Annotated in this window: 50 protein-coding genes and 1 pseudogene (2 of these 51 only partly in view); 28 read left to right on the plus strand and 23 right to left on the minus strand. The window is 73.5% G+C overall.

Annotated features, from left to right (window positions below; genetic code table 11):
- Window positions 1-341 carry the beginning of a GntR family transcriptional regulator gene (locus ACIPXM_RS11345; RefSeq protein WP_401654469.1) on the minus strand. It extends 409 nt beyond the left edge of the window, so 341 of the gene's 750 nt are visible here — the first part of the coding sequence; the start codon lies at window positions 339-341; its stop codon lies off the left edge, out of view.
- Window positions 342-401: 60 nt separating this feature from the next.
- Between ACIPXM_RS11345 and ACIPXM_RS11350 the strand changes: the two genes are divergently transcribed.
- Window positions 402-857: an NUDIX hydrolase gene (locus tag ACIPXM_RS11350; RefSeq protein ID WP_401654471.1), complete on the plus strand. Its 456-nt coding sequence runs from the start codon at window positions 402-404 to the stop codon at window positions 855-857.
- 27 nt (window positions 858-884) lie between these two features.
- Here ACIPXM_RS11350 and ACIPXM_RS11355 read toward each other — a convergent pair whose 3' ends face one another.
- Together ACIPXM_RS11355 and ACIPXM_RS11360 are read right to left on the minus strand one after the other, a co-directional pair.
- Entirely contained in the window at window positions 885-2,462 is a 1,578-nt protein-coding gene (locus ACIPXM_RS11355) for an amidohydrolase (RefSeq protein WP_401654473.1), read from the minus strand.
- A complete protein-coding gene (locus ACIPXM_RS11360) occupies window positions 2,372-4,054 on the minus strand; it encodes an APC family permease (RefSeq protein ID WP_401654475.1) in 1,683 nt (560 codons plus the stop codon). The genes ACIPXM_RS11355 and ACIPXM_RS11360 overlap by 91 nt, the downstream gene beginning before the upstream one ends.
- A gap of 148 nt (window positions 4,055-4,202) precedes the next feature.
- Here ACIPXM_RS11360 and ACIPXM_RS11365 point away from each other — a divergent pair, with 148 nt between their 5' ends.
- Entirely contained in the window at window positions 4,203-4,811 is a 609-nt protein-coding gene (locus ACIPXM_RS11365) for a TetR/AcrR family transcriptional regulator (RefSeq protein ID WP_401654477.1), read from the plus strand.
- 130 nt (window positions 4,812-4,941) lie between these two features.
- On the plus strand, window positions 4,942-5,367 hold the full coding sequence (locus tag ACIPXM_RS11370; RefSeq protein WP_401654479.1) for a hypothetical protein: 426 nt from the start codon (window positions 4,942-4,944) through the stop codon (window positions 5,365-5,367).
- A 35-nt stretch (window positions 5,368-5,402) separates the two neighbouring features.
- On the opposite strand, the gene ACIPXM_RS11375 is transcribed toward ACIPXM_RS11370, so the two are convergent.
- Window positions 5,403-8,405 carry a bifunctional [glutamine synthetase] adenylyltransferase/[glutamine synthetase]-adenylyl-L-tyrosine phosphorylase gene (locus tag ACIPXM_RS11375; protein ID WP_401654481.1) on the minus strand — a complete coding sequence of 1,001 codons (3,003 nt, stop codon included), beginning with the start codon at window positions 8,403-8,405 and terminating at the stop codon, window positions 5,403-5,405.
- A 135-nt stretch (window positions 8,406-8,540) separates the two neighbouring features.
- On the opposite strand from ACIPXM_RS11375, the gene ACIPXM_RS11380 reads away from it, so the two are divergent.
- Both ACIPXM_RS11380 and ACIPXM_RS11385 read left to right on the plus strand, forming a co-directional pair.
- Complete coding sequence (locus ACIPXM_RS11380) at window positions 8,541-9,077, plus strand: pyridoxamine 5'-phosphate oxidase family protein (RefSeq protein WP_401654483.1); 537 nt, start codon at window positions 8,541-8,543, stop codon at window positions 9,075-9,077.
- Window positions 9,074-9,505, plus strand: coding sequence for a VOC family protein (locus ACIPXM_RS11385; RefSeq protein WP_401654485.1), 432 nt, complete (start codon window positions 9,074-9,076; stop codon window positions 9,503-9,505). Before ACIPXM_RS11380 ends, ACIPXM_RS11385 begins: the two co-directional genes overlap by 4 nt.
- Before the next feature lie 88 nt (window positions 9,506-9,593).
- Here the strand turns inward: ACIPXM_RS11385 and ACIPXM_RS11390 are convergent, their stop codons facing one another.
- On the minus strand, window positions 9,594-10,955 hold the full coding sequence (locus ACIPXM_RS11390) for a glutamine synthetase family protein (RefSeq protein ID WP_401654487.1): 1,362 nt from the start codon (window positions 10,953-10,955) through the stop codon (window positions 9,594-9,596).
- A 313-nt stretch (window positions 10,956-11,268) separates the two neighbouring features.
- Between ACIPXM_RS11390 and ACIPXM_RS11395 the strand changes: the two genes are divergently transcribed.
- From ACIPXM_RS11395 to ACIPXM_RS11410, 4 genes are all read left to right on the plus strand, one after another.
- On the plus strand, window positions 11,269-11,646 hold the full coding sequence (locus ACIPXM_RS11395) for a hypothetical protein (RefSeq protein ID WP_401654489.1): 378 nt from the start codon (window positions 11,269-11,271) through the stop codon (window positions 11,644-11,646).
- A gap of 76 nt (window positions 11,647-11,722) precedes the next feature.
- Window positions 11,723-12,397, plus strand: coding sequence for a DUF3105 domain-containing protein (locus ACIPXM_RS11400; RefSeq protein WP_401654491.1), 675 nt, complete (start codon window positions 11,723-11,725; stop codon window positions 12,395-12,397).
- A gap of 2 nt (window positions 12,398-12,399) precedes the next feature.
- Window positions 12,400-13,017 carry a DUF305 domain-containing protein gene (locus ACIPXM_RS11405; protein ID WP_401654799.1) on the plus strand — a complete coding sequence of 206 codons (618 nt, stop codon included), beginning with the start codon at window positions 12,400-12,402 and terminating at the stop codon, window positions 13,015-13,017.
- A gap of 129 nt (window positions 13,018-13,146) precedes the next feature.
- A complete protein-coding gene (locus ACIPXM_RS11410) occupies window positions 13,147-13,566 on the plus strand; it encodes a CBS domain-containing protein (protein WP_401654493.1) in 420 nt (139 codons plus the stop codon).
- Window positions 13,567-13,571: 5 nt separating this feature from the next.
- Here ACIPXM_RS11410 and ACIPXM_RS11415 read toward each other — a convergent pair whose 3' ends face one another.
- The 3 genes from ACIPXM_RS11415 to ACIPXM_RS11425 form a co-directional block, all read right to left on the minus strand.
- Complete coding sequence (locus tag ACIPXM_RS11415) at window positions 13,572-14,441, minus strand: alpha/beta fold hydrolase (protein WP_401654495.1); 870 nt, start codon at window positions 14,439-14,441, stop codon at window positions 13,572-13,574.
- The gene (locus tag ACIPXM_RS11420; RefSeq protein ID WP_401654800.1) at window positions 14,438-15,199 is read right to left on the minus strand and encodes a DUF998 domain-containing protein; all 762 of its coding nucleotides are present in this window, start codon (window positions 15,197-15,199) and stop codon (window positions 14,438-14,440) included. Before ACIPXM_RS11420 ends, ACIPXM_RS11415 begins: the two co-directional genes overlap by 4 nt.
- Before the next feature lie 91 nt (window positions 15,200-15,290).
- A complete protein-coding gene (locus tag ACIPXM_RS11425) occupies window positions 15,291-16,781 on the minus strand; it encodes an APC family permease (protein ID WP_401654497.1) in 1,491 nt (496 codons plus the stop codon).
- Window positions 16,782-17,028: 247 nt separating this feature from the next.
- Between ACIPXM_RS11425 and ACIPXM_RS11430 the strand changes: the two genes are divergently transcribed.
- Window positions 17,029-17,874 carry a DUF4190 domain-containing protein gene (locus tag ACIPXM_RS11430; protein ID WP_401654499.1) on the plus strand — a complete coding sequence of 282 codons (846 nt, stop codon included), beginning with the start codon at window positions 17,029-17,031 and terminating at the stop codon, window positions 17,872-17,874.
- Between the two features lie 85 nt (window positions 17,875-17,959).
- Window positions 17,960-19,720 (plus strand): NAD+ synthase, encoded by a 1,761-nt coding sequence (locus ACIPXM_RS11435; protein ID WP_401654501.1) that lies wholly within the window; start codon window positions 17,960-17,962, stop codon window positions 19,718-19,720.
- A gap of 28 nt (window positions 19,721-19,748) precedes the next feature.
- Here the strand turns inward: ACIPXM_RS11435 and ACIPXM_RS11440 are convergent, their stop codons facing one another.
- From ACIPXM_RS11440 to ACIPXM_RS11450, 3 genes and pseudogenes are all read right to left on the minus strand, one after another.
- Complete coding sequence (locus ACIPXM_RS11440) at window positions 19,749-20,789, minus strand: endonuclease/exonuclease/phosphatase family protein (RefSeq protein WP_401654503.1); 1,041 nt, start codon at window positions 20,787-20,789, stop codon at window positions 19,749-19,751.
- Window positions 20,790-21,006: 217 nt separating this feature from the next.
- Window positions 21,007-21,717 (minus strand): TetR/AcrR family transcriptional regulator, encoded by a 711-nt coding sequence (locus tag ACIPXM_RS11445; protein ID WP_401654801.1) that lies wholly within the window; start codon window positions 21,715-21,717, stop codon window positions 21,007-21,009.
- Between the two features lie 154 nt (window positions 21,718-21,871).
- Window positions 21,872-23,467, minus strand: a pseudogene (locus tag ACIPXM_RS11450) (MFS transporter); the annotation flags it as partial.
- Window positions 23,468-23,697: 230 nt separating this feature from the next.
- Here ACIPXM_RS11450 and panB point away from each other — a divergent pair.
- The 3 genes from panB to ACIPXM_RS11465 all read left to right on the plus strand — a co-directional run bounded on the left by panB (window position 23,698) and on the right by ACIPXM_RS11465 (window position 26,571).
- Window positions 23,698-24,561, plus strand: a complete 864-nt coding sequence (panB, locus tag ACIPXM_RS11455; RefSeq protein WP_401654505.1) for a 3-methyl-2-oxobutanoate hydroxymethyltransferase — start codon at window positions 23,698-23,700, stop codon at window positions 24,559-24,561.
- A 133-nt stretch (window positions 24,562-24,694) separates the two neighbouring features.
- Complete coding sequence (locus ACIPXM_RS11460) at window positions 24,695-25,705, plus strand: ATP-binding cassette domain-containing protein (RefSeq protein ID WP_401654507.1); 1,011 nt, start codon at window positions 24,695-24,697, stop codon at window positions 25,703-25,705.
- Complete coding sequence (locus ACIPXM_RS11465) at window positions 25,702-26,571, plus strand: ABC transporter permease (RefSeq protein WP_401654509.1); 870 nt, start codon at window positions 25,702-25,704, stop codon at window positions 26,569-26,571. Before ACIPXM_RS11460 ends, ACIPXM_RS11465 begins: the two co-directional genes overlap by 4 nt.
- Window positions 26,572-26,604: 33 nt before the next feature.
- Here ACIPXM_RS11465 and ACIPXM_RS11470 read toward each other — a convergent pair whose 3' ends face one another.
- A complete protein-coding gene (locus tag ACIPXM_RS11470; protein WP_401654802.1) occupies window positions 26,605-30,000 on the minus strand; it encodes an AfsR/SARP family transcriptional regulator in 3,396 nt (1,131 codons plus the stop codon).
- A gap of 327 nt (window positions 30,001-30,327) precedes the next feature.
- Here ACIPXM_RS11470 and ACIPXM_RS11475 point away from each other — a divergent pair, with 327 nt between their 5' ends.
- Window positions 30,328-31,125, plus strand: coding sequence for a site-2 protease family protein (locus ACIPXM_RS11475; RefSeq protein ID WP_401654511.1), 798 nt, complete (start codon window positions 30,328-30,330; stop codon window positions 31,123-31,125).
- Window positions 31,126-31,146: 21 nt separating this feature from the next.
- Here the strand turns inward: ACIPXM_RS11475 and ACIPXM_RS11480 are convergent, their stop codons facing one another.
- Both ACIPXM_RS11480 and npdG read right to left on the minus strand, forming a co-directional pair.
- Window positions 31,147-31,326: a hypothetical protein gene (locus tag ACIPXM_RS11480; RefSeq protein ID WP_401654513.1), complete on the minus strand. Its 180-nt coding sequence runs from the start codon at window positions 31,324-31,326 to the stop codon at window positions 31,147-31,149.
- A gap of 101 nt (window positions 31,327-31,427) precedes the next feature.
- The gene (gene npdG, locus ACIPXM_RS11485; RefSeq protein WP_401654515.1) at window positions 31,428-32,129 is read right to left on the minus strand and encodes an NADPH-dependent F420 reductase; all 702 of its coding nucleotides are present in this window, start codon (window positions 32,127-32,129) and stop codon (window positions 31,428-31,430) included.
- A 99-nt stretch (window positions 32,130-32,228) separates the two neighbouring features.
- Here npdG and ACIPXM_RS11490 point away from each other — a divergent pair, with 99 nt between their 5' ends.
- Window positions 32,229-32,834: a hypothetical protein gene (locus tag ACIPXM_RS11490; RefSeq protein WP_401654517.1), complete on the plus strand. Its 606-nt coding sequence runs from the start codon at window positions 32,229-32,231 to the stop codon at window positions 32,832-32,834.
- A gap of 101 nt (window positions 32,835-32,935) precedes the next feature.
- Window positions 32,936-34,219, plus strand: a complete 1,284-nt coding sequence (locus ACIPXM_RS11495; RefSeq protein WP_401654520.1) for an MFS transporter — start codon at window positions 32,936-32,938, stop codon at window positions 34,217-34,219.
- 59 nt (window positions 34,220-34,278) lie between these two features.
- Here ACIPXM_RS11495 and ACIPXM_RS11500 read toward each other — a convergent pair whose 3' ends face one another.
- A complete protein-coding gene (locus ACIPXM_RS11500) occupies window positions 34,279-34,554 on the minus strand; it encodes a hypothetical protein (RefSeq protein WP_401654522.1) in 276 nt (91 codons plus the stop codon).
- A 58-nt stretch (window positions 34,555-34,612) separates the two neighbouring features.
- Here ACIPXM_RS11500 and map point away from each other — a divergent pair, with 58 nt between their 5' ends.
- Both map and ACIPXM_RS11510 read left to right on the plus strand, forming a co-directional pair.
- The gene (gene map, locus ACIPXM_RS11505) at window positions 34,613-35,470 is read left to right on the plus strand and encodes a type I methionyl aminopeptidase (RefSeq protein WP_401654524.1); all 858 of its coding nucleotides are present in this window, start codon (window positions 34,613-34,615) and stop codon (window positions 35,468-35,470) included.
- Between the two features lie 114 nt (window positions 35,471-35,584).
- Window positions 35,585-36,241: a heme oxygenase (biliverdin-producing) gene (locus ACIPXM_RS11510; protein ID WP_401654526.1), complete on the plus strand. Its 657-nt coding sequence runs from the start codon at window positions 35,585-35,587 to the stop codon at window positions 36,239-36,241.
- A gap of 101 nt (window positions 36,242-36,342) precedes the next feature.
- Here the strand turns inward: ACIPXM_RS11510 and ACIPXM_RS11515 are convergent, their stop codons facing one another.
- The 3 genes from ACIPXM_RS11515 to ACIPXM_RS11525 form a co-directional block, all read right to left on the minus strand.
- On the minus strand, window positions 36,343-37,032 hold the full coding sequence (locus tag ACIPXM_RS11515; RefSeq protein ID WP_401654803.1) for a PhzF family phenazine biosynthesis protein: 690 nt from the start codon (window positions 37,030-37,032) through the stop codon (window positions 36,343-36,345).
- 138 nt (window positions 37,033-37,170) lie between these two features.
- Window positions 37,171-38,688, minus strand: coding sequence for an HtaA domain-containing protein (locus ACIPXM_RS11520; RefSeq protein WP_401654528.1), 1,518 nt, complete (start codon window positions 38,686-38,688; stop codon window positions 37,171-37,173).
- Window positions 38,689-38,786: 98 nt separating this feature from the next.
- The gene (locus tag ACIPXM_RS11525; RefSeq protein ID WP_401654530.1) at window positions 38,787-40,364 is read right to left on the minus strand and encodes an HtaA domain-containing protein; all 1,578 of its coding nucleotides are present in this window, start codon (window positions 40,362-40,364) and stop codon (window positions 38,787-38,789) included.
- 134 nt (window positions 40,365-40,498) lie between these two features.
- On the opposite strand from ACIPXM_RS11525, the gene ACIPXM_RS11530 reads away from it, so the two are divergent.
- The 7 genes from ACIPXM_RS11530 to ACIPXM_RS11560 all read left to right on the plus strand — a co-directional run bounded on the left by ACIPXM_RS11530 (window position 40,499) and on the right by ACIPXM_RS11560 (window position 48,196).
- Window positions 40,499-41,536 carry a hemin ABC transporter substrate-binding protein gene (locus ACIPXM_RS11530; protein ID WP_401654532.1) on the plus strand — a complete coding sequence of 346 codons (1,038 nt, stop codon included), beginning with the start codon at window positions 40,499-40,501 and terminating at the stop codon, window positions 41,534-41,536.
- A gap of 32 nt (window positions 41,537-41,568) precedes the next feature.
- On the plus strand, window positions 41,569-42,702 hold the full coding sequence (locus ACIPXM_RS11535; RefSeq protein ID WP_401654805.1) for a FecCD family ABC transporter permease: 1,134 nt from the start codon (window positions 41,569-41,571) through the stop codon (window positions 42,700-42,702).
- Window positions 42,699-43,586, plus strand: a complete 888-nt coding sequence (locus tag ACIPXM_RS11540) for a heme ABC transporter ATP-binding protein (RefSeq protein WP_401654534.1) — start codon at window positions 42,699-42,701, stop codon at window positions 43,584-43,586. Before ACIPXM_RS11535 ends, ACIPXM_RS11540 begins: the two co-directional genes overlap by 4 nt.
- A gap of 165 nt (window positions 43,587-43,751) precedes the next feature.
- On the plus strand, window positions 43,752-44,909 hold the full coding sequence (efeO, locus tag ACIPXM_RS11545; RefSeq protein ID WP_401654536.1) for an iron uptake system protein EfeO: 1,158 nt from the start codon (window positions 43,752-43,754) through the stop codon (window positions 44,907-44,909).
- A 32-nt stretch (window positions 44,910-44,941) separates the two neighbouring features.
- The gene (efeB, locus tag ACIPXM_RS11550; protein ID WP_401654538.1) at window positions 44,942-46,249 is read left to right on the plus strand and encodes an iron uptake transporter deferrochelatase/peroxidase subunit; all 1,308 of its coding nucleotides are present in this window, start codon (window positions 44,942-44,944) and stop codon (window positions 46,247-46,249) included.
- Window positions 46,250-46,293: 44 nt separating this feature from the next.
- The gene (efeU, locus tag ACIPXM_RS11555) at window positions 46,294-47,184 is read left to right on the plus strand and encodes an iron uptake transporter permease EfeU (RefSeq protein WP_401654540.1); all 891 of its coding nucleotides are present in this window, start codon (window positions 46,294-46,296) and stop codon (window positions 47,182-47,184) included.
- Complete coding sequence (locus ACIPXM_RS11560) at window positions 47,138-48,196, plus strand: hypothetical protein (protein ID WP_401654542.1); 1,059 nt, start codon at window positions 47,138-47,140, stop codon at window positions 48,194-48,196. Before efeU ends, ACIPXM_RS11560 begins: the two co-directional genes overlap by 47 nt.
- A 127-nt stretch (window positions 48,197-48,323) precedes the next feature.
- Here the strand turns inward: ACIPXM_RS11560 and ACIPXM_RS11565 are convergent, their stop codons facing one another.
- Both ACIPXM_RS11565 and ACIPXM_RS11570 read right to left on the minus strand, forming a co-directional pair.
- A complete protein-coding gene (locus tag ACIPXM_RS11565; protein WP_401654544.1) occupies window positions 48,324-49,094 on the minus strand; it encodes a bifunctional DNA primase/polymerase in 771 nt (256 codons plus the stop codon).
- Window positions 49,095-49,182: 88 nt separating this feature from the next.
- On the minus strand, window positions 49,183-49,875 hold the full coding sequence (locus ACIPXM_RS11570) for a TetR/AcrR family transcriptional regulator (RefSeq protein WP_401654546.1): 693 nt from the start codon (window positions 49,873-49,875) through the stop codon (window positions 49,183-49,185).
- A gap of 230 nt (window positions 49,876-50,105) precedes the next feature.
- Between ACIPXM_RS11570 and ddaH the strand changes: the two genes are divergently transcribed.
- Complete coding sequence (ddaH, locus tag ACIPXM_RS11575) at window positions 50,106-50,936, plus strand: dimethylargininase (protein WP_401654548.1); 831 nt, start codon at window positions 50,106-50,108, stop codon at window positions 50,934-50,936.
- 21 nt (window positions 50,937-50,957) lie between these two features.
- Here ddaH and ACIPXM_RS11580 read toward each other — a convergent pair whose 3' ends face one another.
- From ACIPXM_RS11580 to ACIPXM_RS11590, 3 genes are read right to left on the minus strand one after another with little or no spacing between them, the layout of a single operon-like run.
- Window positions 50,958-51,956 (minus strand): small ribosomal subunit Rsm22 family protein, encoded by a 999-nt coding sequence (locus tag ACIPXM_RS11580; RefSeq protein WP_401654550.1) that lies wholly within the window; start codon window positions 51,954-51,956, stop codon window positions 50,958-50,960.
- A gap of 9 nt (window positions 51,957-51,965) precedes the next feature.
- The gene (locus ACIPXM_RS11585; RefSeq protein WP_401654553.1) at window positions 51,966-53,393 is read right to left on the minus strand and encodes a Bcr/CflA family multidrug efflux MFS transporter; all 1,428 of its coding nucleotides are present in this window, start codon (window positions 53,391-53,393) and stop codon (window positions 51,966-51,968) included.
- A 43-nt stretch (window positions 53,394-53,436) separates the two neighbouring features.
- Window positions 53,437-55,071 (minus strand): alkaline phosphatase D family protein, encoded by a 1,635-nt coding sequence (locus tag ACIPXM_RS11590; RefSeq protein ID WP_401654555.1) that lies wholly within the window; start codon window positions 55,069-55,071, stop codon window positions 53,437-53,439.
- Between the two features lie 133 nt (window positions 55,072-55,204).
- On the opposite strand from ACIPXM_RS11590, the gene ACIPXM_RS11595 reads away from it, so the two are divergent.
- Window positions 55,205-55,980: the 5' portion of an SDR family oxidoreductase gene (locus ACIPXM_RS11595; protein WP_401654558.1), read on the plus strand. 10 nt of this gene lie beyond the right edge of the window; the window shows 776 of its 786 coding nt (coding positions 1-776); it begins with the start codon at window positions 55,205-55,207; its stop codon lies off the right edge, out of view.

Genomic DNA, 55,980 nt, shown 5'->3' on the forward strand with positions numbered 1-55,980 from the left:
TCCGTCGGACCGACGAACAGCACGCTCACCTTCGCCGTCGCACCGGCGCGCTCCGACTCGGCCAGGTACGCGGCCTTGCCGTCCCTCCGGTGCGACGCCCGGAAACGGTCCGAGGAGCGGGCCCGTACCGGCGGCCGGTCCTTCACGAACGAACCCTTGCCGTGCCGGGTGTCGACGAGACCGCTGGCCCGGACCTCCGCCATGGCCTTGCGGATCGTGCCGCCGGAGACTCCGTACCGTTCGACCAGTTCCGCCTCGCTCGGCACCAGGTCCCCGGGCTTCAGCACGCCCGCGCCGATCTGCCGCACGATCTCGTCGGCGATCTGTACGTACCGTGGCACGGCCCGGCCTGCGCCTGCGGAAATTCCCACGATCCTGCCCACTCTCCTAAGCTCCTGCACATGAGTAACAGCCGCCGGGAACCCGGGTCAACGCCGCTCCACTCGGTGTCCGTCGCCGGGGCCGTCGTACGGGAGGACGGGCGGGTGCTCGTGATCCGGCGGGCGGACAACGGGGCCTGGGAGCCGCCGGGTGGGGTGCTGGAGCTGGCGGAGTCGCCCGAGGAGGGCGTGGTGCGCGAGGTCCTGGAGGAGACCGGGGTCGAGGTGGCGGTCGACGGGTTGACCGGGGTCTACAAGAACACCGCGCGCGGCATCGTCGCCCTGGTCTTCCGGTGCACGCCGTCGGGTGGCGTGGAGCGCACCTCGCAGGAGTCGACGGCGGTCGACTGGCTCACCCCCGCCGAGGTCGAGGAGCGGATGGGCGAGGTCTACGCGGTGCGGCTGCTCGACGCCCTCGACGGCGCGGGCCCGCACGTACGCAGCCATGACGGCAGGCGCCTGCGCACCGCGAGGTGACCGGGCGCCCGCCGTCGTGGTCCGTCGTCAGGCGAGGTGGGTGATCCTGCCGCCCGTCACCGTGAGGCGGATCGGGGCCTCGGTCGTTTCGTCGGCCGGGGCCTTCGTCGGGTCCAGGGTGAAGGCGGTGAGGTCGGCGCGGTGGCCGGGGGCGAGGCGGCCGGTGAGGTGGTCCTCGCCCGCCGCGCGGGCCGCGTGGGTGGTCATGCCCTCCAGGGCCATCAGCGGGGTGAGGCCCGGGCGGGACGAGGCCGCGCCGCGCGGGGACCGGGCGGTGGCCAGGACCTGGCGGGCGTCGTGGTGGGCGATCGGCCAGTCCGAGCCGAGGGCCAGGGTGGCGCCCGCGTCCCGCAGGTCGCGGCAGCGCCAGGCGCGGGCCGCGCGGGTGTCGCCGAGGCGCCTGGACCACTCGTCGGTGCGGTCGGCGCGGGTGTACGCGGTGTGCGGGGGCTGCATCGAGGCGGCCACGCCGAGCGCGGCGAACCGGCCGAGCTGGTCGTCGGGGACCGTCTCGATGTGCTCGATCCGGTGCCGGGGGTCCGTGGTGGCCGCCGGGCCGAGGGCTTCCACGGTGTCCAGGACGTGCCGGACCGCCGCGTCACCGATCGCGTGCGTGGCGGTGCCGACGCCCGCCCGGTGCAGCCGGTGCACGGCGGCGGTGTACGCGGCCGGGTCCGGCCAGAACGCGTCGGTGCCCTGCCCGTGGCAGTCGGCGTGCTCCAGCCACGCGGTGCCGCCCTCGACCGTGCCGTCCATGAAGAACTTGACCCCGCCGACCCGCCACAGCCGCCCGGCCCGCCCCTGGAGCCGTACCAGCTCGTCCAGGTCCCCCGCCGTCGCGCCCGGCATGCACCACGGCGCGAGCCGGAGCCGTACCGGCAGCTCCCCCTCGGCCTCCACGGCGTCGAGCAGGCCCGGTACGTCATGGCCGCCCAGGTCCATCACATGCGCCCCGGTCAGCCCGGTCGCCGCCATGTCGGACAGCAGCCGGACCAGCCGGGCCCGGCGCTCGGCGGCGGGCTGCCGCGGCAGCACCGCGCTCATCAGGTCCATCGCGGCGTGCTCGTTCAGGTGCCCGGTGGGGCGGCCGTCGGCGTCGCAGACCACCTCGGAGCGCTGGACGAAGGCCCGCGGCCCGTCGATCCCGGCGGCGGCGAGGGCCGCGCCGCTGGCGAGCGCCGAGTGCCCGTCGTACAGGCGCAGGAACGCGGGCGCCCCGCCCAGCGCCTCCTCGATCAGCTCCCGGTGCACCGGGCGCCCGGCGAACACGTTGTGGTCGAGGCCGAAGCCGAGCACCCAGCCCTCCCGGCGCTCGGCCGTGCGCAGCGCCGCCCGCAGCCCTTCGAGGTCGGTGACGGCCGAGAGGTCGGTGCCCGAGGCCATCTCCAGTCCCCAGACGGGGTGGCTGTGGGCGTCCGTCAGGCCGGGCGTGAGGGTGGCGCCGCCGAGGTCGACGACCTCGGTGCCGGGGCCCGCCCAGGCGCGGGCGTCGGAGCTGTCGCCGAGCGCCGTGATCAGTCCGTCGCGGACGGCGACAGCGGTGTGGTGGGAGGGGTCCGGGGTGCGGAGCTGGGCGTCGACGAGGATGAGGTCGGGCGCGGGCATGACGGGTCTCCTTGCGGGTGGTGCGGGAGATGCGGATCGGAGGAGGCGGCGGGCTCCGGGACCGACGGCTCCGGGACCGGACCCTCGGCGGACTCCGGCTCCGGCTCCGCCGCGAAGCGGGCGTACACCTCGGGGCGGGTCCTGCGCAGCCGCCGGGCCAGCAGCAGGCCGAGGACCAGGACGGCGGGGACGACCGCGACGAGGACCGCGTTCACCGTGGTGGAGGCGCCGGTGAACAGGGCCACCTTGGACGCGACCAGATACAGCGCGACCGCGAGCAGCACCGCCGCGACGACCGGCGCCACCAGCGTCCGCAGCGCCCCCTCCTGGTGCGGGACGCGCCGGAAGTAGCGGATCACGGCGAGCGCGGCGAGCAGCATCAGCGCCATCAGACCGAGCATCCCGGGCGTGTTCACCCACAGCAGCAGCTGGCTGTACGGGTCGGCGCCCGCGAGCGCGAAGCCGAGCACGATCAGCGCGCCGAGCACGGTCTGGGCGGCCCCCGCCACGTACGGGGAGCGGTGGCGCGGGTGGATCCGGCCGACGGCGGCGGGCAGCACGCCCTCCTCGGCGAGCGCGAGCCCGTACCGGTTGATCGCGTTGTGGAACGCCAGCAGCGAGGCGAGCACGCTGGTGACGATGAGCAGGTGCATCAGGTCGGCCGCCCAGCCGCCGACGTACGTGGTGATGGCGGCGAAGAACAGTCCGCCGGGGTCGGCGGCGGCGGCCGCGACGACCTGGGCGTCGCCGTACGCCTGGATCACGGTCCAGACGACGAAGGCGTAGAACAGGCCGAGGAAGCCGATCGCGAGGTAGGTGGCGCGCGGGATGGTGCGGGCCGGGTCGCGGGCCTCGCGGCGGTAGATGACGGTCGACTCGAAGCCGGTGAAGGCGGCGAACGCGAAGGCCAGGACGGCGGCGGTGCCGGGCACCAGGACGTTGCCGGGCGCGAAGGAGGCGGCCGACAGGCCGTGCGCGCCGCCCTTGGCAAGGACGCCCGCGGCGAGCAGCACGAGTATCCCGGTCTCGGCGACGAGCAGCACGCCGAGGACCTTGGCGCCGAAGTCGATGGAGCGGTGGCCGCCGTACCAGATGAGCAGCAGTCCGGCGAGGGACACCGGCAGCCAGGGCAGGTCGACGCCCCACAGGGCGTGCGCGGTGTCGGCGGTGGCGGAGCCGAGCAGGCCGTAGACGCCGATCTCCATGCCGTTGTAGCCGACCATGGCGACGAGCGCGGCGGCGATGCCGAGGGGGCGGCCGAGGCCGCGGGTGATGTAGGCGTAGAAGGCGCCCGCGCTGCGGACGTGGCGGCTCATGGTGGTGAAGCCGACGGCGAAGACGGCGAGGGTGAGGCCCGCGAGGAGGTAGCCGGCCGGGGCGCCGATGCCGCCGAGGACGAGGGCTGTCGGGGCGACCCCGGCCATCACGGTGAGCGGGGCGGCGGCCGAGACGACGAAGAAGGAGATGTCGGCGGTGCCGAGGGTGCCGGTGCGCAGCCCGGCGGGGGCGGGGGCGTTCTCGGCCGCGGAGCGGGATGCGGCCGGGGATGCGGTGGGGGACGGGGATGCGGTGGGGGACGGGGGTGGTGGCATGGCTGGGGAAACCCTTCCGCGGCAGGAGCGGGGAGCACGGGAGCCAGAAACCTAAAGGCTTTCGGTTCGCGCAATGTAGCCTCGGCCAGGACCGTTCGGGAAGACCCGAACGGCGGACGACACCGGACCGAGCGGGGAGTGAACTTCCATGGGCCGACCGCGCACACCCCTCCTCGACCGGGCGCGCATCACCACCACAGCGCTCGAACTCGTCGACGAACAGGGTGAGTTCAGCGTCCCGCAGATCGCCCGTCGGCTCGGCGTGCAGACCGCGTCGGTCTACCACCACGTGGACGGCCGGGACGGCATCGTGGAGTTGCTGCGCGAGCGGGTGGCCGCCGCCATCGACTCCGGCAGCCTCGACCACGGCCCCTGGGACACGGCGATGGCCGCCTGGGCCCGGTCCTACCGCGCCGCCTTCGCCGCCCACCCCCGCGCCATCCCGCTGCTCACCACCTCACCGGTCCGCGCCCCCAAGGTCCTTGAGCAGTACGAGAAGGCGGTCGGCCTACTGCTCGCCGCGGGCTTCCCGCTCCCGGACGTGATGCCGGTGATCATCGCCCTGGAGAACCTGGTGCTCGGCTCGGCCCTCGACATGGCGGCCCCGGAGCGCATGTGGGAGCTGTCCGACGAGACGGCGACCCCTCAACTGGCGCGTGCGCTCGGCGCGTTGGGCGAGGGGCGGGCGGACGCGGCCTTCGAGTTGGCGCTGGCGGGGTACCTGGCGCACTGCCGGGAGATGCTGACCGACGGATAGCCGCCTCGGCGGGTCGGCCGAGGCCGGCCCCGGCGGACAGGCCCGCCGGCCCGGCCCGCACGGCCCGGCCCGCACACCCCGGCCACCCCACTATGCACCGCACGTATACACCCTGCGTATAGTCGCCGGCATGATCACCGCCGCCCGGGCGCTCAAGGCGCTGCCCGTCGCCATGCTCGCCGTCGCCGCATCCCATCTGATCCTGTCCGACACCCTGCGGCTCGGCTTCGTCGCGCAGGCGTCGGCGACGCTCGGCAGTCCGCAGGGCTACTCGCAAAACCAGGCGTTCACCACCGCCCTGATCAACACCGCCCTGGTGATGCCGCTGGTGCTGTGGGTGGGGCTGCGGATCACCGGGGAGCGGAAGGTCTGGCCGGTGGTGCTCGCCGGGACCGCCGCCTGGGTGGTGGCGGTACGGCGGGGGCTCGACGCCCTCGCCGACGCGCCGGGCGTGCTGCTGCCGTGGACCTCGCTGCTGCTGGTCGTCGCCGTCACCGCGCTGGCCGCGCTGATCCCCGTACGACGACCGCGCGCGTCACGGAACACGCATCACTGAGCACGCGTCACCGAGCACGCATCACGGTCCGGGCCTCACGCGCCGTAGAACAGCTCCTCCATCACCGCGCGGGCCCGCCGGGTGATCCGCCGGTAGTCGTCGACCATCTCGCCGACATGGCCCGGGCCGTACCCCAAGTACCGTCCCACCGCCGCCAGTTCACGGCCGTCGGACGGGAAGGTGTCGCCGGGGCGGCCGCGCACCAGCATCACCGCGTTGCGCACCCGGCTGGCAAGCACCCACGCCTCGTCCAGGGTCTGGGCCGCGTCCGTGGCGATCAGTCCTGCGGCGTGGGCGGCGGCGAGCGCGGTGCGGGTGCGGGTGGTGCGCAGGCCCGGTTCGGCCCAGCCGTGCCGCATCTGGAGCAGCTGGACCGTCCACTCGACGTCGCTGAGGCCGCCGCGCCCCAGCTTGGCGTGGAGCGTCGGGTCGGCGCCGCGCGGCAGCCGCTCGGTCTCCATCCGGGCCTTCAGCCGCCGGATCTCGCGCACCGCGTCCTCGCCGAGGCCCTCCGCCGGATAGCGCAGCGGGTCGACGAGCGCGAGGAACCGCTCCCCCAGCTCCCGGTCGCCCGCCATCGGCTCGGCGCGCAGCAGCGCCTGGCTCTCCCAGACCAGCGACCAGCGCCGGTAGTACGCCTCGTAGGACTTCAGGGTGCGCACCAGGGGGCCGTTCTTGCCCTCCGGGCGCAGATCGGCGTCGATGAGCAACGGCGGGTCGGCGGTGGGCAGTTGGAGCAGCCTGCGCATCTCGGCGACCACCCGGGAGGCGGCCTTGGCGGCCTCCTGCTCGTCGACGCCCTCGCGCGGCTCGTGCACGAACAGGACGTCGGCGTCGGAGCCGTAGTTGAGTTCGTGACCGCCGAACCGGCCCATGCCGATGACCGTGAAGCGGGTGGGGAGTTCGTCGCCCCACTCGGCACGCACGGCGGCCCGCAGCGCGCCCGCGAGGGTGGCGGCGTTGAGGTCGGTGACGGCCTGTCCGACCCGGTCGACGAGCGCGCCCGGGTCGGGTTCGCGGGGGTTCTCCTCGGTGCCGTACGAGCCGATGAGGTCGGCGGCGGCGGTACGGAACAGCTCGCGGCGGCGTACTCCGCGCGCCGCGGCGACGGCCTGCTCGGCGCCCTCGGCGCGGCCGACGGCGGCGAGCACCTCCTGCTCAAGATGCTCGCGGCCGCGCGGCTTCAGGCCCTCCGGGTCGCCGAGGATGGCGACCGCCTCGGGGGCGCGCAGCAGCAGGTCGGGGGCGAGCCGGCCGGCCGACAGGACCCGGGCCAGGTTCTCGGCGGCGGCGCCCTCGTCGCGCAACAGCCGCAGGTACCAGGGGGTCTTGCCGAGGGCGTCGGACACCTTGCGGAAGCCGAGGAGCCCGGCGTCCGGGTCGGCGGAGTCGGCGAACCAGCCGAGCAGCACCGGCAGCAGGGTGCGCTGGATCGCGGCCTTGCGGCTGACCCCGGAGGACAGCGCCTCCAGGTGGCGCAGGGCGGCGGCGGGGTCCGCGTACCCGAGCGCTTCGAGCCGCTGTCCGGCGGCCTGCGGGCTGAGCCGGATCTCACCGGGGGCGAGCTGGGCGACGGCGTCGAGCAGCGGCCGGTAGAACAGCTTCTCGTGCAGGCGGCGGACGACGGCCGCGTGCCGCCGCCATTCGCGGTTGAGCGCGGCGACCGGGTCGGTGCGCAGCCCGAGCGAGCGGCCGAGGCGGCGCAGGTCCTCCTCGCCCTCGGGGACGAGGTGGGTGCGGCGCAGCCGGTACAGCTGGATGCGGTGTTCCAGGGCGCGCAGGAAGCGGTACGCCTCGTCGAGCTGGGCGGCGTCGGCGCGGCCGACGTAGCCGCCGGCGGCGAGGGCGGCGAGCGCGTCGAGGGTGGTGCCACTGTGCAGCGTGCTGTCGCTGCGGCCGTGCACCAACTGCAGGAGCTGGACGGCGAATTCGACGTCACGCAGGCCGCCGGGGCCGAGCTTGAGCTCGCGGTCGACCTCGGCGGCGGGGATGTTGTCGACGACCCGGCGGCGCATCTTCTGCACGTCGGGGACGAAGTTGTCGCGTTCGGCGGCCTGCCAGACCAGCGGGGAGACGGCGGCGATGTACTCGGCGCCGAGTTCGGCGTCGCCCGCGACCGGGCGGGCCTTCAGCAGGGCCTGGAACTCCCAGGTCTTGGCCCAGCGCTGGTAGTAGGCGAGGTGGGAGGAGAGGGTGCGGACCAGGGGGCCGTTGCGGCCCTCGGGGCGGAGGTTGGCGTCGACCGGCCAGATGGTGCCCTCGACGGTGGTCTCGGAGCAGATCCGCATCAGGTGCGAGGCGAGCCGGGTCGCGGCCTGCAGCGCCGCGCCCTCGCCGCCGTCCCGGGCGGCGGCCTCGCCCGCCGCCTCGGCGACGAAGATGACGTCGACGTCGGAGACGTAGTTGAGCTCGTGGCCGCCGCACTTGCCCATGGCGATGACGGCGAGGCGGCACTGGGCGGCGTCCTCGGGCGCGGCGGCGCTCGCGATGCGCAGCGCGGCGCGCAGGGTGGCGGTGGCGAGGTCGGCGAGCTCGGCGGCGGTCTCGCTGAGGTCGGTGGTGGCGCAGACGTCGCGGGCGGCGATGGACAGCAGGCAGCGGCGGTAGGCGACGCGCAGCGACACCGGGTCGGTGGCGTCGGCGAGGCCGCGCTCGAACTCGTCGAGGCCGGGGTGGAGGTCGGCGGCCTCGTAGGTGACGAGGGCCTGCCAGTCGTGCGGGTGGCGGGCGAGGTGGTCGGCGAGGGCCTCGGAGGCGCCGAGGACACCGAGCAACCGGTCGCGGAACGGCTTCGCGGAGAGCAGGGTGGTGGTGAGGGCCGGCCGGTCGGTCTCCGGCTGGGCCTCGACGAGCCGGACCAGACCGCGCAGCGCGAGGTCGGGGTCGGCGGCGGCGCCGAGGGCGTCGAGCAGGACGGCGTCGTCGCGCAGCGCGGCGAGCTCGGGGACGTCGAGGAGTCTCTCGGCGGCGGTCGGATCGGTGAATCCGTGCCGCAGCAGCCGGGTGAACGTGCTGCTCCTGCGTCCCGGCACCGTCATCCCGCCGCACCTCCACCGTCCGCTTCCGACCTCGGGACCGAGCCTATCCGGCGGACCGATGAGTTCGGTGCGCGCGACGGGTCCTCCATAGGGGGACGTGCCCAGGGGGACGTGACGAACCGAAGGAGAAGGACGATGCCCACGACGACGGTGGACACCCGGCTCGACCCGGGCTTCAGCGAACCGGACGCGGTGGCGACGGGCTGGCCGGAGGCGGTGGCGCGGCTGTCGGCGGCGGAGGTGTTCTGGCTGACGACGGTCCGGCCGGACGGGCGCCCGCACGTGACGCCGCTGATCGCGGTGTGGCGGGCCGGGGCGCTGCATTTCTGCACCGGCCCGGAGGAGCGCAAGGCCCGCAATCTGGCGGCGAACCCGGCGGTGGCGCTGACCACGGGCGGCCCGGAGCTGGGTGCGGGGCTCGATCTGGTGGTCGAGGGGGTGGCGGAGCGGGTGACGGACGAGGCGGAGCTGGGCGCGCTCGCGGAGGCGTGGGCCGACAAGTACGGGGAGGAATGGCGATTCGCCGTGCGCGACGGGAGCTTCGTGAGCGACGGTGGTACGGCCCTGGTGTTCGCGGTCGCGCCGGTGACGGCGTTCGGCTTCGCCAAGGGCAGTCCGTACGGCCAGACCCGCTGGCGGTTCAGCCAGGAGACCCAGGAGAGCACCTCATGAACTGGACGCTCGAAGTCGTCCCCGTCCCGGTCGCCGACCTGGACCGGGCCAAGGAGTTCTACGGCGAGAAGCTGGGCTTCACCGTCGATCTGGACCAGGAGGTCGCCCCGGGCGTCCGGATCATCCAGATCACCCCGCCCGGCTCCCGCTGCTCGCTCTCCTTCCTCCAGGGCATGCCCGCCCTCCCCGGCACCACCGAACTCGCCCCCGGCGGCCTCCAGGGCCTCCAGTTCTGCGTCACCGACATCGAGGCGGCGCGTGCCCAGCTCCTCGCGGCGGGCATCGAGGCGTCCCCGGTGCAGCACGTGGGCGCGCAGGGCTGGGCGGAGGGCAAGGGCGAGACCTGGAACTCGTTCCTGACGTTCCGGGACCCGGACGGCAACGGCTGGTTCGTGCAGGAGGCGCCGTCGGAGCTGTCGGAGCGGTAGTCCCCGGGAGGGTCGGAAGCAGTGAGCGGCGGCGGTCCCGTACGACTTCGGGTTCCGCCCCCGCCCGCGCCCGCGGCCGCGGCCGCCGCTACAGCACCGGCAGGTTCTTCCGCAGCTCGAACGCCGTCACCTCGGAGCGGTACTCCTCCCATTCCTGCTTCTTGTTGCGCAGGAAGAAGTCGAAGACGTGCTCGCCCAGCGTCTCCGCCACCAGCTCGCTGCGCTCCATCAGCGTGATCGCCTCGCCCAGGTTCTGCGGCAGCGGCTCGATGCCCATCGCGCGGCGCTCCGCGTCGCTCAGCGCCCAAACGTCGTCGTCCGCGCCCGCCGGGAGTTCGTAGCCCTCCTCGATGCCCTTGAGGCCCGCCGCGAGGAGGACCGCGTAGGTGAGGTAGGGGTTGGCGCCCGAGTCGATGGAGCGGACCTCGACGCGCGAGGAGCCCATCTTGCCCGGCTTGTACATCGGGACGCGGATCAGCGCGGAGCGGTTGTTGTGGCCCCAGCAGATGTACGCGGGGGCCTCGCCGCCCGAGCCCGCGGTGCGGCCGGAGCCGCCCCAGATGCGCTTGTAGGAGTTGACCCACTGGTTGGTGACGGCCGAGATCTCGCCCGCGTGCTTCAGCAGGCCCGCGATGAAGGAACGTCCCACCTTCGACAGCTGGTACTCGGAGCCCGACTCGTAGAACGCGTTGCGGTCGCCCTCGAACAGCGAGAGGTGGGTGTGCATGCCCGAGCCGGGGTAGTCCGAGAACGGCTTCGGCATGAAGGTCGCCTGCACCCCCTGCTCCAGGGCCACCTGCTTCATCACCAGGCGGAAGGTCATGATGTTGTCCGCCGTGGACAGCGCGTCCGCGTACCGCAGGTCGATCTCCTGCTGGCCCGGCGCGCCCTCGTGGTGGGAGAACTCCACCGAGATGCCCATCGATTCGAGCATCGTGATCGCCTGGCGGCGGAAGTCCATGCCGACGTTCTGCGGGGTGTGGTCGAAGTAGCCCGAGTTGTCCGCCGGGGTGGGGCGGCTGCCGTCGAGCGGCTTGTCCTTCAGGAGGAAGAACTCGATCTCGGGGTGGGTGTAGAAGGTGAAACCCAGGTCCGACGTCTTGGCAAGGGCGCGCTTCAGGACATAGCGCGGGTCGGCGAAGGACGGCGAGCCGTCCGGCATCAGGATGTCGCAGAACATCCGCGCCGTACCGGGCGCTTCGGCGCGCCAGGGCAGGATCTGGAAGGTGCCCGGGTCCGGCTTGGCGATCATGTCGGACTCGTACACCCGGGCGAAGCCCTCGATCGCGGAGCCGTCGAAACCGATGCCCTCGTCGAACGCCTGCTCAAGCTCGGCGGGCGCCACCGCGACCGACTTGAGGAAGCCCAGCACGTCGGTGAACCACAGACGCACGAAGCGGATGTCGCGCTCCTCGAGCGTACGGAGTACAAACTCCTGCTGCTTGTCCATATTCACACCCATCCTCGCTGGTCAGGCCGCCCGCTCCCACCGCCTCGGCATTCGGTGGGGGCGCCTGAGCATCCCACCACATGGTTTCGTGCACGTTGCACACCCATACTGCCTGGTCCGCTGTGACACAGGTAACGGGGGAACGGCCGAAAAACGGCGCCGACGCGGCGGCCCGGGGCATGCCCGCACCCCGTACCGGTACCGAGTGGTACCCCGTTCGGCCCACGGCACCCCTTCTGCCACTACGATCGCGGCCATGGGGGGCCCTCGGCTCGCACGTCCGTACCGGCACACATTCCGGCGTTCGCGTCCCATGGCACTGGTGAGTGCCGTGGCGACGCTCCTCGGCGCGCTCTTCCTCTGTCTGGGGACCGGCGGCCCCGACGGCGGTACGGACCGGCACCTGGCCCGGCACGCCGTCACCGCGGCCGACGCCCCCGCCGGGGCCCTCGGGGTGTTCGCCGACGACGACACCACCCGCCAGTACGTCTGCCCGTACGAGCGCGGCAACTGCTCGCTGTTCCCCTCGCTCTCGCCCGCCGTGCTCAGCGCGCCGCCGCTCGACCCGCCGCTGCACGCGGCCGGCCGCGCCGCGCGCCCCGGGCAGCCGTCCGGCGACGGCACGGCACCGCACCCGGACGCCCGTCCCCGTGCGCCGGACCTTCATGTCCTTCAGGTCCTGCGCACATAGTCCGGTCCGCACGCACCGCCCCACACCTTTCCTGACTTTTCTGACATTCGAGACTTCGCAGAAGGACGACATCACCATGGCGAACCGCTCCACCACCGCCGACCGCCGCGCCCGAATAGAGGAGATGCGCCGCGCCGAGCAGGCCCGTGAGCGCCGCAACCGCTTCCTGACCATCGGCGTCAGCGGCGTCGTCGTGCTCGCCCTCGTCGGCTTCGGCGGCTGGGTGCTCAACAAGGAGAGCGACAAGAAGGACCAGCAGGAGGCCGCCGCCAAGGCGCCCATCAAGGACGAGAAGTCCTGGGACGCCAAGAAGCTGGGCCGCAACCACGTCCAGACCCCGGTGAAGTACCCGATGACCCCGCCGGTCGGCGGCGACCACAACCCGGTCTGGCAGAACTGCAACGGCGACGTCTACGACAAGGCCGTGAACGACACGAACGCCGTCCACTCCCTGGAGCACGGCGCGGTCTGGGTGACGTACAACAAGAAGGCCGCGCAGGGCGATCTGGACAAGCTGAAGGCCAAGGTCAAGAAGACCCCCTACTCGCTGATGAGCCCGCTCGACGGGCAGACCGGCGCGATCATGCTGAGCGCCTGGGGCAAGCAGGTCACGGTGGACGGCGCCGACGACCCGCGCGTGGACGCCTTCTTCACCAAGTACGTCAACGGCCCGCAGACCCCGGAGCCCGGCGCGGCCTGCACCGGCGGCGTCGGCGCCGACGGTCAGGGCGGCGCCGGGATGGGCCAGTGAGGCTGAACCGGACGCAGTGGGCGTCCGTCACCGCCGTGGTCCTGGCGCTGCTGTTCGCGGGCGGCGCGCTGACCGTCGCCTCCGCGGACCGGGACCGGGCGCCGCGCACGCCCACCGCGGAGTCGGCCGACGCGGGCTTCGCCCGTGACATGTCCGTGCACCACCAGCAGGCCGTCGAGATGTCCTTCATCGTCCGGGACCGGACGAAGGACGAGGAGGTCCGCCGCCTCGCGTACGACATCGCCAACACCCAGGCCAACCAGCGCGGCATGATGCTGGGCTACCTGGACATGTGGGGGCTGCCGAAGGTGCAGTCCGGGGTCGTCCCGATGACCTGGATGGGCATGGGCGTCGATGTGGGCGGCGAGGACGGCGAGCTGATGCCGGGCATGGCGACCCGCGCCGACCTCGACAAGCTGCGCAAGGCGTCCGGCCGCGAGGCCGAGGTGCTGTACCTGAAGCTGATGACCGCGCACCACAAGGGCGGCATCCACATGGCCCAGGGCTGTGTGGAGCTGTGCGTGCCGGGTGTCGAGCGGGATCTGGCCCAGGGCATGGTCGACGGCCAGGAGTCGGAGATCAAGCTGATGGCCGACATGCTGAAGGCGCGCGGCGCGTAGCCGCGGCGCTCCGGCGGACCGCGACGGCCCCCGTGACCCTGGGATCTCCTCCCTGCGGTCGCGGGGGCCGCGTCGTGAACCCACAATTGAGGGTGCTCGGGGACGGACGGACCGAAAGGTGCCCACCCCATGACCACGGCGAAGGACATCATGCACCCCGGGGCCCGGTGGATCCCGGCCCACGAGACGCTGGACCGTGCCGCGCAGCTGATGCGCGAGCTGAACGTGGGCGCGCTGCCCATCGCCGACGAGAACGAACGTCTCAGCGGGATCATCACCGACCGGGACATCGTCGTCGGCTGTGTGGCCATGGGCCACGACCCCGCCAAGGTGACCTGCGGCGACATGGCCAAGGGCACCCCGCGCTGGATCGAGTCGGGGGCGGACGTCGGTGCCGTCCTGGAGGAGATGCAGAGCCACCAGATCCGGCGGCTGCCGGTCGTCGAGGGCAAGCGTCTGGTCGGCATGATCAGCGAGGCGGACCTGGCGCAGCACCTGTCGGACGAGCAGCTGAAGGCGTTCTGCGAGAGCGTGTACGCGGCGGGCTGACCCGGCTACGGGGTCCTCAGGACCGCACGGGCCACCGCCTGCGGCGCGTCCAGCATCATCAGATGGCCCGACGGCTCGACCGCCTCGTAGCGGGCGCCGAGCCGCCGGGCCAGCGCGCGTTGCCGCCGCTCCCAGCGGGCCGAGCCGTCGGGCGCGGCGAGCACGGTGACCGGCAGGCCCGGCGGCAGCGGGGCGGTCCCGCGCAGCGCGAGCAGCTGGGCGGCGACGGCCTCGTAGTGCGCGTTCTCGTCGAGGGTGCCCCGGAACACCCGCGAGGTCCGGTAGACCCGGCGGACCAGGTCCCTCGGCGCCGGGTCGGGGCCGGGGCGGCGGCGGGTCGAGCGGCGGACGGAGAGGGCGCGGGCGGCGGGCCCGAGCGCGGCCGGGATCCCGGCGGCGGCGAGGAGGGCGCCGAGCCCCCGGGCGAGCGCGGGGGCCGGCCGGACCGGGTGCGGGTGTTCCTCGACGGAGGAGTCGACGAGGACGAGTCCCGCGGTACGGGCGGGGTGGCGGCGCGCGAACGCCTCGGCGTGGAACCCGGCGATGGAGTGCCCGACGACGGTGACCGGACCGGCCCCGAGTCCGGCTCCGAGTCCGAGGGCGTCGAGGACGCCCGCTATCCGGTCGGCCTCGCCCTCGGCGGTCGGCGGGGCGGTGCCCGCCTGCGAGAGGCCGTGGCCGGGGCGGTCGAAGCGGACCACGGTGCGGTACGGGGTGAGCAGCGCGGCCACCGGGTCCCAGTCGAACCAGCTCATGCCGAGGCCGGCCGCGAGGACGCAGACCGGGCCCGAGCCCGCGACGACGGCATGGTGGGCGACGCCCCCGACCCGTACGAAAGTGCTCCCGGCGACCGTGCTCCCCGCGACCGTGCTCACCGCTCCCCCGGTCCGGTCCGTCCGCCGTTCCGCGACTCCCGCAGCATCGAGCCCGCCAGGACCGCCAGCCACACGGCCACAAGGAGCACCTGGAGGCGCTGGCCCGCGCCCAGCGACCAGGTGCCCTTGCCCGCCTCGAAGGCGGCGACGGCGGACAGCGTCCAGGCGGTGGCGGCGAACTCCAGGGCCACCAGGGCGGGGCCGACCCGGGCGAGCGCGGGCCGGCCGCCGTGGCGCCGGGCGGCGATCGTCAGGGCGAGCATCGCCAGCAGCGCGCCGGTCATGGCGAGGCTGGAGCTGACAGCGTGCGCGGTGTGGGTGGCGGGCACCAGGCCCGCCGTCTCGCGGGCCGCGCACTCGGGGTCGGAGGTGGGGGCGCAGCTGAGCGGGAGCCGGGAGTCGGCGACGGTGGCGGCCCCGAACAGGGCGAGGGCGAGCAGTCCGACGAGCAGCCAGGCCCGGCGGCGGCGCGGGGCGGGTGCGGCGGCTCCCCAGGAGGTGCCGGGGGCGTCGGGTCCGGCTGCCCCGGCGGCGGTCCTGGCGCGGGTGCGGGCGAGCCGGACGGCCACGAGCGCGGTGACCGCGCCGGCCAGGACCAGCAGACCGGCCGTCAGGTCGGTCGCCCGGAACAGTCCGCCGAGCGGCTGGTCGGCGGCGGCGAGCTCGGAGACGTACGTCTGCACCGGGTCGAGCCCGGTGTGCAGGACGACTTCGAGGACCCAGGCGGTGTAGGCGAGGGAGCCGAGGCCGAGCAGCACGGCGGCCGCCCGGGTCACGGCGGCGGCGCCACCCGGGGCGCGCGGCCCCCGGGTGGCGTTCCTGGACAGACTGGACACAGTGGGTCGAACGTCAGGGCGCGGCCGTGGGTTCCCGGTGGTCGGGGTGCACCCAGCCGGGTTTGCGGTAGCGGAGCAGCGCGGCGGGGATCGCGAGGCCGAGCACGAGCAGGCCGCCGCCGACGATGAGCAGGTAGCGCCAGAGCGGCTGGTTGCCGAACTGGTCGGGCGGCACGAAGCCGATCGCGAGCGCGGCGACCGAGGCGACGAAGCCGATGCCCGCGACCCATTCGACGGCGGGGACCCGGAAGCCGCGTTCGACCTCGGGGCGGCTGCGGCGGAGTTTGACGACGGCCACGAACATCAGGAGGTAGGCGATGAGGTAGATCTGCACGGTGATCACGGAGAACATCCAGTAGGCGCTGGAGACGTCGTCGCTGAAGGCGTAGAGGATGCCGATCAGGGTGGTGACGACGCCCTGCGCGACCATGATGTTCATGGGGGCGCCGGAGCGGTTGAACTTCTGGAGGGCGGGCGGCAGGTAGCCCTCCTGCCGGGAGAGCAGCACCAGGCCCTTGGCGGGTCCGGAGAGCCAGGTGAGCATGCCGCCGAGGGCGGCGCAGACCAGCATCACGCCGACGACCTTGGTCATCCAGCCGATGGAGAAGTGGTCGAAGAACGCCTGGAACGCCTGCATCAGACCGGCGGTCAGGCTGAGCTGCGAGGACGGCATCACCCAGGCGATGGCGAGGGCCGGAAGGATGAAGATCATCAGGACCATGCCGGTGGCCAGGAACATCGACTTCGGGTACTCGCGCTTGGGGTCGCGCAGCGAGGAGACGTGCACGCCGTTCATCTCCATGCCCGCGTAGGACAGGAAGTTGTTGACGATGAGCACGAGGCTGGCGAGGCCGGTCCAGGGCGGCAGCCAGTGGTCGGGGCTCATCGGCTGGGCGGAGGGGTTGCCCTGGCCGAGGAAGACGATGCCGAGGACGACGAGCAGCACGCCGGGAATGAGGGTGCCGATGACGAGGCCGAAGGAGGAGAGTCCGGCGATGGTCTTCGTGCCGCGCGAGGAGATCCAGACGCCGGACCAGTAGATGACGACGATGACGATCGCGACGTACAGGCCGTTCTCGGCGAGCGAGGGGTCGATGACGTACGCGAAGGTCGAGGCGACGTAGGCGAGCAGGCTCGGGTAGTACGCGATGGTCATCGCGAACTGGCACCAGACGGCGAGGAAGCCGAGCGGTTTGCCGAGGGCCTCGCTGACCCAGCGGTAGATGCCGCCGTTCCAGCCGGAGGCGAGTTCGGCGCCGACGAGGGCGGTGGGGAGCAGGAAGACGACGGCGGGCAGCAGGTAGAGGAAGATCGCCGCGAGTCCGTAGATGGCCATGGACGGCGAGGGCCGCAGCGAGGCGACGGACGCGGTGGTCATGAAGGCGAGGGTCAGCCAGGAGATGAACTGTCTTTTGGTGCCGTCGTCCTGACGGATGTCCGCCGCGGCGGCCGTGGCCGCCGTGGAGGTGTCCGCCGGCTCCGCCGGATCGTCGGTGGTCGTCATGGGCCCATGATCGGCGCAGCGGACGAGCCGCGCATGTCGGAGCAAGGGACGGAGGTCCCCCGGTCGCCGACCGTCCGTCACCTGCGCGGACAGCTGATTTCGCTTACCCATTCGTTCGATCACGAACCCGCATCGACGAGGAATCTCCCTCGCTTCTTCACAATCCATTCGATTACGGTCGTGATCTCCAGGGGTGGGGCGCGTGCGCCGTCACCCCGCACCCCGCGCACCGCACGAAGGACACCGCATGACCATGCCCACCGAGACGCCCGGCCAGCAGCCCTGGGGACCGCCCCCGGGAATGCCGGGCGCCCCGCAGCCCCCGTACGCCAAGCCCGAGAACGGCCTCGGTGTCACGGCTCTGGTGCTGGGCATCGTCGGCATCGTCACCGGCGCGACGCCGTTTCTCTTCTGGCTCGGCGGCATCCTGGGCCTGCTCGCGCTGATCTTCGGCATCGTCGGCGTCTCCAAGGCCGGCAAGGGCCGCGCCACCAACAAGGGCATGGCGATCACCGGCACGATCCTCGGCGGTCTGGCGATGCTCGCCGCGATCGTCTGGACGGTCCTCATCGTCACCGCGGTGAAGGAGTACACCGAGGCGCTGCCCGAGACGGCCGACGACACGTCCGGCCGCCCGTCGGCCCCGGCCACCCCGGGCACCGAGGCGTCCACGACGCCGACCGAGGCCCCGGCCACGGCCCTGAAGTTCGGCGAGACCCACACGTACCCGGACGGCATCAAGGTCACCGTCTCGAAGCCGAAGGCGTACCAGCCGGACTCCTTCGCCGCCGGGCACAAGAAGGGCAACAAGGCGTTCAAGGTGGCCGTCACCATCGTCAACGGCACCGACAAGCCGCTCGACGCCGTGACCGCCCTGCCGGACGCCACCGACGCCCAGGGCCGCAGCGCGGACATGGTCTTCGACGGCAGCCACGCGAGCGACCCGTTCAGCAACAAGATCCTGCCGGGCAAGTCGGCCACCGCCGACTTCACCTTCTCGCTGTCCCCGGCGGGCGCGGGCGAGCTGCAGATCGACCTCTCGCCGACCATCCTGGAGCACGAGTCGCAGACCTGGACCGGCCCCACCCAGTAGTCCCCAGGAGCCTCGTTCCGGGCCCCGGGCCCGGAAAACGCCCGCCCCCACCCCATAGCGTCGAATTGACGATTAGAGTGGGGGCGTGCCTCAACTACGCCTCGCTCTGAATCAGATCGACTCCACCGTCGGCGATCTCACCGGGAACGCCGAGGCCGTCGTCCACTGGACCCGGCACTCCGTCGCCCAGGGCGCGCATCTCGTCGCGTTCCCCGAGATGGTGCTCACCGGGTATCCCGTCGAGGACCTGGCGCTGCGGCCCTCGTTCGTCGAAGCCTCCCGGGCCGCCCTGCGGGCGCTCGCGAAGCGGCTCGCGGACGAGGGGCTCGGCGACGTGCCGGTGGTGGTCGGCCATCTCGACCGGTCCGAGCACGCGCTGCCCCGGCTCGGGCGGCCCGCCGGGTCGCCGGAGAACGCGGCCGCGGTGCTGCACCGCGGCGCGGTGGTGCTCCGGTTCGCCAAGCACCACCTGCCCAACTACGGCGTCTTCGACGAGTACCGCTACTTCGTCCCCGGCGACACCCTGCCGGTGCTGCGGCTGCACGGCGTCGACGTGGCCCTCGCCATCTGCGAGGACCTGTGGCAGGACGGCGGCCGGGTCCCGGCGGCGCGCAGCGCCCGGGCCGGACTGCTGCTGTCGGTCAACGCCTCCCCGTACGAGCGCGACAAGGACGACACCCGGCTCGAACTGGTCCGCTCGCGGGCCCGGCAGGCCGGCTGTGTCACCGCCTATCTGGCGTCCACCGGCGGCCAGGACGAGCTGGTCTTCGACGGCGACTCGATCGTCGTCGACGCGGCCGGCGAGGTGCTGGCCCGCGCCCCGCAGTTCACCGAGGGCTGTGTCGTCCTCGACCTGGACCTGCCCGCCGCTCCCCCGCTCGCCGACGCGCCCACCGGGGTGGTCGACGACGGGCTGCGGATCGACCGGGTGGTGCTCTCCGGGGAACCGCTGCCCCGGTACGAGCCGGAGGTCCCCGGCGGCACGGCGCACCGTCTCGACGACGACGAGGAGATCTACTCGGCGCTCGTCGTGGGGCTGCGCGCGTACGTGAACAAGAACGGTTTCCGGTCGGTCGTCATCGGCCTGTCCGGCGGCATCGACTCCGCCCTGGTCGCCGCCATCGCCTGCGACGCGCTCGGCGCGGCCAACGTGCACGGGGTGTCGATGCCGTCGCGCTACTCCTCGGACCACTCCCGCGACGACGCCGCCGAGCTGGCCCGGCGCACCGGACTGCACTTCCGCACCGTCGCCATCGAGCCGATGTTCGCCGCCTACCAGGGCGCGCTCGGCCTCACCGGGCTCGCCGAGGAGAACCTGCAGTCCCGGCTGCGCGGCACCACGCTGATGGGGATCTCCAACCAGGAGGGCCATCTGGTCCTCGCGCCGGGCAACAAGTCCGAGCTGGCGGTGGGCTATTCGACGTTGTACGGCGACTCCGTCGGCGCGTTCGGCCCGATCAAGGACGTCTACAAGTCGGACGTGTTCCGGCTGGCCCGCTGGCGCAACCGGGCGGCCGAGGAGCGGGGCCAGACCCCGCCGATCCCCGAGCACACGATCGTCAAGCCGCCGAGCGCCGAGCTGCGGCCCGGCCAGGTCGACACCGACTCGCTGCCGGACTACGCGGTCCTGGACCAGGTCCTCGCGCTGTACGTGGACCGGGACCGCGGCCGGGACGAGATCGTGGCGGCGGGCTTCGACCCGGAGCTGGTCACCCGCACGCTGCGGATGGTCGACACCGCCGAGTACAAGCGCCGCCAGTACCCGCCGGGCACCAAGATCTCCGCGAAGGGCTTCGGCAAGGACCGCAGGCTGCCCATCACCAACCGGTGGCGCGAGGGCGACTGACGGCCGCCCCCCTGAGCGCCGGAGGGGGTCAGAAGCGGACGCGGGCGGCCACCGGCAGGTGGTCGCTCTTCGTCTCCGGCAGCGTCCACGACGTCACCGGCTCCACCCCGCGCACCAGGATCTGGTCGATCCGGGCCATCGGGAACGAGGCGGGCCAGCTGAAGCCGAAGCCGTCGCCCGCCGCGCCCTGGGTGGAACGCAGCTGCGCGGTCACGGCGTTGAGCGCGCGGTCGTTCATGGTGCCGTTGAGGTCGCCGAGCAGCACGATCCGCTCGTGCGGGTCGCGCGCGATGGCCTCGCCGAGCGCGTCGGCGCTGTTGTCGCGCTGGTTGGCGGTGAAGCCCGCGTTCATCTTGACGCGCACGGACGGGAGATGGGCGACGTACACCGCCACCTCACCGGCCGGGGCGGCCACCGTGGCGCGCATCGCGCGGGTCCAGCCGAGCCGGATGTCGACCGGACGGACCTCCCGCAGCGGGTACTTGCTCCACAGTCCGACGGTGCCCTGGACGGAGTGGTACTTGTACGTGTCCTTGAGCTCCCGCTCGTACGCCGGGACCACGTCGCCCTTCAGTTCCTCCAGGGCCACCACGTCGGCGCCGGAACCGGCGATCTGACGGGCCGTGCCCTCGGGGTCGGGGTTGTCGGCGTTCACGTTGTGGGTGACCACCGTGAGGTCGCCGCCCGCCTCGGACTTGTCGACGACCAGTCCGCCGAAGAGGTTCAGCCACACCACGGCCGGCAGCAGCAGCGCGATCAGCGCGGTCGCCGAGCGGCGGACCAGCGCGAGCACCAGGAGCAGCGGCACGCACAGGCCGATCCAGGGCAGGAAGGTCTCGGTCAGACTGCCCAGGTTGCCGATCCGGTTGGGGATGTCGGAGTGGAACACCATGACCAGGGCGACCAGCACCGCGCACAGCGCGAGCAGCACGCCGCGGCGCCAGATGCCCCGGTCGCCGCGCCATCTGGCGAGGTAGCCGCTGCCGAACCGGCCGCCCGGCCGGGGGGTGGTGCCCTCGCCGCCCGGCGTCGCGCCGTTGTCGGTCCCGGTCATGTCCACCCGCGCCATCGCTGCCGTCCTCACTGCCTTGCTGCCTTGCTGTGCGACCCGGACTCGACACTAGGTGATTCCGGGCCGGTCGTACGCATCGAGGGACGACGCCGACGCGTGGCGGGTTCCGGCAGGTGGTGCGGGGCGGGGCGCTGTGACAGAACGCGCACATTCGTCCGCTTCCGGCGTTCCGTATGTCACACGGGCCGTGCCGCGGGCGCTCCCGGACGGCGCGTCAGGTGCGCGGGGTGATGCCCTCCAGGACCGAGTCGACGAACTGCTCGGCGAGTCCGGGTTTCAGGTCGGAGCCCGGCCGGAGCACGACCCGGCTCAGCATCGGGCCGGTGAGCAGGTCGTTGACCACCTCGATGTCGAGGTCGGCGCGGATCTCGCCGCGGTCCATGCCGCGCCGGATGGCGTCGAGGCCGATCCGGCGGCGCGGCTCGATCACGGTGGCGTGGTAGGCGTCCCACAGCTTCGGATAGAGCTGCATCTGCGAGAAGACGTTGTGCAGCAGGGCGGAGGTCCGCTTGGCGAGGCCGCGCTGCCGCATCGACTCCAGGAGCGCGACGACGTCGTCGCGCAGCGAGGTGCCGGGCAGTACCGGGTCCGGCGGCTCGATCGACCGCATGAGGTCGATGAGCAGGTCCTCCTTGCCGGTCCAGCGGCGGTAGATGGTGGCCTTGCCGACCCCGGCGGTACGGGCGAGCCGCTCGATCGACAGGTCGGTGAGCGGCACCCCGCTCTCCAGGAGCCCGATGGCGGCGTCGAAGATCGCCTGATCGGCGGCCTCGCTGCGGGGCCGCCCCCGGCGGGCCGGGCCGCCGGGGGTCCCGGGCCCGCCGTCCGGGCCCGGGGCGGGTCCCCCGCAGGGAGCGGCGGCGGGTGCCCGCCGGGGTTCCGGGGCCGTGCGGTCGGCTCCGGTTCCGGCGTTCTGCTGCGACACGTCCGTTCCGCCTCTCCTTCGGTTCCGCCCCGGTTCGGGGCCGTCGGGCGCGGCCGTCCCTCGCTGGTGCGCGCCCTGGGTGGTGCGCGTCCTGGGTGGTGCGCGTCAGCCGCGCACCGATTCTCCCGCCTCGCGGCGGTCGCCCCGGACATCGTCCGGCGCGGCCGGGGCACCGGCGCCGGCCGGGGCGGCCGGGGCGGCCGGGCAGGAAGAGCGCGACGACGACCGCGCCGAGCACGGCGACGCCGGCCGAGCCGAGCGCGGTGATGTGCATGGCGTCGAGGAAGGCGTCGTAGGCCGGGGCGACCAGGCCCTTCCCGGCCGGGCCGAGCTTGTCGGCGATGGCCAGGGTGGCCTCGATGGACTCGCCCGCGGTCTCGCGCAGTCCGGCCGGGACCGCCCCGAGGTGGCCCTCGATCTCGCCCCGGTAGGTGGAGGACAGCACCGAGCCGAGGACGGCGACCCCGAGCGCGCCGCCGACCTGCCGGAAGGTGTTGTTGATGGCGGAGCCGGAGCCCGCCTTCTCGCGGGGCAGGGACTGCATCACGGCGACGGTGACCGGCGGCATGATGTGGGCCATACCCATGCCCTGGAGGAAGAAGACGACCTCCAGGACCCACACCGGGGTGTCGGCGTCGAAGAACGCGAAGGCGGCGAGGCCGACCGCGACGAAGAGCATGCCGACGGTGCAGACGGCGCGGGCGCCGAAGCGCTCGACGACAAGCCGGGCCCGCGGCGCGAAGACCATCTGGGCGACGGCGAGCGGCAGGATCAGCAGGCCGGACTCCAGGGCGCTGTAGCCGCGGACGCTCTGCAGGTAGAAGGCGGAGAAGAAGGTCACGCCCATGAGGGCGAAGAAGACCAGCGCGATGGCGGCGACGGCGGCCGAGAAGGCGGGCTTGCGGAAGTAGGAGACGTCGAGCGCCGGGTGCGCGGCGCGCTTCTCGTACATCACGAAGCCGACCAGGACCGCGAGGCCGCCGAGGGCCGGGAGCAGCACGGTGATGTCGGTGAAGCTGGCGAGCTCGCCGCCGCGGATGATGCCGTACACGAGCAGCACGAGGCCGAGCACCGAGAGCAGCACGCCGGGCAGGTCGATGCGGCCGGGCTTGGGGTCCTTGGAGTCGGGGACGAGCCAGACCATCAGGGCCAGGGCGATGAGCACGACGGGGACGTTGACCAGGAAGATCGAGCCCCACCAGAAGTGCTCCAGGAGCACGCCGCCGGTGATCGGTCCGACCGCGATGGCGAGGCCGACGCTGCCCGCCCAGATGCCGATGGCCTTGGGCTGCTCGTCGCGCTCGAAGACGTTCATGAGGACGGCGAGGGTGGCGGGCATGACGAAGGCGGCGCCGAGGCCCATCACGGCCCGGTAGGCGATCAGCTCGCCGGGGCTCGCGGAGAAGGCGGCGAGCGCGGAGCCGATGCCGAAGACGGTGATGCCGAAGAGCAGGATCCGCTTGCGGCCGAGGCGGTCGCCGAGCAGGCCCGAGGTGAAGAGGAGTCCGGCGAACACGAGCGTGTAGGAGTTGATGGCCCACTCCAGCTCGCTCTGGGTGGCGCCGATGCCGACGGGGTCGGGGCTGGCGATCGTCTTGACGGCGACGTTGAGGATCGAGTTGTCGAGGACGACGATCAGCAGGCTGAGCATGAGCACGCCGAGGATCGCCCAGCGGCGGCGGTGCAGGGCCTCGGGGACGCGGGGCACCGGCGGGCCGGGGACGGCGGAGACAGGGGACGGCTGAGACATGGTCCTCACCCTAGACCCAATTTCGATACGGACCCGTCTCGTATCGAAAAAGCAGACGGATTCTTTACCCCGTCTCCTGTCACGGGCGCGGAGGCGGGCAGGGCGTGTGAACAGCGCCACGCCGGACCCGTACGACGCCCCGCTTCCCCGCCCGGCCCGCGAAGTGCCACCATGGATGTGGTCCGGGGACGCCACAGGGCGCCTCGAGATGACAGAAGGAGCCGTGCACCATGACGCTTCAGGCTGCCCAGAAACCGCCCACCGACAGCAGCAAGGCGCTGTACGGGGGGAAGGGCACCCGCCGCATCACCGTCCACGACATCGCCGCCGCCAAGGTCCGCGGCGAGAAGTGGCCCATGCTCACCGCCTACGACGCCATGACCGCCTCCGTCTTCGACGAGGCGGGCATCCCGGTGGTCCTCGTCGGCGACTCCATGGGCAACTGCCATCTCGGCTACGACACCACCGTGCCCGTCACGATGGACGAGATGACACTGCTCTCCGCCGCCGTCGTACGGGGCACCCACCGTGCCCTGGTCGTCGGCGACCTCCCCTTCGGCTCGTACCAGGAAGGGCCCGTCCAGGCCCTGCGCAACGCCACCCGGCTGGTCAAGGAGGCGGGCGTCGGGGCGGTCAAGCTGGAAGGCGGTCAGCGCTCGCTGCCGCAGACCGAGCTGCTGGTCCAGGCCGGCATCCCGGTCATGTCCCACCTGGGCCTGACCCCGCAGTCCGTGAACACCATGGGCTACCGGGTGCAGGGCCGGTCCGACGAAGCCGCCCACAAGCTGCTCAGCGACGCCAAGGCGGCGCAGGACGCGGGCGCCTTCGCGGTGGTCCTGGAGCTGGTCCCGGCCGAACTGGCCGCCGAGGTGACCCGCTCGCTGCACATCCCCACCATCGGCATCGGCGCCGGTCCCGACACCGACGCCCAGGTCCTGGTGTGGACGGACATGGCCGGTCTCACCGGCGGCAAGGTCCCCCGCTTCACCAAGCAGTACGCCAACCTCCGCGAGACGCTCGGCGACGCCGCGCGCGCCTTCGCCGAGGACGTCACCGGCGGGGCGTTCCCCGCCGAGGAGCACACCTTCCACTGACCCACGGGTCCGCGCCATCCGCACCACCCGCACCACCCCCGACAGCCCGCCGACACCTCGCCGGCGGGCTGTCGCCCGCTGTAGGCGGCTCTGTCGGCCGCCTGTCGGTGCGTTGTCGGTGGCACCGTGTTCCATGGTGGACATGACGCGATCACACACCAACGCCGTCGAGGTCCGGGGCCTCGTGAAGCATTTCGGCGAGACGAAGGCGGTCGACGGGATCGACCTGGACGTGCGCGAGGGCACCGTCCTCGGCGTCCTCGGCCCCAACGGCGCCGGCAAGACCACCCTCGTCCGCTGCCTGTCCACCCTGATCGTCCCCGACGCCGGCACCGCCGTCGTCGCGGGCTACGACGTGGTGCGCCAGCCCCGCCAGCTGCGCCGCACCATCGGCCTCACCGGCCAGTACGCCTCGGTCGACGAGAAGCTGTCCGGCTGGGAGAACCTCTACATGATCGGGCGGCTGCTCGACCTCTCCCGCAAGGACGCCCGCACCCGCGCCGACGAGCTCCTGGAGCGGTTCTCGCTCACCGAGGCCGCCAAGCGCCCGGCGATGAACTACTCCGGCGGCATGCGGCGGCGGCTCGACCTGGCCGCCTCCATGATCGGCCGCCCCGCCGTCCTCTACCTGGACGAGCCCACCACCGGTCTCGACCCGCGCACCCGCAACGAGGTCTGGGACGAGGTGCAGCGGATGGTCGCCGAGGGCGCGACCGTGCTGCTCACCACCCAGTACATGGAGGAGGCCGAGCAGCTCGCCAGCGAGCTGACGGTCATCGACCGCGGCCGGGTCATCGCCAGCGGCGGTGTCGACGAGCTCAAGGCGCGCGTCGGCGGCCGCACCCTCCAGGTCCGCCCGGTCGACCCCGCCGACCTCACCGCGATGGCGGCGGCGCTGCGCGAGACCGGTCTCGACGGGGTCTCCGGCTCGACCGTCGTCCCCGACGAGGGCCTGCTGTACGTGCCGATCCTCAGCGACGAGCAGCTGACCGCCGTGGTCGGCCTGTTCGGCGCCCGCGGCTTCGGCATAGCCCACATCGGCACCCATCTGCCCAGCCTCGACGAGGTGTTCCTCGCCATCACCGGCGAGAAGACCGCCGACGCCGAGCGTTCCGACGCGATCAAGCAGGAGGTCGCCGCGTGAGCACCACCACCCTCCCCCAGTCCCCCGTCGACGCCAAGGGGCCGGGCTCCGGCCCGACGTCCCCGACGGCCCCGGCGGGCCGCGCCGACGGCCGGATCGGCCTGCGCGCCAACCTCCGCCACATCGGCGCGCTCGCCCGGCGCAACGCGCTGCAGATCAAGCAGGACCCGGAGTCGATGTTCGACGCCGTGCTCATGCCGATCATCTTCGTGCTGCTCTTCGTGTACGTGTTCGGCGGCGCCATGGCCGGCAAGGGCAACCAGGCCGTGTACGTGAACTACCTGGTGCCCGGCCTGATGGCGATGATGGGCATGAACATCGCGATGGGTGTCGGCACCGGCATCAACGACGACTTCAAGAAGGGCGTCATGGACCGGTTCCGGACCATGCCGATCGCCCGTTCCTCGGTCCTCATCGCGAAGATCGTCGTCGAGATCGGCCGGATGCTGATCGCCACCGCCATCCTGCTCGGCATGGGCTTCCTGCTCGGCCTGACCGTCCACACCTCGGTGCTCAGCCTGCTCGCGGCGGTCGGCCTCTCCATGGTCTTCGGCGCCTCGCTGATGTGGATCTTCATCCTGCTCGGCCTCACCATGAAGACGCCGCAGGCCGTCCAGGGCATGGCGATGCTGGTCCTGATGCCGCTGCAGTTCGGCTCGTCGATCTTCGCCGCGCCGACCACCATGCCCGGCTGGCTGCAGTCCTTCACCAAGTACAACCCGCTGTCCAACCTGGCGGACGCGGCCCGCTCGCTGATCAACGGCGGCCCGCTGGCCCACTCGGTGTGGATGACGCTCGCCTGGGCGGTCGGCATCACCGTGATCACCGCGCCGCTCGCGGTGAACAAGTTCCGCAAGAAGACCTGACCGCCGACGCGGGGGGACAGGGCTCGGCGCGCCTCAGATCGCGTCGGCGCGTTCGAGCAGGGCGGCGGCCTCCTCAAGGGAGAGGCCGCCGCCCTCGGCGTACGCCGCCTCGAAGACGGCGTCGTCACCCACGGCCGCCCTGGTCAGCCGGGTGGCCTCGGCCAGGTTCTCCACCTCCATCGGCGGCGGCAGATAACCGGCCGGGCGCAGCGCCCGGTAGGTGCCGAGCAGCGTCGCGGCGGTACGGGCGAGCGCGGCGCGCCGCGCGTCCCCGGCGGCCTCCCCGGTCCCCGCGGCCTCCCCGGCGAGCCCGGCCAGGGCCCAGGCGGCGCTGATCAGATGGACCACCGGCATCTGCGGCGCCACCATCATCGACAGCTTGCCGAGCGAGCGCCCGTACGCCTCACGGCACAGCGCGAGCGCCGGACCGTAGCGGTGCTCCAGGGTGTCCACCCAGGCCAGGATGCCCAGCGTGAAACCCTCGAAGAGGGAGAAGGTCTCCGAGGTGAACTCGCCCCGCAGCCACATCAGATGCTCCCTGGCCTCCGCCGTGCGGCCCTCGCGGCCGAGCAGCAGCGCCAGGAATATCCGGGCGGCGAGCAGCGGCTCGTGGCCCCGGCTGTGCGCGCCCTCCAGGACCTCCCGCAGGATCCGCTCCGCCTCCTCCCGCTGCCCCGTCTCCACCAGCATGTCCGCGTACCGGGCCCGCAGCAGCGCCATCTGCGACTGGGCGCCGATCCGCCGCGCGTACTCGATGGCGGCGGCGAAGTCCTCGGCCGCGCCCTCGAACTCCAGGCGCCGCTCCCTCGCCTCGCCGCGCGAGGCCAGCGCCTCGGCCGCGCCCCAGGCGTCCCCGAGCCGTACGAAGATCTCCAGGCTCTCCTCGGCGTCGGCGCCCGCCACATCGGCGAGGTCGGCCCGGTTGGCGAGCAGATTGGCGCGCATCTGGAGGGCGTTGGCCAGCTCCCACTCGTAGCCGTACCGGCGGCACGCCTCGACGTTGGCGTCGAGCGACTCCCGCATCCGGCCCGGCTCGCCGAGCAGCAGCACCGCGAACGCCGCGAAGGTGCCGGGCAGCCGGCAGGTCTGCGGCAGCCCGGTGGGATAGACGGCGGTGATCCGCCGCAGCCGTTCCAGCCCTTCCGGGCTGGTCCAGCGGCCCGTCTCGTGGTCCATGTTCATCAGCTCGACCAGCCGCACCCCGCGCCGCGCCTCCCACCGGTGCTCGTCGGACAGCGGCGGCGGCGCGGCCGTCACCGGCTCGTACAGCGGGACGACGGGGGCGGCGGGCGGCCCGAACGGGTCGGGGCCGAGGGCGGCGGTCGCCTCCGCCCAGTACAGCGCGTCGGCCCGCAGGTCCCGCATGTTCCAGTACCAGAGCAGCGCGTGGACGAGCAGCAGCGCCTCGTCCTCGTCCTTCGCGGCGACGGCCCGGCGCAGCGCGGTGCGCACATTGCCGTACTCGGCGTCGAACCGGGCCATGGCGGCGACCTGGCGGCCGGTGCGCAGCTCGGGGTCGGTGCGCCGGGCGAACTCGCGGTAGTGGACGAGGTGGCGGCGCTCGGTCGCGGCCCGGTCGCCGGGCGCGGCGGTCTCGTCGAGGCGTTCGGCGGCGTACTCGGCGACGGTCTCCAGGAGGCGGTAGCGCATCCCGGTGTCGGCCGGGGTGGCGACGACGAGCGACTTGTCGACGAGGGAGCCGAGCGCGTCCAGCACGTCCAGGCCGTCCAGTTCGCCGCGGGCACCGTCGCCGCCGCCGTCCGCGCAGACCGCCTCTGCGGCCTCCAGGTCGCAGCCGCCGGTGAACACGGACAGGCGGCGGAGCACCGCGCGTTCGGGTTCCTCCAGGAGGTCCCAGGACCAGTCGACGACCGCGCGCAGGGTCTGCTGGCGCGGCAGGACGGTCCGGGAGCCGGAGGTGAGCAGGCGGAAGCGGTCGTCGAGGCGGTCGGCGATCTGGCGCGGGGTGAGCATCCGCAGCCGGGCGGCGGCCAGTTCGATGGCGAGCGGCAGACCGTCGAGGCGGCGCACGATCTCGGCGGCGGCCGCGGCGCTCTCGGGGTCCGCGTCCACCCTGAAGCCGGTACGGGCGGACGCGCCGCGCTCGCCGAACAGCCGCAGCGCGGTCGGCCGGGGCAGCGGGCCGACCGGGCGCAGCACCTCGCCGGGCACGCCGAGCGGTTCGCGGCTGGTGGCGAGCACGGTGACGCCGGGGCAGCGGGCGAGCAGCACCTCGACGAGCGAGGCGGCGGCGCCCACCAGGTGTTCGCAGTTGTCGAGGAGGACCAGCATCCGGCGGTCGGCGCAGTGCTCGACCAGCCGGCCGACCCGGTCCTCGCCGAACCGGAGTTCCTCGGCGCCCGCGCCGCGCAGCACGGTCTCGCGGGCGCCGACCCCGCCGAGCACGGCCTCGGTGACGGCCTCCGGGTCGGTGACCGGGGCGAGCTCGACCAGCCAGATCCCGTCCGGCCAGGCGCCGCCCGCGCCGAGCCGCTCGGCGGCCTCCTGGGAGAGCCGGGTCTTGCCCGCGCCGCCGGGCCCGAGGAGGGTGACGAGCCGGCCGGTGCGCAGATCGCCCTGGAGGGCGGCGATGTCCGCCTCGCGGCCGACGAAGCTGGTGAGCCGGGCCCGGAGGTTGCCGGGGGCGGGGGCGGGCGTGGGGGCGGGCGCGGTGTCCGGCGCGCGGCCGGGGCCGGGGCCGGGGCCCTGATGCGTACCGGAGGGCGTACCGGAAGCCGCGCCGGAGGCCGTACCGCCGCCGTCCGCCCCGGTCAGCAACTCCCCGTGCAGGGCGCGCAGTTCCGGCGCCGGGTCGGCGCCGAGCCGGTCGGCGAGGGCGCGCCGTACCTCCTCGTAGGCGGCGAGCGCCTCCGAGGGGCGGCCGGTGTCGCGCAGGGCGCGGATGCGGAGCGCCTGGAGCGGTTCGTCGAGCGGGTGGGCCGCGCAGAGCGCCGCCAGTTCGGGCAGCGCGGCGGCCGCCTCGCCGAGGGCGAGCGCGGCGGTCAGCCGGGCCCTGCGGGCGTCGAGACGGCGGGCCTCCCAGCGGGGGGCCTCGGCGGCGCGGTCGGGGAGGTCGGCGAGCGCCGGGCCCTTCCACAGCGCGAGCGCCTCGTCGAGCAGCGCGGCGGCCGGGCCCGGCCGCCCGGCGTCGAGTTCCCGTACGCCCTCGGCGGCGAGCCGGGTGAAGCGGTGCGCGTCGACGTCGTCGGGCTCGGCGACCAGCCGGTAGCCGCCGTCGGTGGACGCCACCCGCTCGTGGCCGAGGGCCCGGCGCAGCCGTCCGACGAGCGCCTGGAGCGCGGCGACCGCGTCGGCCGGGGGTTCGGCGCCCCACACCTCGTCGACGAGCACCGCGACCGGCACCGGCCGTCCGGCGCGCAGCGCGAGCACGGTGAGCAGCGCGCGGACCCGCGGCCCGCCGACCGCCACGTCCGTGCCCGAGGGGTCGCCGGAGCGGTCGCCGGAGGGGTCGCCGGAAGGTCCCGAGGGTTCGCCGGGGGCGGCGGGGGCGGCGGGGCCGTCCGTCCCCGCCGTCGGGTCCGCTGCCGTGTCTGCTGTCGTGTGAGCCCGGGTGGACCCGAGGACCGAGTAACGCACCCCCCTATTCTCCGTGCCGCGGGCCCGTTCCCCACGCCGCCCCGGAACCCGGGCGCGGTCCGGCACCCGCCCCGCGGCCGCGACCCGGCTGTGGAACCCGGCCGGGTGCCCGGTACGTTGCCCGGGCACACCAGGCCACAGCCTCTCGGGAGACCCTTCATGACCACGACCACCCATCGCCACGACGAACGGCGGATCAGCCCCGTCTTCCTGGCGATCCTCGCGGTCATGGCCGTCACCGGCTGGGCCGTGTGGACGGACTTCGCCGCCCTGCCCGGGCTGGCGATCTTCCTCTTCGTGACCTCGGCGTGGATCGTCTCGCTGTGTCTGCACGAGTACGCGCACGCCCGCACCGCGCTGCACGGCGGCGACATCACGGTCGGGGCGCGCGGCTATCTGACCCTGAACCCGCTCGCGTACACCCACGCCGTGCTCAGCATCGTGCTGCCGGTGCTGTTCGTGATCATGGGCGGCATCGGTCTGCCCGGTGGCGCGGTCTACATCGACCGCGGTCTGGTGCGCGGACGCTGGAAGCACAGCGTGATCTCGGCGGCGGGGCCGCTGGCCAACGTGCTGTTCGCCGTCGCCTGCACCGCGCCGTTCTGGCTTGACGCGCTCGACGGGGTGCCGACGGGCTTCCAGTACGCGCTCGCGTTCCTGGCGTTCCTCCAGGTGACCGCCGCGCTCCTGAACCTGCTGCCGGTGCCGGGCCTGGACGGCTACGGGGTGGTCGAGCCCTGGCTGTCGTACAACGTCAAGCGGCAGATCGAGCCCTACGCGCCGTACGGCTTCTTCGTCGTCATCGCGCTGCTCTTCATCCCGGCGGTCAACGGGGCCTTCTTCGACGCGATCGACGCGCTGATGCGGGCGCTCGGGGTGCCGGAGCTGTCCCGCTACTGCGGTTCGGAGCTGTTCCGGTTCTGGCAGGAGCAGCCGGAGATCTGCAAGATCGGCTAGCCGGGAAGGCGGCCGGGGGGCTCAGCCCTGCTGCGCCCGGTCCATCCGGGCGCGCTTGAGGTAGAACCACGCCATGTTCGAGGAGAGCCCCGCGAGCAGCACCCACACGATGCCGAGCAGGCTGCCCTGGACGAAGGAGACGACGGCCGCGGCGACGGCGAGCGCGCAGACGACCAGGGCGTAGAGGGCGAGGCGGGGCATGGGGACGGCTCCTGTCCGGGTACGGCGGGTGGTGCCCGTCCAGTGTCCCCCATGCCCGCCCGCGCGCCGGTACCGGCTCGGACGTCCGCTCAGCGGTCCGCTCAGACGTCGGTGACGCGCAGGCCCGCGTGGGCCTTGTAGCGGCGGTTCACCGAGATCAGGTTGGCGACCAGGGACTCGACCTGGTGGGCGTTGCGCAGCCGCCCGGCGAAGACGCCGCGCATGCCGGGGATGCGGCCCGCGAGCGCCTGGACGATCTCCACGTCCGCGCGCAGCTCGCCGAGCACCATCACATCGGTGTCGATCTCGTCGATCGAGGCGTCCTGGAGCAGCACCGCCGACAGGTGGTGGAAGGCGGCCGTGACCCGGGAGTCGGGCAGCAGCGCGGCGGCCTGCTCGGCGGCCGAGCCCTCCGCCGGCTTGAGCGCGTAGGCGCCCTTCTTGTCGAAGCCGAGCGGGTTCACGCAGTCCACGACGAGCTTGCCCGCGAGTTCGGCGCGCAGCGACTCCAGGGTCTTGGCGTGGCCGTCCCACGGCACGGCGACGATCACGATGTCGCTGCGGCGGGCGCACTCCGCGTTGTCGGCGCCCTCGACGCCGAGGCCGATCTCGTCGGCGACGGCCTGCGCGCGGTCGGCGGCCCGGGAGCCGATGATCACCTTCTGGCCGGCCTTGGCGAGCCGGTAGGCGAGGCCGCGGCCCTGGTCGCCGGTGCCGCCGAGGACGCCGACGACGAGGCCGGAGACGTCGGGCAGGTCCCAGGGGTCCTTGGGCGCGGGCGTTGCGGTGCTGGAGGAAGTCATGGCCCCGACATTACTGGCCGCTCGTGGCACCGGCCCCCGTCCGGGTGAGACCGGCTCGAACGCCCGCGCGCGGCGGGCCGGTCGGGCACCATGCGGGGCATGGACGCCGTACGAGTCGCGCTGCTGCGCGAAGTGCTCGCCGGGACCGAGTGGCCCGCCGCCGCCCGCCGGTTCGCGGGCTCGCTGCGCGGCTCGGTGGAGTCGCACGGCGGCGGGCTGCTGCTGGTCGGCACCGCGGTGTACGAGCCGTGGCACCTGGCCGCGCACCTGGTCGACGAGGCCGCCTGGTCGGGCCGCCCGGAGCTGGCGCCGACGCTGGTACGGCACCGGGTGCGGGGCGGCGACCCGGCGCACCTGGCGGTCGGGCTCGGCCGGATCGAGACGGCGGGGCGGGGCGCGACGCTGCTGATGGTGGCGCCGTCGCGGCCGGACGAGGGGCTCCTGGAGCGGGTCCACGACGCCCGGCGGGCCGGGGCGACGGTGCTGTCCCTGGACGGCGGCGACAGCGAACTGCTCGGGCTCGCGCACGAGACCCTGACGGTGCCCGCGGACGCCGGGGTGGACCTGGACACCGTGCAGCACCTGGTGAGCGCGGCGACCGGGGAGAACTGTCTGCCGCCCGCGCCGCGCGGCCGGCTCCGGTTCCGGGACCGGCTCTCCCGGCTCGCCGACCAGCTCACGGCGCCGCCACCGGCCCGCTGGTGAGCGCGGGGGCCATCGTAAGGTGACCCGCACGGGCGATCGGCACTCTTCCGGACCGGTAAATCGGTTGCCCTGCAAAAACGTCACACCGACCATGGGCCCTCGTGAAACACCTCGCTCGTCTCCTCCCCGACCTCTCGCCCTGGCGCTCCTCCGCCGACTTCCGGCTGCTGTGGGTGCAGGGGGTGGTCACCGTCTTCGCCGCCTTCATGGCGCTCGTCGCGCTCCCGCTCCAGATCAAGGAGCTGACCGGCTCGCCGCTCGCGGTCGGCGCGATGGGTGTGGTGGAGCTGGTCCCGCTGATCGTCTTCGGGCTGTACGGCGGGGCGCTCGCCGACGCCGTCGACCGGCGCAAGGTGATCATGGCGACCGAGGCGGGCCTCGGCCTGCTCGCGGTGATCCTGCTGGTCAACGCGCTGCTCCCGAGCCCGATGCTGTGGCCGCTGTACATCGTCGCGGCGGGCGTCTCGGCGCTCACCGGGCTGCAGCGGCCCGCGCTCGACTCGATGCTGTCGCGGATCGTGCCGCACGGGCAGCAGACGGCGGCCGCCGCGCTGAACGCGCTGCGCTCGCAGATCGGCTCCATCGCGGGCCCGTCGCTCGCCGGAGTGGTGGTCGCGTACGCGGGCAGCGCCGCCGCCTATGCGGTGACCCTGGCCGGATATCTGGTCTCGGTGCTGCTGTCCCGCCGGCTCTCCCCCGCGCCGCCCGCGCAGGACGCCGAGAAGCCGTCGCTGCGCGGGATCGTGGAGGGCGCCCGCTACGCCTGGTCGCGTCCGGTGCTGCTCGGCACCTACGCGATCGACATGGCCGCGATGTTCTTCGCCTTCCCCAACGCGATCTTCCCGTTCCTCGCCGACGACCTGGACGCGGAGTGGTCGCTCGGCCTGATGTACGCGGCCGGTTCGGTGGGCTCGCTGGCGCTGAGCCTGACCAGCGGCTGGACGTCCAAGGTGCGGCGGCACGGGATCCTGGTCGCGGTCGGCGCGGCCGGGTGGGGCGCGTCGATCGCGGCGGCGGGCTGGTTCGGCAATGTGTGGGCGGTGCTGCTGTGCCTGGCGTTCGCGGGCGCGGGCGACATGCTGAGCGGCCTCGGCCGCTCCACCATCTGGAACCAGACCATCCCGGAGGAGCTGCGCGGCCGGCTCGCGGGCATCGAGGTGCTGTCGTACAGCGTCGGCCCGCAGCTCGGCCAGGTCCGGTCGGGCGCGATGGCGGGCTGGACCGGCACCCGGGCGGCCGTCTGGTCGGGCGGTGTGGCGTGCGTGGCGTCGGTGGGGCTGCTGTGCCTGGCGCTGCCGAAGCTGCTCGCCTACCACGCGGACACCGACCCGGACGCGCTGGCCCGCAAGGCCCAGCAGGAGCGGGCGGCGGCCAGCCTGGTGTAGCCGCCCGGCCCGTGCCCGGGCCGGGCGGCGCGGGCGCGGGCCGGGCGGCGCGGGACCGGTCAGTCGGTGCGGCGGCCGCCGTCGCCGTCGCCGTCCTCGCCCTCGTCACCGTCGGCGGCCTGCGCGCCGGACTTCTCGTGCCAGCGCGGGTCGGTGTCCCATTCCAGGTTCCGGTCGCGGGCCGTCTCCATGGCGCGGGCGGCCTCCTCGGGCGAGGCGTAGGGGCCGAACCGGTTCTTCGCCGGGCAGTCGGGGCCCTCCTCGACCTTGTGGTGCTCCAGGCAGTAGTACCACTCGCCCGGCTTGCCCACCGTGCGCTTCTTGAACAGGGCCATCGAAGGCTCCTTCCTCCGTCACCATGCTGCCCCAGACGCGGTCGTTAGACTCGCTGACATGTCTGGCCAGTCGCTTCTCGTTCCGGGGGAGCTGTCCCCCCACCGTTCCGTCCCGGGTTCGATCCGTCGTCCCGAATACGTCGGAAAGCCCGCTCCCACCCCGTACTCCGGCCCGGAGGTGCAGGACGCCGACACCGTCGAGCGGATGCGGATCGCCGGCCGCATCGCCGCGCAGGCGATGGAGGAGGCCGCCAAGCACATCGCGCCGGGGGTGACCACCGACGAGCTGGACCGGGTCGCCCACGAGTACATGTGCGACCACGGCGCCTACCCGTCCACCCTCGGCTACCGCGGCTTCCCGAAGTCGCTGTGCGCGTCCGTCAACGAGGTCATCTGTCACGGCATCCCCGACTCCACGGTGCTGCGGGACGGCGACATCGTGAACCTGGACGTCACCGCGTACATCGGCGGCGTCCACGGCGACAACAACGCCACCTACCTCTGCGGCGACGTGGACGAGGAGTCGCGGCTGCTCGTCGAGCGCACCCGGGAGTCGCTGAACCGCGCGATCAAGGCGGTCCGGCCGGGCCGCCAGGTCAATGTGATCGGCCGGGTCATCGAGTCGTACGCCAAGCGCTTCGGCTATGGCGTGGTCCGGGACTTCACCGGGCACGGGATCAACTCGTCGTTCCATTCCGGCCTGATCATTCCGCACTACGACTCCGAGCACCACACCACGGTGATGCAGGCGGGCATGACCTTCACGATCGAGCCGATGCTGACCCTCGGCACCCATGAGTACGACATGTGGGAGGACGGCTGGACCGTGGTCACCAAGGACCGCAAGCGGACGGCACAGTTCGAGCACACCCTGGTGGTCACCGAGAACGGGGCGGACATCCTTACGTTGCCCTGAGCCGTTCGAGGGGTACCTTTTTACCGACAGGCAGTCGGGAACCAGTTGACTTAGGCAAGCCTAACTTGGCAGGATCGTACTGGTTCCCGACCCCAACGGTCCCGGAGGCTCGCCTTGGACACCCCCTTCTCGACACTCATCCGCACCGCGTCGCACGAACAGCACACGGAGGCCGAGACGTCGACGTTCATGAGCGACCTCCTCGGCGGCCGGCTGGCCGTCGACGCCTACGCGCGCTACACGGAGCAGCTCTGGTTCGTGTACCGGGCCCTGGAGGACGGTGCCGAGGCGCTGCGCGACGACCCGGTCGCCGGTCCCTTCATACAGACCGAGCTGTTCCGCACGGCCGCCCTGGAGCAGGACCTGGCGCATCTGCGCGGGCCCGACTGGCGCGCCACGGCCACCGCCCTGCCCGCCACCGAGGCGTACGCGGCGCGGGTCGCCGAGTGCGCCCGGGAGTGGCCGGCCGGCTATGTGGCCCACCACTACACGCGCTACCTGGGCGACCTGTCGGGCGGTCAGATCATCCGCGACAAGGCGGAGCGCACCTGGGGCTTCGACCGCAAGGGCGACGGCGTCCGGTTCTACGTCTTCGACGCGATCACCAACCCGGCCGCGTTCAAGCGGGGTTACCGGGAGCTGCTCGACGCGGTGAACGCGGACGACCTGGAGAAGCAGCGGATCATCGACGAGTGCAAGCGCGCCTTCGACTTCAACGGGGCGGTGTTCCGTGAGCTGGCGGGCGAGTTCCCGCCGGTCAACGCCGCCTGAGCGGGACACACGTACGGCCGGAGCGGCGCCTGGGCACGGCCCGGGCGCCGCTCCGGCGTTCCCGCCCTGCCGTTCCCGCCGCCCTGCCGGACGCCGTCGCGTCAGACGGTCAGGGTGCGCTCCAGGCGGACCCGGCCGCCGAGTTCCACGATGCCGTCCGGGCCCGGCGCGGTGAGCAGTTGGGAGCCCCGGCCCTGGGTGATGTTGAGCGCCCGGCCGAGTTCGGCGGTGAGCAGCAGGGCCGCCGCGCCGGTCGCCTCGTCCTCGTCGACGCCGTCGCCGCGGCCGGGGAAGCCGCGCGCCCTGATCCGGCCCGCGGCCTCGTCCTCCCACGCCCAGGCGTAGATCCACTCCCCCGGCTCGGGGACCGTGAGGGCCTCGACCTCGGCGGCCGTGGCGCAGCGCCTGAGGGTGCGCGGCGGCGCCCATTCCGCGCGGGCCTCGATCCAGGTGAACTCGCCGTCGTCGCGCACCCACACCTCGCCCGCGGGCGGGCACACCACTTCGAGGTCGAGCAGCCAGGCGGCGCCGACCAGCGGGTGTCCGGCGAACGGCAGCCGGGTGCCGGGGGTGTAGATGTCGACGACACCGCGCTCCGGGTCGTCCACGAACACGGTCTCGCTGAAGCCGAGTTCCTTGGCGAGCGCCTGGCGGGCCGCCTCGTCGGGGTGGGTGCTGCCGTCCCGTACGACGCCGAGCGCGTTCCCGAAGCGGCCGTCGCCCGCGCAGAACACCCGCAGGACGTCGATCTCCGTGCCCGCCGGGGCCGGGTGCGCCGGAACCGGGCTCATCGGGGTCGGGGTCGGGGTCGTGTTCATGGCGGAATTGAACCATCCGTCGCACGGCGGCAGGGCCGCACCGGTGGATCCGGTGCGGCCCTGCCTGTTGGGGGGTGGCGGTTCGGGGGTGCGGCGGGGGCCCGCCGTCGGTCAGGCGCCGATGCGCTCGCCGCGGCGGCGAACGGCGATGATCACGCCGGCGCCCGCGGCGGCGGCGAGGGCCGCGGCGGCGAGCAGCGGTCCGGCCGGGGTGTCGGCGCCGGTGCTGGCGAGCTCGGCCCCGCTGCCGGTGCCGCCGACGGTGCCCGCGCCACCGGCCTGGCCCTCGGCGCCGGGCGCGGCGGCCGGGAGCCCGGCGTTCTTGTCGACGGTGAAGCTGACGGTGACCGGGTCGATGGCGGTGCCGGGCTTGTAGAACGCCTGGCCGCCGGGGCCCGCGAAGGTGGCGGCACCCGCGGTGGTCAGCTTCGCCGGGAGCGCGGAGAGGGTGACGACGCCGTTCTTCGCGGTCCAGTCGGCCTTCGTCAGGTCGAGGTCGGCGAAGACCACGTCGTTCGTGGTGCCCTTGGCGGTGGTGACGTCCGCGACCAGGGTGCCCTTGGTGCCGTTCGCCTTCACCTTCACGTCGCCGATGGTCCAGTCGATGCCGTGGGCGGCGCAGCTGAACTTCAGCGTGCCGCCGAAGGCGGCGTCGGCCTTGCGGGCGCCGGCGGCGACATCGGCCGTGCGGTACGGGAAGGTGTACGCGCCGCCGCCGGCCTTGGCGCCGCCGCCGGGGGCGACGGTGCCGCCGCAGGTCTCGGCCACGTACGTCCGCCAGGACGCCTTCACACCCCAGGAGAGGCGGCCGTCGAAGACACCGGCCGGGGCCTTGGTCGGCTGCCCGGTGGGCTGGGCCGTGGGCTTGGTGGGCGTGGTCGTCTTCGTGGCGGTGGGCGTCGGCTTGGGGCTCGGCGGCGGGGTGGTGGTCTTCGTCGGGGTGGGGGTCGGGGTCGGGGTCGGGGTGGGCGTCGGGGTGGGCTTGCCGCCGCCCGCCGTCACGGTGAGGGTCGCCGGGTCGAGGGCGACGCCCTCCTTGTAGAAGCCCGCGAACGCGTCGGACCCGGCCTTCGTCAGCTTCGCCGGTATGTCCTTGAAGACCATCGCGCCACCCGCGCCCTGGCCCGGCCGGACGGCGCTCATGTCGAGGACGGCGAGGTCGATGTCGTTGCGGGTGCTGACGCTGCCGTCCTTCTCCTTGGTGACGACGTCCGCGGTGATCGCGCCGGTCGGCGCGGCCGTGCCCTGGGTGGAGAGCTTGACGTCCGAGATGCGGATGTCGAGCGCGCCCTCGTGGGCCTCGAAGCGGATGCCGCCCTTGAAGGAGTTGGCGGTGGCGTGGCTGCCCATGTCGTACGTGCCGGTGCCCTCGACGAAGGTGAAGACGCCGTGGTTCGCGGCCTGCTTGGCGCCACCGGAGAGGGTGGTCTTGCCGTGGGCGAACGGCATCGCCAGGTAGTCGCGGAAGGACTGCTTGATGCCCCAGTCGAGCGTGCCGTCCTTCAGCGGCATCGGCGGGGCGGCCTGCTCGGCGGCGACGGCGGGCAGCGCGAGCGCGCCGGCGCCGAGGGCCGCGACGGTCGCGACGGCGGCGGCGAGGGCGAGGGGGCGGCGCAGGGGGGTGGCCATGACGAAAGGTCTCCTCGTACGGGGGTCACGGGGGTTGCGGGCTTACGGGGGTTACGGGCTGCGAAGCCGGTGCTGCGGGTGAAGCGGTCGGAAAGCGGTCAGGAGGGGGAGTCCGTGCCGGGGCGGGAGGTGCCCGCGTCCGGGGCGGTCTCGGCCTCGGTTCCGGTCTCGGCCTCGGTCCGGGGCTCGGCCTCGGTTCCGGCCTCGGTCCCGGGGCGGCGCCTGCGCGCGGCGGCGAAGGCGATCGCGGCGGCGAGCAGCACGCCCGCGCCGATCGCGATCCAGGTCGCCGTGGTCGGGCCGGAGTTCGCGGCCTTCTCGGCGGCCACGGCGGTGGTCCCGCCGGAGTCCTGGCCCGGGGTGGCCGCCGGGGCGGGCGTGGTGGCCGGGGCGCTCGGCTTCGGGTCGCTGCCGAGGTCCGGCAGCGGCGGCAGTTGTGCCGTCCGGTCGACGGCGACGGCGAGCGAGACCGGGTCCATCGCGGTGCCCGCCTTGTACATGCCGCCGAACGCCTTGGCGCCGCCCTCGGTGAGGGTCGCGGGGGCCTCGGTGACGACGGCGAGGCCGTTCTTCGGGGCGAGTCCGGGCACGGTGAAGGTGATGAGCGGGACGGCCTTCTCGGTGGTCCGCCCGGCGGTCCGCCCGGTGGTCCGCCCGGCCGCCCCGGTGCTGGTGACGTCGGCGGCGAGGGTGCCGCGGCCGTTCTCGACCTTCACCGTCACCTTGCCGAGGGTGAGGTCGAGACGGTCGCCGGTGAAGCGGACGCTGCCCGCGAAGGCCGCGTCGAGCGTCTGCTTCGCCGGGTCGTAGGTGCCGGTGCCCTTCGGGAAGCGGAACAGCGCGCCGCCGTCCTGGGCGCCGTCGGCAAGCGTCCAACGGCCCTGGGCGATGGCCCCGGTGACGTACTCGCGGAAGGTGCGCCGGACGCCCCAGTCCACGGCGGCGTCGGTGAGGCCGCCGGTCGCGGCGGCCCCGCCGGGGCTCTTCGAGGGGGTGCCGGGGGTCGCGCTCGCGGTCGGCCGCTTCGCCGCGCGGACGTCGACGCTCAGGCTGAGCGGGTCGAGCCGGGTGCCGGCCGGGTAGTAGCCGGAGAACGCGGACGCGCCCTGGGCGGTGAGGGTGGCGGGGACGCCGCTGAGGACCACCGGGCTGCCGCCGCCGCGCATGTCCACGCCGGACACGTCGAGACGGGCGAGCGGCACGCCGGAGCGCCGGGACAGGACGCCGCTGCCCTTGGCCTTGCTGGTCATGTCCGCGTACAGGGTGCCGCGGCCGCCGCTGATCCGGATCCGGGGACTGCTGACGGCGAGGTCGAGCTCATTGCTGCCGTCCGCCTTCTTGTGGCCGGTGAAACGGACCCCGCCGGAGAAGGCGGCCTCGAAGGCGCCGGTCGCCGGGTCGTAGGAGCCGCGTGCGGAGTGGAACCGGAACTGGCCCGAGCCGACCGTGGCGGCCCCGCCGGTGAGCCCCCAACTGCCTTGGGCGATGGGCCCGGTGACATAGCTGAGGAAGGAGGACTTGATGCCCCAGTCGAGCCGTCCGCCCTGCACCGCGCGGTCCTCGGCCCGCGCCGGGGCGGCCGGGAGGAGGACGGCGAGGAGCGCCGCGACCAGCGCGACGAGCACGCCGGCCGGGACGACGCGGACGCGTCCCGCTCGGGAGGACAAGGGCAGCATGAGACCCCCTTCAGGGGCTGGAAGGTCAGGTAAGGCTAACCTAAGCTATCCCTGGCCTCGCTCGGAACCCTCCGTTCACGGCCGCCTCGATCCACCTCTCCCTCAACGCTCCCTCGACGCAAGGACGGTGTCCGGTGCGGACAGCACGCCTCGTGGCGACGCTCACGACAGCGCTCGCCCTCGCCCTCACGGCGACCGGCTGCGGTGCCGGAGGCACCGCGCCCGCCCCCGCCGGAAAGGCCGGCACAGCCGGGACCACCGGCGCCGCGACCGCCCCCGACCGGGTCGAACCGCTCGCCGCCGCCACCGGGGCGGGCGCCCCGAAGCTGCCCGCCACCGTCAGGTCGGCGGACGGCCGCGAGGTGACCGTCACCTCCACCGAACGGATCGTGCCGCTCAGCGGCTCGCTCTCCGAGCTGGTCTTCACCCTCGGCCTCGGCCGCCAGGTGGTCGCCCGGGACATCACCGCCACCTTCGAACAGGCCGCGAAGCTCCCGGTGGTGACCCGCGCCCACGACGTCTCCGCCGAGAGCGTCCTGTCGCTGCACCCCACCCTGGTCCTCGCCGAGGCCACCACGGGACCGGCCGAGGCGATCGAGCAGCTCCGCGACGCGGGCGTCCCGCTGGTCGTGGTCGCCCCCGCCAAGAGCCTCGCCGACGTGCCCCGCAGGATCGACGCGGTGGCCGGCGCGCTCGGTCTGCCGGACGCGGGCACCGCCCTCAAGAAGCGCACCGACACCCGGATCGCCGCCGTGCGCGCCGACGTCCCGCGCGAGCAGAAGAAGCCCCGGGTCGCGTTCCTGTACGTACGGGGCTCGGCGGCCGTCTACCTCCTCGGCGGCGCCGAGTCCGGGGCCGGCTCGCTCCTGGAGGCGGCGGGCGCGGTCGACGCGGGCAAGGAGTCCGGCCTGACCAAGGACTTCACCCCGCTCACCAGCGAAGCCCTGGTGAAGGCCGCGCCCGACGCGATCCTGGTGATGCGCAAGGGCCTCGAATCCGTCGGCGGCGTCGACGGCCTGGTGAAGCTCCCCGGCGTCGCCGAGACCCCGGCCGGACTCGACCGCCGGGTGGTCAGCGTCGACGACGGCGTGCTGCTCAACTACGGCCCGCGCACCGACCAGGTGCTCACCTCGCTGATCGGCCAGCTGTACGGGAAGGGGGCGGCCAAGTGACGGCCGTCCAGGACACCACCCCCGGCGCCCCCGTGCCCGGACCCGCGCCCGTACCGGCGCCGGGAACCCCGCCCGTACCGGCGCCGGAGACCCCGTCCACGCCCGACCCGGCCGCGCCCCCCGCCGCCACCGGGCGGCGCCGGGGCAGGACCGCCGCCCTCACCGGCGGGCTGCTCGCCGCGCTGCTCCTGCTCGCCCTGCTGTCGGCCGGACTCGGCGCGTACGAGATCCCGCTCGGCGACGTCATCGGCTCCGTCCAGCACCGCGTCGGCCTCGGCGGGCACGAGCTGGACCGCACGGCGGAGCGGGTGCTGTGGCACATCCGCTTCCCCCGGGTCGTCCTCGCCGTCCTGGTCGGCGCCTCGCTGGGCTGCGCGGGCGCCCTGATGCAGGGCGTGTTCGGCAATCCGCTCGCCGAACCGGGCGTCATCGGCGTCTCGTCCGGCGCGGCGGTCGGCGCCGTCGGCGCGATCGTGCTCGGGGCCTCCTTCGCGGGCAACTGGACGGTGACCGTGTGCGCCTTCGCGGGCGGCCTCGCCACCGTGACCCTGGTGTACGCGATGTCCCGCTCCGGCGGGCGCACCGAGGTCACCACCCTGATCCTCACCGGTATCGCGCTGACCGCCTTCTCGGGCGCGCTGATCGGCCTCTTCCTGTTCTTCGCGGACAACGCGCAGATCAGCCAGATCACCTTCTGGCAGCTCGGCTCGCTGGCCCAGGCCACTTGGGCGAAGGTGCTGGCGGTGCTGCCGTGCGCGCTGCTCGGGCTGCTCGTCGCGCCGCTGTACGCGCGCCGGCTCGACCTGCTCGCGCTCGGCGAGCGCCCGGCCCGTCACCTGGGGGTGGACGTCGAGCGGTTGCGGGTCGCGCTGATCGTGCTGGTGGCGCTGCTCACGGCGGCGGCCGTCGCGGTCTCCGGCATCGTCACGTTCGTCGGCCTGGTCGTACCGCACGTGCTGCGGATGGCGAACGGGCCAGGGCACCGCTTCCTGGTCCCGGGCAGCGCGCTCGGCGGCGCGGTCGCGCTGACCGCGGGCGATCTCGCCGCCCGTACCCTGGCCGCCCCCGCGGAACTCCCGCTGGGCGTCCTCACCGCCCTGGTCGGCAGCCCGTTCTTCTTCTGGCTGCTGCGCAGGACCCGTCGCAAGCAAGGTGGTTGGGCATGAGCCGCAGCAAGGGCATCGGCGGCGGCTTCCGCCGGACGCGGGCGCTGCCCGGGCCGGTCGCGCCGGGCGAGCCGGTCGCCGAGGCGGTCGGGCTGCGGGTCGCGCTCGGGCGCCGTACCGTCCTGGACGGGGTCGGGATCGACGTACGGGCCGGGGAGGTCCTCGCACTCGTCGGGCCCAACGGGGCCGGGAAGTCGACGCTGCTCGCGGCGCTCGCGGCGGATCTGGCGCCGAGCGGCGGCGAGGTCAGAATCGGCGGCCGGTCCGCCGGGGCCTGGTCGGCCGGTGAACTCGCGCTGCGGCGGGCGGTGCTGCCGCAGGCGGCCGAGCTGTCGTTCCCGTTCCCGGTCGCCGAGGTGGTCCGGATGGGCCGGGCGCCGTGGGCCGGGACCGAGCGGGCGGACGAGGACGACACGGCGGTCGCCGAGGCGCTGGCCGCGACCGAGACGGCCGGGTTCGCCGGGCGGCCGTTCTCGGCGCTGTCCGGCGGCGAGAAGGCCCGGGTCGCGCTGGCCCGGGTGCTCGCCCAGCGGACCGGCCTGCTGCTGCTCGACGAGCCGACCGCCGCGCTCGACCTGCGGCACCAGGAACTGGTGCTGCGGATCTGCCGGGAGCGGGCGGCGGCGGGCGCGGCCGTGGTCGTGGTCCTGCACGACCTGGGGCTCGCCGCCGCGCACGCGGACCGGGTCGCGGTGCTGCACGGCGGCCGGATCGCGGTGGCCGGGGCCCCGGCCGAGGTCCTTGAGGGCACGGTCCTGAGCGAGGTGTACCGGCAGCCGGTGGAGGTGTTCCCGCATCCGCGGACGGGCGTTCCGGTGGTGCTCCCGGTGCGCACCCCCCACCTCCACGAAACGGACAATTCCCCCCACTTGACCCCCCTTTGACCAAGCCGTGGAACGGCCATGAAACCTCTGTGACCCCACCGTGTCCGGCCCCTGCGGCTTGAGAGCTGAATCACTGGACGGGTGGGTATGGCTGAGGTAAGCCTCGGTTAAGTTAGGTCCGCCTCACCCCGTCCCCGTCCCCTCCCGTCCCCGAGTGGAGCCCGCATGCGCGCCGCCGTCCGTCTCTCCGTCGTCACCGCCGCCGCGACCGCGGCGACCCTGGCCGCCGTCACGGGCTGCACGCAGAAAAGCGATGCGAAGGGGGAGGACGGCGGGATCACGGTCGTCGCGAAGGACGACTCGTGCGAGGTGTCGAAGAAGGACTTCCCGGCCGGTCATCTGAAGCTGAACGTGGAGAACCGGGGCAGCAAGGTCACCGAGGTCTACGTGCTGTACCCGGACGACCGGATCGTGACCGAGCGGGAGAACATCGGCCCCGGCACCAAGGCCACCGTGACCGCCGAGATCAAGGCCGGTGACTACGAGATCGCCTGCAAGCCCGGCATGAAGGGCGACGGCATCCGGCAGAAGCTCACCGTGACCGGCGGCGCGGCTGCCGCGAAGCGGTCCCCGGAGATGGACGCCGCGGTCGCCTCCTACCGCCAGTACGTGCAGGCGCAGGCCGACGAGACGCTGCCGAAGGTGAAGACCTTCACCGACGCGGTGCGCGCCGGTGACGTCGAGGCGGCGAAGAAGGCGTACGCCGACTCCCGGATCGGCTGGGAGCGCACCGAGCCGGTCGCCGAGTCGTTCGGTGACATCGACCCCAAGGTCGACGTCCGCGAGGACGGCCTTGAGGCCGGTCAGGACCCGGAGAAGGACTGGACGGGCTGGCACCGTCTGGAGCGGGCGCTGTGGCAGGACAAGAAGATCGGCACCCGCGAGAAGCAGCTCGCCGACCAGCTCGACAAGGACCTCGCGGACTGGGTGAAGCGGGTCGGCAAGGCCGACATCACCCCCACCTCCATGGCCAACGGCGCCAAGGAACTCCTCGACGAGGTCGCCACCGGCAAGGTCACCGGCGAGGAGGAGCGTTACTCCCACACCGACCTCGTCGACTTCAAGGCCAACGTCGAAGGCGCCCAGAAGTCCTTCGAGCTGCTCAAGCCGGTCGCGTCCAAGAACGACCCCAAGCTCGTCGCCGAGCTCGACAAGCAGTTCGCCGCCCTGAACACGCTCCTCGACACGTACCGCGCGGACCAGAACAGCTACGTGTTCACCTCCTACGACAAGGTCGGCAAGGAGCAGCGCAAGGAGCTGTCGGACGGCGTCAACGCGCTCGCCGAGCCGCTCTCCAAGCTCGCCGCCGCCGTCGTCAAGTAACAGCGCCTCACCGGGCGAAGGGGACCAGGGACATGACCGAGCAGCACCCGACGACGGACACCCCGCCCACCGGCGGGGCCACGGACGCCGCCCGGCCCGAGGGCCCCGCGCCCTCCCGCCGGGCGGTCATCGGCTGGGGCGGTGCCGGGCTCGCCCTCGGCGCCGCCGCGGCCGGCGGCGCGGTCGCGCTCGCCCGCGGCCGGGAGGACGCCACCGAGCCGGTCGCCGACTCCGGCGGCGCGGTCCCCTTCCACGGCACCCACCAGGCCGGCATCGCCACCGCCGTCCAGGACCGGCTGCACTTCGCCGCGTTCGACGTGAAGACGAAGGACCGCGCCGAGCTGGTGCAGCTCCTGAAGGACTGGACCCGGGCCGCCGAGCGGATGACCGCGGGCGGCGAGGTCGGCGAAGGCGCGTACGGCGGACTGCCGGAGGCCCCGCCGGACGACACCGGCGAGGCACTCGGCCTCAAGCCGTCCCGGCTCACCCTCACCATCGGCTTCGGGCCCTCGCTGTTCGACGGCCGCTTCGGGCTCGCCGGGAAGCGGCCCGCCGGCCTGGTGGACCTGCCCAGGTTCCCCGGCGACAACCTGGACCCGGCCCGCAGCGGCGGCGACCTGTGCGTCCAGGCGTGCGCGGACGACCCGCAGGTCGCCGTGCACGCCATCCGCAACCTGGCCAGGATCGGCTTCGGCAAGGTCGCGGTGCGCTGGTCGCAGCTCGGCTTCGGCAAGACCTCGTCGACCACCCCGGACGCCCAGACCCCGCGCAACCTGTTCGGCTTCAAGGACGGCACCCGCAACATCGCGGGCACCGACACCGCCCGCCTCGACCAGCACGTGTGGGTGTCGGGCCAGGCCGCCGCGGGCCCCGCGGCCTGGCTGGACGGCGGCTCCTACCTGGTCGCCCGCCGGATCCGGATGAACATCGAGACCTGGGACCGCACCCCGCTGGCCGAGCAGGAGGACATCTTCGGCCGCGACAAGAAGGACGGCGCCCCGGTCGGCAAGGCCAAGGAGCACGACGAGCCGTTCCTGAAGGCCATGAAGCCGGACTCGCACGTGCGCCTCGCGCACCCCGACACCAACGGCGGGGCCACCATCCTGCGCCGCGGCTACTCCTTCACGGACGGCACCGACGGCCTCGGCCGCCTGGAGGCGGGCCTGTTCTTCCTCGCGTACCAGAAGGACGTCCGTACCGGCTTCATCCCGGTACAGACCTCGCTGGCCCGCATGGACGCGCTCAACGAGTACACCCAGCACGTCGGTTCGGCGATCTTCGCGATCCCCCCGGGCGTCCGCGACAAGGACGACTGGTGGGGCCGGGCGCTCTTCTCGTGACCCGCACGGCGACCCGTAAGACGAAGTGAAGTAAGGAGTCCGACGTGTTCGGGAACTATCTGATCGGCCTGCGCGAAGGACTCGAGGCGAGCCTCGTCGTCTGCATCCTCATCGCCTACCTGGTGAAGACGGGCCGCCGGGACGCGCTGCGGCCGATCTGGATCGGCATCGGCATCGCCGTCGGCATCGCCCTGGCGTTCGGCGCCGCCCTCGAATTCGGCTCCCAGGAGCTGACCTTCGAGGCGCAGGAACTGCTCGGCGGCTCGCTGTCGATCCTCGCCGTGGTCCTGGTGACCTGGATGGTCTTCTGGATGCGGCGCACCGCCCGCCACTTGAAGGCGGAGCTGCACGGCAAGCTGGACGCGGCCCTGCGGATGGGCACCGGGGCGCTGGTGGCGACCGCGTTCCTCGCGGTGGGCCGCGAGGGCCTGGAGACCGCCCTGTTCGTGTGGGCGTCGGTGCGCGCCTCGTCGGACGGCTCGTACGCCCCGCTCATCGGCGTGGTGCTCGGCCTGCTCACGGCGGTGCTGCTCGGCTGGCTGTTCTACCGGGGCGCGCTGAAGATCAACCTGGCGAAGTTCTTCACCTGGACCGGCGGCATGCTGGTCGTGGTCGCCGCGGGCGTCCTCGCGTACGGCGTCCACGACCTCCAGGAGGCCCGCTTCATCGGCGGCCTGGAGAACAAGGCGTTCGACATCTCCGCGACGATCCCGCCGGACAGCTGGTACGGGACGCTGCTCAAGGGCGTGTTCAACTTCCAGCCGAACCCGACGGTCGTTCAGATCACGGTGTGGGCGCTGTATCTGATCCCCACGCTCGTGATCTTCCTGGCCCCGGTAGGGTCGGGGACGTCCGAGCGGGTGGCAAAGCAGAAGGCGACCGAGACCGATGAGAAGGCTGAGGCCGGGGCGGACCGGGCCGGGACGTCCGGCTGACACCGCCCGGACGAGGGGCACGCGGGCGCGTGCCCTCGGCGCGGTGGCCGCGGCGGCCGTTCTCGCGCTCACCGCGAGCGGCTGCGTCACCGTGCACGGCGAGCGGGAGCTGATACCCGCCGTCGGGAAGACCGAGGCCGCCCAGGCCGTCAAGGACTTCACCGACGCCTACAACCGCGCCGACAAGGCGTACGACCCGGCACTCGACGCGGACCAGGTCACCGGACCGCTCGGCGAGATCAACCAGGCGGGTCTGAAGGCCCGCCGGATCACCTCCCCCGGCGGCAACAAGAACCACCGGCCGCTCGAACTCACCGACGCCCGCTTCGCGATCCCCCGCAAGGCGGGCTGGCCGCGCTGGTTCGTCGCCGACACCGACTCCAACCGCGATGTCGACAGCGGCCCTGAGGACACCCGCTGGCTGCTCCTGTTCGTGCGCGACAGCGCGCAGGACGGGTGGGAGGTCGCCTATCTGGCGACGCTGTCCCCGGACCAGGTGCCCGCCTTCGAGGAGGAGCAGGGGTACGCGGTGCCGGTCGCCGCGGACGGGAAGTCCGGGGCCTCGCTCGCGGTGGCCCCGAAGGACCTCGGCGAGCGGTACACGGCGTTCCTGAAGGACGGGCGGGAGGGGCCGTTCGCCCCGGGCCCGCACACCACCGGCTGGCGCGCGAGCCGCGCCAAGTCCGCGAACCGGCCGGGTCTGGTCACCCAGTTCGTCGACCAGCCGGACAGCCGCGGCGACTTCGCCCCGCTGGCGCTCGCCACGAAGGACGGCGGCGCCCTCGTCTTCTTCGCCACCCGCTACTTCGAGCGGCAGACGGCGGCGCCCGGCTACCGGCCGAAGGTGGGCGCCGAGGTGCGGGCGCTGATGACGGGCGAGATCAAGAGCACCGTCACCAAGCGCTGGGTGTCCAGCCAGGCGGCCCTGGTGAAGCCCGCGGGCGGGCCCCCGGTGGGCCGGGTGCAGATCCTGAGCAGACTGCAGGGCGTGACGGCGGCCGAGGGGTCGTGAGCCCGGTCGCACAGCCGCGGGTCGGCTGTCGTACGGGCCGAAGTACGGGCGGGGCCCGGCGTACGGGCCCGAGGCGGCGCGAGGCCACCCGGTCCCGGTCCCGTGCCCGTACACCCGTACGGGAGCCTCAGCGCCAGGCGATCTCGTGGTCGGTGGGCGTGCCCTGCTCGGTCTGGGCGGCGGCGTGCCTGGCGCATGCCTCGGTGAGCGCCTCCAGGAGGTTCAGCGGCTCGGGCAGCGGGTGCTCGGGGCCGCGCAGCCAGGAGAGCATCGGCTGGCTGCCCTCGTCACCGGGGAGCCGGGACGGCGGCACCAGCACATAGGAGCCGCGGCAGTGCCAGCGCAGGCCCGGATGCTCGTCCATGGTCTCCGGATGGCAGTCCAGCTCGCAGGGCCACCACTCGTCCTCGTCCTCGGGGGTGCCCCGGGTGGCGGTGAAGAACAGCATCCGGCCGGCGTCGTGGCGGTCCTCGGCGGCGTCGGAGACGACGACAGGACCGACGTCGACGCCCTCGCCGAGGAGCCGGTCGAGGGCGGCGCGGCCGGCCGCGAGGGGCACGTCGAGGACGTCGTGGACCATGCCGGTGGCGGTGATGAAGTTGGCCTCGGGCTGGTTGCGCGCCCAGCGCTCGATCTGCGCCCGGTCGGTGGTCGACTGGGTCTGCCAGGCGAAGGAGACCGGGTGGCGGGCCGGGGTGGGACAGCCGATCCGCTCACAGGAACAGCGGTAGCCGACGGGGTACGCGGCGGGGGCGACGGGCATCCCCGCCGCGGCGACGGCCAGGAGGGACTTCTCGCGGTCGTTCTCGTCGTCGGCCGCGGTCCGCTTGGGGCGCCTGCGCAGCCACTGTGCGAGTTTGCTCTCCGTGCCGCGGTAGCGGCCGATACCGTCGCCCATCTATCCCCTCACACCTCATGCTCGCCCGGTCGGCTTTCCATGGTCCCACCATCCTGCGCCCCGGGTGACCGGAGTCGGGAACCGGGTCTCAGTTCCGCACCAGGAGACCGCGCAGCACGTGGTCGACGAGGCTGTCGGCGTAGGCGTGGGTGAGCGGCAGGGTGCGGTGCAGCCAGCGGTGGTGGAGCGGGCCGACGAGCAGCTCCAGGGCGATCCGCGGGTCGGCCTCCGGATCCACCTGCCCGGCCGCCTGAGCGGCCTCGATGCGGCGCGCGAACAGGGCCAGCTGGGGTTCCAGGAGCTTGGCGGTGAACTCGGCGCCGAGCACCGGGTCGACGATCCCCTCGGCGGCGAGCGCGCGGCTGGGGCGGTCGTAGGTGGGGTCGGTGAACTCGTCGACGATGGCGCGGAGCACGAACTTGAGGTCGGCGGCGAGATCGCCGGTGTCGGGGATCTCACTTCCCGGCTCGGCCCCGATCGCCTCTCCGGCCTGGTCGGCGAGGTCGAGGAACGCCTCCAGGAGGACCGCGCCCTTGGAGTTGGTGGGCCACCAGCGGTAGATGGTCTGCTTGCCGACGCCCGCGCGGGCGGCGATGCCCTCGACGGTGGTGCGCGCGTAGCCCTGCTCGGAGACCAGATCGAGGGCGGCGGCGTAGATGGCGCGGCGGGAGCGCTCGCTGCGGCGGGAGGCGTCGGGCGCCTTGGCGGCGGGCTCTCCGGGAGCGGTGGGCGCGGTGGCCGGGGTGGGGGCCGGGGCGGTGGGGGCCGGGGTGTCGGGCATGAGGCTCAATCTAGCAGGGGCGAGACGTGGCGTCTCGCCTCGGGCGGGCGCCCGGCGGCACGCGGGTACCGGCCCCTCCCGTGGCCCCCACCCGTGCCCCCCCGTGGCCCCCTCCCGCGGCCCGCTCTTCATCCGAACCACCCGAACGGTCCACTGCGCACGGCACCGGGAGAGCGGACCATGGGCTCACGACCCGCACCACCTGCTCTGCGACCGTAGAGGAGCCCTCTTTGCGCCCCACTTCGCGCGAGGCCTCGCCCCGCCGTTACCTGATGTGCCCACCCGCGCACTTCCAGGTCACGTACTCCATCAACCCCTGGATGGACCCCACGAAACCGGTGGACCTGCCGCTCGCCCTCGCGCAGTGGGAGGACCTGCGCGACCGCTACCGCGCGCTCGGCCACACCGTCGAACTGCTCGACCCGGTCCCCGGGCTGCCCGACATGGTCTACGCGGCGAACGGCGCGACCGTCGTCGGCGGCCGGGTGCTCGGCGCCCGCTTCGCCCACCCCGAGCGGCACGGCGAGGCGGCCGCCCATGTCGACTGGTTCCGCAGGAACGGTTACCCGGACGCCGACCTGCGGGTGCCCGACCACGTCAACGAGGGCGAGGGCGACTTCGCGGTCACCGCGTCCTGGATCCTGGCGGGCCAGGGCTTCCGCTCAAGCCCGCTGTCGCACGGCGAGGCCCAGGAGTTCTTCGGCCGCCCGGTGATCGGCCTCGAACTGGTCGACCCGCGCTACTACCACCTGGACACCGCGCTGTGCGTCCTGGACGACGCGGCGGACGAGGTCATGTACCACCCGGACGCCTTCTCGCCGGGCAGCCGCGCGGTGCTGCGGCGGCTGTTCCCCGACGCGCTGCTCGTCGGGGCCGGGGACGCCGCCGTGCTCGGCCTGAACGCGGTCAGCGACGGCCGGCACGTGCTGCTCCCGCAGGCCGCGGTGGGCCTGTTCGGACCGCTGCGGGACCGCGGCTTCGAGCCGGTCGGGATGGACCTCGGGGAACTGCTCAAGGGCGGCGGCAGCGTGAAGTGCTGCACCCAGGAGCTGCGCCCCTAGGCCCTCTCCCTCTCCCTATCCCTATCCCTGTCCCTCGTCCTCGGTGGGGCCCGCCCAGGCGTCGCCCCACTCCACGTCACGGGCCTGCTTGTACCGGGGCCCGTGACGCTTGCTGACGTTCTCCTTGGCGAGCCCGTCGGGGCCGCACAGTTCGAGCTGCACCAGGCCCTTGCGGATCTGCGGCTTGCGGACGACCCGGGCGGGCGCGGGCTCGACCGGGAAGCGGGCGGCCGCCACGTACGCGTACTTCTCGTCCTCGTACGGCAGCGAGCCGCCCTTCACCTGCCGGTGCAGCGAGGAACGGCTGACCCGGGCCGCGAAGTGGCACCAGTCGCTGCCGGGCACGATCGGGCAGGCGCCGCTGTGCGGGCAGGGCGCGGCGACGGTGAAGCCCGCCTCGGTCAGCCGGGTGCGGGCCTCGATGACCCGGGCGTAGCCGTCGGGGGTGCCGGGCTCCACGATGACCACGGCCCGCGCGACCCGGGCGGCCTCGGTGACGAGCGCGGCGCGGTCGGCCTCGGTGAGCTCGTTCAGCACGTACGAGACGGTGACCAGGTCGGATTCGGGCAGTCGCAGGGCCGCGCCGATCCGCTCGCGGCGCCAGTCGGCCTCGACGACCCCGCGGGCGAGTTCGGCGCCGATGGCGAGCGCGGGTTCGGCCCAGTCGAGCACGGTGGTGCGGGGCGCGCCCCGCCAGACCTCGGCGGCCGCCCAGGCGGCGGCGCCGGTGCCGCCGCCGACGTCGGTGTGCCCGGCCGGGGTCCAGTCGGGCGCCGCGTCCGCGAGGGCGTACAGGGCGGCCCGTACGGCCTCGAAGGTGGCGGGCATCCGGTAGGCGGCGTAGGCGGCGACGTCGGACCGGTCGCGCAGCACCGGCGCGTGCGTCGGGGTGGCCCCCCGGTAGTTGGCGATCAGCCGCTCGACGGCCTGGGTGGCCTGCCGCGGCGGAAGCCCGTCGAGTACGGCGCCGAGCGCGGCGCGCAGGGTGGTGGCGTCGGCGGAGGGGTGGGAGGCGTTCACCGCCCTATTTTAGGCGCCGCCCGACAGGCCCTGGCTCGACCTGGCCCGGCCGGTCTGCCAGGGGCGGCAGAGCAGCAGGAAGCAGCCGACGGCGGCGACCGCGCAGCCGGTCTGCACGACGGCCATCGGGACGGCGGTGGTCTCGCCCGCGATGCCGACCAGCGGGGAGGCGACGGCGCCGATCAGGAAGGACGAGGTGCCGAGCAGCGCGGAGGCGGACCCGGCGGCGTGCGGGGTGCGCATCAGGGCCTGGGCGTTGGTGTTGGGCATGGCCAGGCCCATCGCCGACATCAGCACGAAGAGCCCGGCGGCGATCGGCAGCAGGCCGGGTTCGCCGAAGACGCCGGTGGTCATCAGGAGCAGCGCGACCGAGGCGAGCAGGATGACGGCGAGGCCGAAGCCGAGGACCTTGTCGAGGCTGACCCGGCCGACGAGCAGCTTGCCGTTGATCTGGCCGACCGCGACCAGGCCGACCGAGTTGACGCCGAAGAGCAGGCTGAAGGTCTGCGGGGAGGCGCCGTAGATCTCCTGGACGACGAACGGCGAGGCGGAGATGTAGGCGAAGAGGACGGCGAAGGCGAGTCCGCCGGTGAGCATGTAGCCGGTGAAGACCCGGTCGGCGAGCAGTCCGCGCATGGTGCGCAGGGCTTCGCCGACGCCGCCGGTGTGGCGGCGTTCGGGCGGCAGGGTCTCGCCGAGGAAGCGCCAGACGACCAGGGTGAGGACGATGCCGACGACGGTGAGGACGTGGAAGACGCCCCGCCAGTCGGTGATCCGCAGGATCTGGCCGCCGATCAGCGGCGCGACGATCGGTGCGACGCCGGATATCAGCATGAGGGTGGAGAAGAACCGGGCCATCTCGACGCCGTCGTACAGGTCGCGGACCACGGCCCGCGCGATGACGATGCCGGCCGCTCCGGCGAGGCCCTGGAGCAGCCGGAAGCCGACCAGGAGTCCGGCGGACGGGGCGAGCGCGCAGACGGCGGTGGCGAGGACGTACACGATCATGCCGATGAGCAGCGGGCGCCGGCGGCCCCACTTGTCGCTCATGGGGCCGACGACGAGCTGGCCGAGCGCCATGCCGGCGAGGCAGGCGGTCAGGGTGAGCTGGACGGTGGCGGCGGGGGCGTGGAGCGCCTGGGTGACCTCCGGCAGGGCCGGCAGGTACATGTCCATGGAGAGCGGCGGCAGGGCGGTGAGTCCGCCGAGGACGAGGGTGGTGAGCAGCCCGACCCGGCGGGCCGTGACCGCCCCGCCCGGGACACCGGCGGGCGCCGCGCCGCCGGGCGCGCCGCCGGGCGCGGTGGCTTTCGCGGTGCGCTGTGCGGTGCTCTGTGCGGTGTCGCTCGCGGCGTCCCTCGTGGCGTCCTTGGTGATGTCCCTGGTGTCCGTGGTGTCCGTGGTGCCCTGGGCGGCCGCCCCACCGCGCTCCCGCATCGATGCTCCGTTCGATTGAATCCTCTCCCCGATGGTAGGCGGGTCAGGCGGGAATGAGTCCGGGCCTTCCGGCCCTGGTGACGAACGACGCTGCGGTCCGCACGGGCGCGCCGGGGGTGGTGACGGCGGAGACGGTACGGAAGTCGGCACGGGCGCTGTCGGGGGCGAGGGTGACGGTGACGTAGCCGCGGCGGCCGTTGTAGAACTTCATGTGCGGGTTGGCCTGGAGCAGGGTGGCGTGGTTGCCGGGCTTGTCGGCGCCGTCGCGGCCGCTGGAGATCGAGGTGGTGACGATCTCGCTGCCGACGGTCCTGGACGCGCGGTCGCGGAAGTCGGCCTTGATGTCGCAGGCGAAGGCGACGTGGACGTCGCCGGTGAGCACGAGCAGGTTCTGGATGCCGGTGGCGGCGGCTCCGGCGAGGATCCGCTGCCGGGAGGCCCGGTAGCCGTCCCAGCCGTCCATGTTCAGCTTGTAGTTCGCGGTCGGCAGGGTGCGCCGCTCGGCGAACATGACCTGCTGCGGGACGACGTTCCAGCGGGCGCGGGAGTGCCGCCAGCCGTCGATGAGCCAGCGTTCCTGGGCGGCGCCGGTGAGGGTGCGCCGGGGGTCGTCGATGAGCGGGCCCGGGGACTGCCAGCCGTCGCCGTACGCCTGGTCGGAGCGGTACTGGCGGGTGTCGAGGATGTCGAACTGGGCGAGCGTGCCGAAGCTGAGCCGCCGGTAGAGCCGCATGTCGGGGCCGGTGGGCTGCTGGGGCACGCGCAGCGGCTGGTTCTCCCAGTAGGCGCGGTAGGCGGCGGCGCGGCGGATCAGGAACTCCTCCGGCGGCACGTTCTCCTGCGAGACCGCCCCGGCGTAGTTGTCCTCGGCCTCGTGGTCGTCCCAGGTGACGACGAAGGGGTGGGCGGCGTGCGCGGCGATCAGGTCGGGGTCCGACTTGTAGAGGGCGTAGCGCAGCCGGTAGTCGTCGAGGGTGAACGTCTCGCGGTTGAAGACGGCGGGGATCGTGCCGGGCTTGTAGTGGCGGTCGGCGGCGGTGGAGTCGATGGGGTACTCGTAGATGTAGTCGCCGAGGTGGAAGACCACGTCCAGGTCCTCGCGGGCGAGGTGCCGGTGGGCGGTGAAGTAGCCGTCCGGGTACGCCTGGCAGGAGACGGCGGCGAGCTTCAGCCGGGTGTTGCGGGCGCCGGGCGCGGGCGCGGTGCGGGTCCGGCCGACCCGGCTGACCCAGGAGCCGGCCCGGAAGCGGTAGAACCAGCCGCTGCCGGGGGCGAGTCCGCCGACCTCGACGCGGACGGTGTGGGCGAACTCGGGGTGGGCGGTGACGGTGCCGCGGCGCACGCCCCGGGTGAAGCGCTCGTCCTGGGCCAGCTCCCAGACCACGGCGACCCGCAGGCCGGTGGGCAGTCCGCCGGAGGGCTCGTACGGGCGGGGCGCGAGGCGCGTCCACAGCAGGACGGACTCGGGCAGCGGGTCGCCGGAGGCCACCCCGAGGGTGAACGGGTCGCTGGTGATGCGGCGGGGGTCGAGTTCGGCGGCGGCGAGTGCTCCGGCGGCCGGAAGGTTGACGGCGAAGGCGAGCGCGGCGGCGGCGCCGGTGGTGGTGAGGAACCGGCGGCGGCCCAAGTGTCGGGCGGCGGCGCGGAGTTCGTCGACATACGTGAGTGCGGCGGGCATGTTCCCCTCCCCTGACGGATGTTGTGCTTCCGAATTACAGGGCGGTGGAACGACCGCACGTTGTCACATACAGGACGTCCATGTGTCGGACGGATGAGTTCGCGGGGCCTCCGCTGCCGTACGCTGCGGGCCCATGAGCAGCGGGAACACAGGCGGCGACACCAGGGCGAACGGCCGGGTCGCGGTGGTGACGGGAGCCGGTTCGGGCATCGGCCGGAGCGTGGCGCGGGCCCTCGCGGCGGCGGGCTGGTCGGTGGCGCTCGCGGGCCGCAGGGCGGAGACCCTGACGGAGACGGCGGCGGAGTTCGCCGACCCGGCGGCGGCCCTGTGCGTGCCGACGGACGTCACCTCGGCCGAGCGGGTGGCGGACCTGTTCACGGCGGTACGGGCCCGGTTCGGCCGGGTCGACCTGCTGTTCAACAACGCGGGTACGTTCGCGGGCGGCGGGGTGCCGGTCGACGAACTGGACCCGGAGACCTGGCGCGCGGTGGTGGACGTCAACCTGACGGGCGCGTTCCTGTGCGCTCAGGCGGCGTTCCGGGCGATGAAGGAGCAGGACCCGCGGGGCGGCCGGATCATCAACAACGGCTCGATCTCGGCGCATGTGCCGCGGCCGCACTCGATCGCGTACACGGCGACGAAGCACGCGATGACGGGCCTGACCAAGTCACTGTCGCTGGACGGCCGTCCGTACCGGATCGCGTGCGGTCAGATCGACATCGGCAACGCGGCGACGGACATGACGGCCCGGATGCAGGCCGGCATTCTGCAGGCGGACGGCAGCACGGCGGTGGAGCCGGTGATGGACGCGGCGGACGTGGCGGCGACGGTGGTGCACATGGCGGGGCTGCCGCTGGAGGCGAACGTGCAGTTCGCGACGGTGATGGCGACGACGATGCCGTACATCGG

Origin of the sequence: Streptomyces sp. NPDC090025 (assembly GCF_044748125.1) — a bacterium.
In the GTDB taxonomy this organism is placed as follows: Bacteria; Actinomycetota; Actinomycetes; order Streptomycetales; family Streptomycetaceae; genus Streptomyces.

Coding starts and splice junctions, on each gene's coding strand:
- ACIPXM_RS11490 (WP_401654517.1), top strand. CDS start 32,229: ATGGACGCCGTACGAGTCGCGCTGCTGCGCGAAGTGCTCGCCGGGACC.
- ACIPXM_RS11565 (WP_401654544.1), bottom strand. CDS start 49,094: ATGGGCGACGGTATCGGCCGCTACCGCGGCACGGAGAGCAAACTCGCA.
- ACIPXM_RS11360 (WP_401654475.1), bottom strand. CDS start 4,054: ATGCCACCACCCCCGTCCCCCACCGCATCCCCGTCCCCCACCGCATCC.
- ACIPXM_RS11525 (WP_401654530.1), bottom strand. CDS start 40,364: ATGCTGCCCTTGTCCTCCCGAGCGGGACGCGTCCGCGTCGTCCCGGCC.
- ACIPXM_RS11500 (WP_401654522.1), bottom strand. CDS start 34,554: ATGGCCCTGTTCAAGAAGCGCACGGTGGGCAAGCCGGGCGAGTGGTAC.
- panB (WP_401654505.1), top strand. CDS start 23,698: ATGACGCTTCAGGCTGCCCAGAAACCGCCCACCGACAGCAGCAAGGCG.
- ACIPXM_RS11370 (WP_401654479.1), top strand. CDS start 4,942: ATGATCACCGCCGCCCGGGCGCTCAAGGCGCTGCCCGTCGCCATGCTC.
- ACIPXM_RS11560 (WP_401654542.1), top strand. CDS start 47,138: ATGAGAAGGCTGAGGCCGGGGCGGACCGGGCCGGGACGTCCGGCTGAC.
- ACIPXM_RS11440 (WP_401654503.1), bottom strand. CDS start 20,789: ATGGCGCGGGTGGACATGACCGGGACCGACAACGGCGCGACGCCGGGC.
- npdG (WP_401654515.1), bottom strand. CDS start 32,129: ATGACTTCCTCCAGCACCGCAACGCCCGCGCCCAAGGACCCCTGGGAC.
- efeO (WP_401654536.1), top strand. CDS start 43,752: ATGCGCGCCGCCGTCCGTCTCTCCGTCGTCACCGCCGCCGCGACCGCG.
- ACIPXM_RS11375 (WP_401654481.1), bottom strand. CDS start 8,405: ATGACGGTGCCGGGACGCAGGAGCAGCACGTTCACCCGGCTGCTGCGG.
- ACIPXM_RS11460 (WP_401654507.1), top strand. CDS start 24,695: ATGGTGGACATGACGCGATCACACACCAACGCCGTCGAGGTCCGGGGC.
- ACIPXM_RS11475 (WP_401654511.1), top strand. CDS start 30,328: ATGACCACGACCACCCATCGCCACGACGAACGGCGGATCAGCCCCGTC.
- map (WP_401654524.1), top strand. CDS start 34,613: ATGTCTGGCCAGTCGCTTCTCGTTCCGGGGGAGCTGTCCCCCCACCGT.
- ACIPXM_RS11410 (WP_401654493.1), top strand. CDS start 13,147: ATGACCACGGCGAAGGACATCATGCACCCCGGGGCCCGGTGGATCCCG.
- ACIPXM_RS11540 (WP_401654534.1), top strand. CDS start 42,699: ATGAGCCGCAGCAAGGGCATCGGCGGCGGCTTCCGCCGGACGCGGGCG.
- ACIPXM_RS11365 (WP_401654477.1), top strand. CDS start 4,203: ATGGGCCGACCGCGCACACCCCTCCTCGACCGGGCGCGCATCACCACC.
- ACIPXM_RS11350 (WP_401654471.1), top strand. CDS start 402: ATGAGTAACAGCCGCCGGGAACCCGGGTCAACGCCGCTCCACTCGGTG.
- ACIPXM_RS11380 (WP_401654483.1), top strand. CDS start 8,541: ATGCCCACGACGACGGTGGACACCCGGCTCGACCCGGGCTTCAGCGAA.
- ACIPXM_RS11385 (WP_401654485.1), top strand. CDS start 9,074: ATGAACTGGACGCTCGAAGTCGTCCCCGTCCCGGTCGCCGACCTGGAC.
- ACIPXM_RS11590 (WP_401654555.1), bottom strand. CDS start 55,071: ATGCCCGCCGCACTCACGTATGTCGACGAACTCCGCGCCGCCGCCCGA.
- ACIPXM_RS11480 (WP_401654513.1), bottom strand. CDS start 31,326: ATGCCCCGCCTCGCCCTCTACGCCCTGGTCGTCTGCGCGCTCGCCGTC.
- ACIPXM_RS11425 (WP_401654497.1), bottom strand. CDS start 16,781: ATGACGACCACCGACGATCCGGCGGAGCCGGCGGACACCTCCACGGCG.
- ACIPXM_RS11395 (WP_401654489.1), top strand. CDS start 11,269: ATGGCACTGGTGAGTGCCGTGGCGACGCTCCTCGGCGCGCTCTTCCTC.
- ACIPXM_RS11430 (WP_401654499.1), top strand. CDS start 17,029: ATGACCATGCCCACCGAGACGCCCGGCCAGCAGCCCTGGGGACCGCCC.
- ACIPXM_RS11585 (WP_401654553.1), bottom strand. CDS start 53,393: ATGCGGGAGCGCGGTGGGGCGGCCGCCCAGGGCACCACGGACACCACG.
- efeB (WP_401654538.1), top strand. CDS start 44,942: ATGACCGAGCAGCACCCGACGACGGACACCCCGCCCACCGGCGGGGCC.
- ACIPXM_RS11390 (WP_401654487.1), bottom strand. CDS start 10,955: ATGGACAAGCAGCAGGAGTTTGTACTCCGTACGCTCGAGGAGCGCGAC.
- ACIPXM_RS11400 (WP_401654491.1), top strand. CDS start 11,723: ATGGCGAACCGCTCCACCACCGCCGACCGCCGCGCCCGAATAGAGGAG.
- ACIPXM_RS11355 (WP_401654473.1), bottom strand. CDS start 2,462: ATGCCCGCGCCCGACCTCATCCTCGTCGACGCCCAGCTCCGCACCCCG.
- ACIPXM_RS11570 (WP_401654546.1), bottom strand. CDS start 49,875: ATGCCCGACACCCCGGCCCCCACCGCCCCGGCCCCCACCCCGGCCACC.
- ACIPXM_RS11520 (WP_401654528.1), bottom strand. CDS start 38,688: ATGGCCACCCCCCTGCGCCGCCCCCTCGCCCTCGCCGCCGCCGTCGCG.
- ACIPXM_RS11515 (WP_401654803.1), bottom strand. CDS start 37,032: ATGAGCCCGGTTCCGGCGCACCCGGCCCCGGCGGGCACGGAGATCGAC.